61 protein-coding genes and 6 pseudogenes (2 of these 67 running past the window's edge) are annotated in these 57671 nt (G+C 35.9%); 12 read left to right on the top strand and 55 right to left on the bottom strand.

All coding sequences use genetic code 11. The features are described from left to right. The 11 genes and pseudogenes from asd to M014_RS0102850 form a co-directional block, all read right to left on the bottom strand. Positions 1 to 401, bottom strand: partial view of an aspartate-semialdehyde dehydrogenase gene (asd, locus tag M014_RS0102900; RefSeq protein ID WP_026590367.1) — the 5' portion only. 646 nt of this gene lie to the left of the window's left edge; the window shows 401 of its 1047 coding nt (coding positions 1–401); it begins with the start codon at positions 399 to 401; its stop codon lies beyond the left edge, outside the window. A 149-nt stretch (positions 402 to 550) separates the two neighbouring features. Beyond that, a pseudogene (gene spoVFB / locus M014_RS0102895) lies at positions 551 to 739 on the bottom strand (dipicolinate synthase subunit B); the annotation flags it as partial. Between the two features lie 67 nt (positions 740 to 806). Then, a complete protein-coding gene (locus M014_RS0102890; RefSeq protein WP_026590365.1) occupies positions 807 to 1115 on the bottom strand; it encodes a hypothetical protein in 309 nt (102 codons plus the stop codon). 152 nt (positions 1116 to 1267) lie between these two features. Next, on the bottom strand, positions 1268 to 1618 hold the full coding sequence (locus tag M014_RS26335) for a hypothetical protein (protein WP_051588528.1): 351 nt from the start codon (positions 1616 to 1618) through the stop codon (positions 1268 to 1270). A gap of 71 nt (positions 1619 to 1689) precedes the next feature. Beyond that, positions 1690 to 1977 carry a hypothetical protein gene (locus M014_RS0102880; protein ID WP_051588527.1) on the bottom strand — a complete coding sequence of 96 codons (288 nt, stop codon included), beginning with the start codon at positions 1975 to 1977 and terminating at the stop codon, positions 1690 to 1692. A gap of 272 nt (positions 1978 to 2249) precedes the next feature. Continuing rightward, on the bottom strand, positions 2250 to 2567 hold the full coding sequence (locus M014_RS0102875; RefSeq protein ID WP_026590363.1) for a hypothetical protein: 318 nt from the start codon (positions 2565 to 2567) through the stop codon (positions 2250 to 2252). A 195-nt stretch (positions 2568 to 2762) separates the two neighbouring features. Further along, positions 2763 to 3080, bottom strand: coding sequence for a hypothetical protein (locus tag M014_RS0102870; RefSeq protein WP_026590362.1), 318 nt, complete (start codon positions 3078 to 3080; stop codon positions 2763 to 2765). A gap of 202 nt (positions 3081 to 3282) precedes the next feature. Then, the gene (locus M014_RS26330; RefSeq protein ID WP_051588526.1) at positions 3283 to 3633 is read right to left on the bottom strand and encodes a hypothetical protein; all 351 of its coding nucleotides are present in this window, start codon (positions 3631 to 3633) and stop codon (positions 3283 to 3285) included. Between the two features lie 208 nt (positions 3634 to 3841). Next, positions 3842 to 4189, bottom strand: coding sequence for a hypothetical protein (locus tag M014_RS0102860; RefSeq protein ID WP_231503889.1), 348 nt, complete (start codon positions 4187 to 4189; stop codon positions 3842 to 3844). A gap of 198 nt (positions 4190 to 4387) precedes the next feature. Further along, positions 4388 to 4705: a hypothetical protein gene (locus tag M014_RS0102855; protein ID WP_026590360.1), complete on the bottom strand. Its 318-nt coding sequence runs from the start codon at positions 4703 to 4705 to the stop codon at positions 4388 to 4390. A 214-nt stretch (positions 4706 to 4919) separates the two neighbouring features. Next, a complete protein-coding gene (locus M014_RS0102850) occupies positions 4920 to 5237 on the bottom strand; it encodes a hypothetical protein (protein WP_026590359.1) in 318 nt (105 codons plus the stop codon). A gap of 61 nt (positions 5238 to 5298) precedes the next feature. Between M014_RS0102850 and M014_RS0102845 the strand changes: the two genes are divergently transcribed. Together M014_RS0102845 and M014_RS0102840 are read left to right on the top strand one after the other, a co-directional pair. Continuing rightward, positions 5299 to 6453 carry an Mbeg1-like protein gene (locus M014_RS0102845; protein ID WP_026590358.1) on the top strand — a complete coding sequence of 385 codons (1155 nt, stop codon included), beginning with the start codon at positions 5299 to 5301 and terminating at the stop codon, positions 6451 to 6453. Next, positions 6450 to 6728, top strand: a complete 279-nt coding sequence (locus M014_RS0102840) for a hypothetical protein (protein WP_026590357.1) — start codon at positions 6450 to 6452, stop codon at positions 6726 to 6728. The genes M014_RS0102845 and M014_RS0102840 overlap by 4 nt, the downstream gene beginning before the upstream one ends. 167 nt (positions 6729 to 6895) lie before the next feature. On the opposite strand, the gene M014_RS0102835 is transcribed toward M014_RS0102840, so the two are convergent. Next, a complete protein-coding gene (locus tag M014_RS0102835) occupies positions 6896 to 7084 on the bottom strand; it encodes a hypothetical protein (protein ID WP_026590356.1) in 189 nt (62 codons plus the stop codon). A gap of 346 nt (positions 7085 to 7430) precedes the next feature. On the opposite strand from M014_RS0102835, the gene M014_RS0102825 reads away from it, so the two are divergent. The 3 genes from M014_RS0102825 (at position 7431) to M014_RS0102815 (ending at position 8829) form a co-directional block, all read left to right on the top strand. Continuing rightward, on the top strand, positions 7431 to 7850 hold the full coding sequence (locus M014_RS0102825; RefSeq protein WP_026590355.1) for an Imm70 family immunity protein: 420 nt from the start codon (positions 7431 to 7433) through the stop codon (positions 7848 to 7850). Positions 7851 to 8069: 219 nt separating this feature from the next. Then, positions 8070 to 8204: a hypothetical protein gene (locus M014_RS30290; RefSeq protein ID WP_255259945.1), complete on the top strand. Its 135-nt coding sequence runs from the start codon at positions 8070 to 8072 to the stop codon at positions 8202 to 8204. A gap of 187 nt (positions 8205 to 8391) precedes the next feature. Then, the gene (locus M014_RS0102815; protein ID WP_026590354.1) at positions 8392 to 8829 is read left to right on the top strand and encodes a DUF1259 domain-containing protein; all 438 of its coding nucleotides are present in this window, start codon (positions 8392 to 8394) and stop codon (positions 8827 to 8829) included. A gap of 117 nt (positions 8830 to 8946) precedes the next feature. Here the strand turns inward: M014_RS0102815 and M014_RS0102810 are convergent, their stop codons facing one another. The 3 genes and pseudogenes from M014_RS0102810 to M014_RS0102800 all read right to left on the bottom strand — a co-directional run. Then, positions 8947 to 9288 carry a YmaF family protein gene (locus M014_RS0102810; protein WP_026590353.1) on the bottom strand — a complete coding sequence of 114 codons (342 nt, stop codon included), beginning with the start codon at positions 9286 to 9288 and terminating at the stop codon, positions 8947 to 8949. 170 nt (positions 9289 to 9458) lie between these two features. Continuing rightward, positions 9459 to 9611, bottom strand: coding sequence for a hypothetical protein (locus M014_RS29055; protein WP_155924312.1), 153 nt, complete (start codon positions 9609 to 9611; stop codon positions 9459 to 9461). A gap of 2 nt (positions 9612 to 9613) precedes the next feature. Then, a pseudogene (locus tag M014_RS0102800) lies at positions 9614 to 9953 on the bottom strand (terminase large subunit); the annotation flags it as partial. 237 nt (positions 9954 to 10190) lie between these two features. On the opposite strand from M014_RS0102800, the pseudogene M014_RS29865 reads away from it, so the two are divergent. From M014_RS29865 to M014_RS0102785, 3 genes and pseudogenes are all read left to right on the top strand, one after another. Beyond that, positions 10191 to 10418: pseudogene (locus tag M014_RS29865) on the top strand (hypothetical protein); the annotation flags it as partial. After that, a complete protein-coding gene (locus M014_RS29505) occupies positions 10411 to 10587 on the top strand; it encodes a hypothetical protein (protein ID WP_176527642.1) in 177 nt (58 codons plus the stop codon). The pseudogene M014_RS29865 and the gene M014_RS29505, both read left to right, overlap by 8 nt. Before the next feature lie 1126 nt (positions 10588 to 11713). Beyond that, the gene (locus M014_RS0102785) at positions 11714 to 12214 is read left to right on the top strand and encodes a hypothetical protein (RefSeq protein ID WP_026590350.1); all 501 of its coding nucleotides are present in this window, start codon (positions 11714 to 11716) and stop codon (positions 12212 to 12214) included. Between the two features lie 93 nt (positions 12215 to 12307). On the opposite strand, the gene M014_RS0102780 is transcribed toward M014_RS0102785, so the two are convergent. Then, positions 12308 to 12532: a hypothetical protein gene (locus tag M014_RS0102780; protein ID WP_026590349.1), complete on the bottom strand. Its 225-nt coding sequence runs from the start codon at positions 12530 to 12532 to the stop codon at positions 12308 to 12310. A 306-nt stretch (positions 12533 to 12838) separates the two neighbouring features. On the opposite strand from M014_RS0102780, the gene M014_RS0102775 reads away from it, so the two are divergent. Next, the gene (locus M014_RS0102775; RefSeq protein ID WP_026590348.1) at positions 12839 to 13294 is read left to right on the top strand and encodes a hypothetical protein; all 456 of its coding nucleotides are present in this window, start codon (positions 12839 to 12841) and stop codon (positions 13292 to 13294) included. A gap of 1218 nt (positions 13295 to 14512) precedes the next feature. Here the strand turns inward: M014_RS0102775 and M014_RS0102765 are convergent. Continuing rightward, positions 14513 to 14770 (bottom strand): DUF3947 family protein, encoded by a 258-nt coding sequence (locus M014_RS0102765; protein WP_026590347.1) that lies wholly within the window; start codon positions 14768 to 14770, stop codon positions 14513 to 14515. Between the two features lie 281 nt (positions 14771 to 15051). Between M014_RS0102765 and M014_RS0102760 the strand changes: the two genes are divergently transcribed. Further along, on the top strand, positions 15052 to 15522 hold the full coding sequence (locus M014_RS0102760; RefSeq protein ID WP_026590346.1) for a hypothetical protein: 471 nt from the start codon (positions 15052 to 15054) through the stop codon (positions 15520 to 15522). A 310-nt stretch (positions 15523 to 15832) separates the two neighbouring features. On the opposite strand, the pseudogene M014_RS29050 reads toward M014_RS0102760, so the two are convergent. Beyond that, positions 15833 to 15955 (bottom strand): annotated as a pseudogene (locus M014_RS29050) (DUF3954 domain-containing protein); the annotation flags it as partial. A 151-nt stretch (positions 15956 to 16106) separates the two neighbouring features. Further along, positions 16107 to 16340 (bottom strand): hypothetical protein, encoded by a 234-nt coding sequence (locus M014_RS0102750; protein ID WP_208017123.1) that lies wholly within the window; start codon positions 16338 to 16340, stop codon positions 16107 to 16109. 117 nt (positions 16341 to 16457) lie between these two features. Here M014_RS0102750 and M014_RS30540 point away from each other — a divergent pair. After that, a pseudogene (locus M014_RS30540) lies at positions 16458 to 16681 on the top strand (ImmA/IrrE family metallo-endopeptidase); the annotation flags it as partial. Between the two features lie 92 nt (positions 16682 to 16773). After that, positions 16774 to 18321: a recombinase family protein gene (locus M014_RS0102745; protein ID WP_026590344.1), complete on the top strand. Its 1548-nt coding sequence runs from the start codon at positions 16774 to 16776 to the stop codon at positions 18319 to 18321. A gap of 32 nt (positions 18322 to 18353) precedes the next feature. Here the strand turns inward: M014_RS0102745 and dpaB are convergent. From dpaB to M014_RS0102565, 36 genes and pseudogenes are all read right to left on the bottom strand, one after another. After that, positions 18354 to 18779 (bottom strand): annotated as a pseudogene (gene dpaB / locus M014_RS26320) (dipicolinate synthase subunit B); the annotation flags it as partial. Beyond that, on the bottom strand, positions 18776 to 19678 hold the full coding sequence (gene dpaA, locus M014_RS0102735; protein WP_026590343.1) for a dipicolinic acid synthetase subunit A: 903 nt from the start codon (positions 19676 to 19678) through the stop codon (positions 18776 to 18778). The pseudogene dpaB and the gene dpaA, both read right to left, overlap by 4 nt. Before the next feature lie 307 nt (positions 19679 to 19985). Continuing rightward, the gene (locus tag M014_RS0102730; RefSeq protein ID WP_026590342.1) at positions 19986 to 20237 is read right to left on the bottom strand and encodes a YlmC/YmxH family sporulation protein; all 252 of its coding nucleotides are present in this window, start codon (positions 20235 to 20237) and stop codon (positions 19986 to 19988) included. 198 nt (positions 20238 to 20435) lie between these two features. Continuing rightward, complete coding sequence (locus M014_RS0102725; RefSeq protein ID WP_026590341.1) at positions 20436 to 21674, bottom strand: M16 family metallopeptidase; 1239 nt, start codon at positions 21672 to 21674, stop codon at positions 20436 to 20438. 86 nt (positions 21675 to 21760) lie between these two features. Beyond that, the gene (locus tag M014_RS0102720; RefSeq protein ID WP_026590340.1) at positions 21761 to 22660 is read right to left on the bottom strand and encodes a polysaccharide deacetylase family protein; all 900 of its coding nucleotides are present in this window, start codon (positions 22658 to 22660) and stop codon (positions 21761 to 21763) included. A 162-nt stretch (positions 22661 to 22822) separates the two neighbouring features. Then, positions 22823 to 24976 (bottom strand): polyribonucleotide nucleotidyltransferase, encoded by a 2154-nt coding sequence (pnp, locus tag M014_RS0102715; RefSeq protein WP_026590339.1) that lies wholly within the window; start codon positions 24974 to 24976, stop codon positions 22823 to 22825. 160 nt (positions 24977 to 25136) lie between these two features. Continuing rightward, positions 25137 to 25406 carry a 30S ribosomal protein S15 gene (gene rpsO, locus M014_RS0102710; RefSeq protein WP_001229392.1) on the bottom strand — a complete coding sequence of 90 codons (270 nt, stop codon included), beginning with the start codon at positions 25404 to 25406 and terminating at the stop codon, positions 25137 to 25139. Positions 25407 to 25506: 100 nt separating this feature from the next. Beyond that, on the bottom strand, positions 25507 to 26478 hold the full coding sequence (ribF, locus tag M014_RS0102705) for a bifunctional riboflavin kinase/FAD synthetase (protein WP_026590338.1): 972 nt from the start codon (positions 26476 to 26478) through the stop codon (positions 25507 to 25509). Between the two features lie 43 nt (positions 26479 to 26521). Next, the gene (truB, locus tag M014_RS0102700; protein ID WP_026590337.1) at positions 26522 to 27445 is read right to left on the bottom strand and encodes a tRNA pseudouridine(55) synthase TruB; all 924 of its coding nucleotides are present in this window, start codon (positions 27443 to 27445) and stop codon (positions 26522 to 26524) included. Positions 27446 to 27661: 216 nt separating this feature from the next. Then, the gene (gene rbfA, locus M014_RS0102695; protein ID WP_017151269.1) at positions 27662 to 28018 is read right to left on the bottom strand and encodes a 30S ribosome-binding factor RbfA; all 357 of its coding nucleotides are present in this window, start codon (positions 28016 to 28018) and stop codon (positions 27662 to 27664) included. A gap of 15 nt (positions 28019 to 28033) precedes the next feature. Next, positions 28034 to 28315 (bottom strand): DUF503 domain-containing protein, encoded by a 282-nt coding sequence (locus tag M014_RS0102690; protein WP_026590336.1) that lies wholly within the window; start codon positions 28313 to 28315, stop codon positions 28034 to 28036. Further along, positions 28312 to 30378: a translation initiation factor IF-2 gene (gene infB, locus M014_RS0102685; RefSeq protein WP_026590335.1), complete on the bottom strand. Its 2067-nt coding sequence runs from the start codon at positions 30376 to 30378 to the stop codon at positions 28312 to 28314. Before infB ends, M014_RS0102690 begins: the two co-directional genes overlap by 4 nt. Before the next feature lie 4 nt (positions 30379 to 30382). Next, complete coding sequence (locus M014_RS0102680; RefSeq protein ID WP_026590334.1) at positions 30383 to 30694, bottom strand: YlxQ family RNA-binding protein; 312 nt, start codon at positions 30692 to 30694, stop codon at positions 30383 to 30385. Further along, the gene (gene rnpM, locus M014_RS0102675; protein ID WP_026590333.1) at positions 30695 to 30967 is read right to left on the bottom strand and encodes an RNase P modulator RnpM; all 273 of its coding nucleotides are present in this window, start codon (positions 30965 to 30967) and stop codon (positions 30695 to 30697) included. An 11-nt stretch (positions 30968 to 30978) separates the two neighbouring features. Then, positions 30979 to 32079: a transcription termination factor NusA gene (gene nusA / locus M014_RS0102670; RefSeq protein WP_026590332.1), complete on the bottom strand. Its 1101-nt coding sequence runs from the start codon at positions 32077 to 32079 to the stop codon at positions 30979 to 30981. Positions 32080 to 32096: 17 nt separating this feature from the next. Then, positions 32097 to 32567 (bottom strand): ribosome maturation factor RimP, encoded by a 471-nt coding sequence (rimP, locus tag M014_RS0102665; protein ID WP_026590331.1) that lies wholly within the window; start codon positions 32565 to 32567, stop codon positions 32097 to 32099. Positions 32568 to 32902: 335 nt separating this feature from the next. Beyond that, entirely contained in the window at positions 32903 to 37204 is a 4302-nt protein-coding gene (locus M014_RS0102660) for a PolC-type DNA polymerase III (protein ID WP_026590330.1), read from the bottom strand. 125 nt (positions 37205 to 37329) lie between these two features. Beyond that, positions 37330 to 39030 carry a proline--tRNA ligase gene (locus M014_RS0102655; RefSeq protein WP_026590329.1) on the bottom strand — a complete coding sequence of 567 codons (1701 nt, stop codon included), beginning with the start codon at positions 39028 to 39030 and terminating at the stop codon, positions 37330 to 37332. 139 nt (positions 39031 to 39169) lie between these two features. After that, positions 39170 to 40426: an RIP metalloprotease RseP gene (gene rseP, locus M014_RS0102650; protein ID WP_026590328.1), complete on the bottom strand. Its 1257-nt coding sequence runs from the start codon at positions 40424 to 40426 to the stop codon at positions 39170 to 39172. A 17-nt stretch (positions 40427 to 40443) separates the two neighbouring features. Next, positions 40444 to 41586, bottom strand: coding sequence for a 1-deoxy-D-xylulose-5-phosphate reductoisomerase (dxr, locus tag M014_RS0102645; RefSeq protein WP_026590327.1), 1143 nt, complete (start codon positions 41584 to 41586; stop codon positions 40444 to 40446). Between the two features lie 20 nt (positions 41587 to 41606). Continuing rightward, positions 41607 to 42398 carry a phosphatidate cytidylyltransferase gene (locus M014_RS0102640; protein WP_026590326.1) on the bottom strand — a complete coding sequence of 264 codons (792 nt, stop codon included), beginning with the start codon at positions 42396 to 42398 and terminating at the stop codon, positions 41607 to 41609. Positions 42399 to 42415: 17 nt separating this feature from the next. Next, positions 42416 to 43192 (bottom strand): isoprenyl transferase, encoded by a 777-nt coding sequence (locus tag M014_RS0102635; protein WP_026590325.1) that lies wholly within the window; start codon positions 43190 to 43192, stop codon positions 42416 to 42418. Positions 43193 to 43277: 85 nt separating this feature from the next. Beyond that, positions 43278 to 43835, bottom strand: a complete 558-nt coding sequence (gene frr / locus M014_RS0102630; protein ID WP_026590324.1) for a ribosome recycling factor — start codon at positions 43833 to 43835, stop codon at positions 43278 to 43280. 2 nt (positions 43836 to 43837) lie between these two features. Then, entirely contained in the window at positions 43838 to 44560 is a 723-nt protein-coding gene (gene pyrH / locus M014_RS0102625) for a UMP kinase (protein ID WP_026590323.1), read from the bottom strand. 66 nt (positions 44561 to 44626) lie between these two features. After that, positions 44627 to 45514: a translation elongation factor Ts gene (gene tsf, locus M014_RS0102620; protein ID WP_026590322.1), complete on the bottom strand. Its 888-nt coding sequence runs from the start codon at positions 45512 to 45514 to the stop codon at positions 44627 to 44629. A gap of 82 nt (positions 45515 to 45596) precedes the next feature. Continuing rightward, positions 45597 to 46298: a 30S ribosomal protein S2 gene (gene rpsB, locus M014_RS0102615; RefSeq protein WP_026590321.1), complete on the bottom strand. Its 702-nt coding sequence runs from the start codon at positions 46296 to 46298 to the stop codon at positions 45597 to 45599. A 514-nt stretch (positions 46299 to 46812) separates the two neighbouring features. Continuing rightward, complete coding sequence (gene codY / locus M014_RS0102610; RefSeq protein WP_026590320.1) at positions 46813 to 47592, bottom strand: GTP-sensing pleiotropic transcriptional regulator CodY; 780 nt, start codon at positions 47590 to 47592, stop codon at positions 46813 to 46815. Between the two features lie 77 nt (positions 47593 to 47669). Next, a complete protein-coding gene (gene hslU, locus M014_RS0102605) occupies positions 47670 to 49061 on the bottom strand; it encodes an ATP-dependent protease ATPase subunit HslU (protein WP_026590319.1) in 1392 nt (463 codons plus the stop codon). Positions 49062 to 49083: 22 nt separating this feature from the next. Next, the gene (hslV, locus tag M014_RS0102600; protein ID WP_003199482.1) at positions 49084 to 49626 is read right to left on the bottom strand and encodes an ATP-dependent protease proteolytic subunit HslV; all 543 of its coding nucleotides are present in this window, start codon (positions 49624 to 49626) and stop codon (positions 49084 to 49086) included. 42 nt (positions 49627 to 49668) lie between these two features. After that, positions 49669 to 50568 carry a tyrosine recombinase XerC gene (xerC, locus tag M014_RS0102595; RefSeq protein WP_026590318.1) on the bottom strand — a complete coding sequence of 300 codons (900 nt, stop codon included), beginning with the start codon at positions 50566 to 50568 and terminating at the stop codon, positions 49669 to 49671. A 65-nt stretch (positions 50569 to 50633) separates the two neighbouring features. Then, positions 50634 to 51938 (bottom strand): FADH(2)-oxidizing methylenetetrahydrofolate--tRNA-(uracil(54)-C(5))-methyltransferase TrmFO, encoded by a 1305-nt coding sequence (gene trmFO, locus M014_RS0102590; protein ID WP_026590317.1) that lies wholly within the window; start codon positions 51936 to 51938, stop codon positions 50634 to 50636. A 51-nt stretch (positions 51939 to 51989) separates the two neighbouring features. Beyond that, positions 51990 to 54068, bottom strand: a complete 2079-nt coding sequence (gene topA, locus M014_RS0102585; protein ID WP_026590316.1) for a type I DNA topoisomerase — start codon at positions 54066 to 54068, stop codon at positions 51990 to 51992. Positions 54069 to 54212: 144 nt separating this feature from the next. After that, positions 54213 to 55082 (bottom strand): DNA-processing protein DprA, encoded by an 870-nt coding sequence (dprA, locus tag M014_RS0102580; protein ID WP_026590315.1) that lies wholly within the window; start codon positions 55080 to 55082, stop codon positions 54213 to 54215. 89 nt (positions 55083 to 55171) lie between these two features. Beyond that, positions 55172 to 56074, bottom strand: coding sequence for a succinate--CoA ligase subunit alpha (gene sucD / locus M014_RS0102575; protein ID WP_026590314.1), 903 nt, complete (start codon positions 56072 to 56074; stop codon positions 55172 to 55174). Between the two features lie 19 nt (positions 56075 to 56093). Next, entirely contained in the window at positions 56094 to 57254 is a 1161-nt protein-coding gene (sucC, locus tag M014_RS0102570; protein WP_026590313.1) for an ADP-forming succinate--CoA ligase subunit beta, read from the bottom strand. Positions 57255 to 57448: 194 nt separating this feature from the next. Further along, positions 57449 to 57671 carry the 3' end of a ribonuclease HII gene (locus M014_RS0102565; protein WP_026590312.1) on the bottom strand. Its footprint extends 551 nt past the window's final position, so the window shows 223 of its 774 coding nt (coding positions 552–774); the start codon falls outside the window, past its right edge — the gene reads right to left on this strand; it ends in the stop codon at positions 57449 to 57451.

The raw sequence follows: 57671 nt of genomic DNA, 5'->3' as shown, positions 1-57671 counted from the left end.
GTAGAACAGTTTGGATTTGCAATGATACCACTATGTTCTTTTAAGTCATTTTCATTCACTTCTGGTACAACAAGTGGTACATTTTCTGTCATACGGAATGCACTTGTATTGTCAACAACAATCGCACCACGTTTTGCTGCTTCTGGTGCTAATTGTTTCGATACAGATCCGCCTGCACTAAAGAGTGCAATATCGACTCCTTCAAAGCTTTCAGGAGTTGCTTCTTGTACTATGAATTCTTCTCCTTTAAATACAAGCTTCTTGCCTGCAGAACGTTTAGATGAAAGTAACGTTAATTTCCCAATTGGAAATTCTCGTTTCTCTAAAGTATTTAACATTTGTTCACCAACTGCGCCGGTTGCTCCAACTACAGCGACATGAAAAGTTTTTTGCTTTTCCATCACTATGCCCCTTTCTAGATACCAATCCTTCTATACTTAGAATTAGAAGGAGTATAAAATACCCCTTCTAATCTTAATAACGTTAATTTTATCATATTCTGCGATAAGAATGATGGTTTCATAAAAAAATGTCCGTTTTTTTTCGTTTTTTAATTCATATATCTGAATTTTTCTACAACAACAGGTTGTATTTGCTTCCCTTCTATCGCTTCTACAATTGTATCTTCAAGAAGTTCCATACGGGCTACCATTGAGTTTGGTTTTTTCTCTGGTGCATCTTGCCCAAATGGCACAAAATAAATATGTTTTGTCGCCATTAAACGCATAAGATTGACGCCAACATGGTGATGACAAAAAGAAATATTTTTTATTTACTTCTATTATATATGTACAACGTTAAAACGTTTAATAATTATAACTTGTAACATTATAATCATTTTTATAGTCTACGTTTGCAGACACCTCTTTCTTTTTATCATAACCGTCAACATTAATCCAGCTTCCAGAGATATCGTTAGAAAATTCCACTTTGGTCACTACGATATCCAAATTCTCCTTTACCTTAAAGTATTCAATAGCTGCTTTCGATGCTTTTTCTTTTATCTCTGTCTCTTCTTTTTCACTATAGGGGTGCGTTGCTTTATAAAATTCATAAATAGTACACGAACCAATACCTAAAATTAACAAAAATGAAATTAATAGTATTTTTTTCATTTATTATTACCCCATTACTATTATAATATTAAATATTCAGAAATAAAGGGAGCATTATAGGGAATGAAATCTCAGATACAACCTATAAAGAGTTGTCTAGCGCAACTATAGAGCTAAGCAAAATCACAAATTATATGTAATCTATAAATTCCTCACTCTTTTCCACTTTCTATCTCATGTAGTTTTTTGCTTATAGTCACTCCAGATACTTCGTAATTATAATTATAAGCTACTGTTGCAGATACCTCTTCTCCATTTTCCTTAACATATCCATATACAAAAATAGAACTACCTCCCAAAGACCCAGAAAACTCAACTTTAGTAACTCTAATATCCCAATTTTTTTCTTTTTTAAAATATTCAACAGCAGCTTGTGAAGATTTTTCTTTCATTTCCTTTTCTTCCTGTTCGGTGTAAGGATGTATCGCTTTGTTATATTGAACCGCAAGATACGCCCCCATACCAAAAAACACCAAAACAATAACGATTATTACCTTTTTCATTCGTTTATCACCCCTAATCTATTATAAAGAAGGAAAGTAAAAAAAGAGCCCTATTAATCTAGGCCTCTTTATTATTCTACAAAGAGTTCGCTTACTTTATAATCTCTATGAGAAGATACTACAACAGAAAAACCCTTATTTTTATCATTAGAGATGTATCCATCAACAAAAACCTTTAGGCCTCCCATTTCACCTGAAAATTCTACATCTGTTATAGTAACATCCACATTTTTTTCTTTCTTAAAATATTCAATTGTAGCTTTTTTAGCTTTATCTTTAATTTCTTGTTGTTCTTGAGACGACATCGCCCATACAGGATTCACTGCATCTATGAATTTTATAACTGTACAAGAGACCATACCAATAAGAATAACTCCAATAATTATTATAATCTTAAGCGAATTTCGAATTGTAATTCCTCTCTCTTTCTTATTAAAACTTATATTACCAAACCCATAAAATTACGGAGAGAAGTAGCAGAATTGAATATTGCCATATTAAAAAGAAAATAGACAACTAAAATAAAGCTCATGAAAAGCATCATTGTCATGCACTTTCATAAAAACTGCGCTAATAGCAATATATTTATTATTAAATAGAAAACAGAAAAAGTAATTCTTGATTACAAAGTTTAATAACTAACACTTGTAACTTTATAATCATTTTTATATTCTACATTAGCAGACACTTCTTTCTTTTTATCTCCAGATACATAACCGTCAACATCAATCCAGCTTCCAGAGATATCGTTAGAAAATTCCACTTTTATAACTACAATATCCCAATTCTTCTTTGTTTTAAAATATTCAATAGCTGCTTCCGATGCTTTTTCTTTTATCTCTTTCTCTTCTTTTTCACTATAGGGGTGTGTAGCTTTATAAAATTCATAAATAGTACACGACCCAATCCCTAAAATCAACAAAAACGTAATTAATAGTATTTTTTTCATTTATTATCACCTCTATACTATCCTAATTAACGTAAAAGTAATTAGAATAAAGGAATTGTATGTGCCTTCCAATTGTAAAGTGATGATAACAAATAAATTTTTTCTTCATCTGAGTTTCGATATTCTCATCTTAATAAAGCAGTGCTGTTAATTCTAAATAAACATAATGTATTAAAAAATATTTATTTAAAATAATTAATCAACCGAACCTTCAACTTTATAATCATTTTTATATTCCACATTTGCATATACTTTTTTCTTCTTGTCTTCAGTTACATAACCATAAACATCAATCCAGCCTCTAGAAATATCTGCTGAAAATTCTACTTTCGTCACTGTAATATTCAAATTTCTCTCTTTCTTAAAATGTTCGACAGCTGCTCTTGAAGCTTTTTCTTTAATCTCGCTTTCTTCTTGCTCACTATAGGGATGTGTAACTTTATAAAATTTATAGACGGCGCACGATCCCATTCCTAAAATCAAAAAAAATGTAATTAATAGGATTTTCTTCATTTATTATTACCCCCATTACCATTATAATATTAAATATTCAGAAATAAAGGGACGTTATAGGGGATATAATCTCAGATAAAACCTATAAAGAGTTGTCTAGCACAACATATAGAGCTAAGCAAAAAAGCTAACTAATTTCAGTTAACTTTTTTGCTTGATGATATTTACCAAAATCACAAATTATATGTAATTAATGAAATTTTCACTCTTTTCCACTTTCCATATTATGTAGTTTTTCGCTTACAGTTACTCCAGATACTTCGTAATTTTTATTATACTTTATTGTTGCAGATACCTTTTCTCGATTTTCCTTAACATATCCATGTACAAAAATAGAACCACCTCCCAAAGATCCAGAAAATTCAACTTTAGTAACTTTAATATCCCAATTTTTTTCTTTTTTAAAATATTCAACAGCAGCTTGTGAAGATTTTTCTTTCATTTCCTTTTCTTCCTGTGCGGTGTAAGGATGTAACGCTTTGTTATATTGAACCGCAAGATACGCCCCTATACCAAAAACTACCAAAACAATAACGATTATTACCTTTTTCATTCGTTTATCACCCTTAATCCATTATAAAGAAGAAAAATATAAAAGAGCCCTATTAATCTGAGGTCCCTGAAAAAGGACTCCATCACCTTCTATATACAGGTGACAAACCCCTTTCTTTTTCAACATATCGAGAAAATGCACATTATTTTTTCAAAGCAATCACTTTTCCAGTGCCATCCTTAATCTAGGTCTCTTTTTTTCTGCATTACTATTCTTGGACTCTATAATCATCTTTCCAGTAAACAGTAACAGCAAATGTTTTGGTTTCATCATTAGAATAATGTCCATTAACAAAAATTGTACCTCCACCTAACTCTCCTGAAAATTCCATGTCTGTAACAATAACATCAACATTTTTTTCTTTTTTAAAATAATCAATAGTAGCATGTTCAGCTTTGTCTTTTATTTTTTGCCTTTCTTCAGGGGACATAGATGTTATAGGGCTTATAATCGGTCTTAATTTAATAACAGTACAGGCTGCAACACTGATAAGAATAATTTCGACAATTGTTATAATTTTAAGCGAATTCCGAATTATAATCCCCCTGTTTCTCATTATAACTTATATTACCAAATCTATAAAATTACGGAGAGATGTAGCAGAATTGAGTATTACTAAATTAAGAAATAAATATAATAGACATCTAACATGAAACTAAAAAAACTGTTATTTTCATATGAGCGTCACTAATTGTACACTCATATAGAAATATATTAATTATTAAACAGAAAAAGTAATTCTTGATTAGAAAGTTTAATTACTCGTACTATCTATTTCATAATCATTACGATATTCTACTCGAGCAAACACTTCTTTCTTTTTATCCCCAGATACATAACCATAAACATAAATCCAACTTCTATTTATATCCGTTGAAAATTCCATTTTTGTTACCGTGATATCCCAGTTCCTCTCTTTTTTATAATATTCAATAGCCGCTTTTGATGCTTTTTCTTTCATCTCGTTTTCTTCTTGCTCACTATAGGGATGTGTTACTGTATAAAATTGATAAACAGTACACGATCCCATTCCTAAAATTAACAAAAATATAACGAATAGGACTTTTTTCATTTATTATCTCCTCTATACTACCCTAATTAATATAAAAGTAATTAGAATAAAGGAATTGTATGTGCCTTCCAATTGTAAAGTGATGCAACTCAGGTGATGATAAAAAAACATAGTTTATCTTCATCTGAATTTCGATATTTTTATATTAATAAATAGATTGTTTTTTAATTATAATTAAGTATTATGTAGTAAAAATAATTTTCATTTAGAGTAATTAATCACTCGCGTATTTAACTTCATAATCATTTCTATAGTCTACACTTGCATATACTTCTTTCTTTTTGTCGTCAGTCACATAGCCATCAACAGTAATCGAGCTACTAGTAATATCCGCTGAAAATTCTACTTTTGTCACGGTAATATCCCAATTTTTCTTTGTTTTAAAATACTCGACAGTTGCTTTCGATGCTTTTTCTTTAATCTCGTTTTCTTCTTGCTCACTATAGGGATGTGTCACTTTATAAAATTTATAGACGGCGCATGAGCTAATCCCTAAAATTAACAAAAATGTAATTAATAAGATTTTTTTCATTTATTATCACCTCCATTACTATTATAATTATAATAGTAATATTTAGAAAAGGGGGAATATTATGAGGAATAGGATCTCAGATAAAACCTATAATAGTTTGTCTGACGCAGCATATCAAAAAGAGAGAGTGATAGTTGCTAACGATGGGAGAGGAGATGAAAAGTGGATACCAATCCATCCCGAAGGCGCAACATTACATGACCCTGTAACTGGGTTTGATGCAACAGTTTTTTACAATAAGCAAACTAAAGAAGTTGTTGTATCCTATAGAGGTACAGAGGGTGGTAAATCAATAGACAGAGCAGGACCAGATTATTTGACAGATTTTAAGTATATATTCAAAGGTGACAAACCTTTACAAGATGGGGAGAAAATAGATCCATCTGATAAAACTCAAGTAGTAGCACCAAATCAATTTACGCAAGCAACGTCTCTCTTAGAAATAGTAAAAAAGGAATATGGCGGTGAAGCTACGATAACAGTCACAGGTCATTCGTTAGGTGGTGCAAATGCTCAATATGCTGCAGCGATGTGCGATGTGCCTGCAATAACTTATTCTGCTCCCGGTGTTTATGATATGTTACCAAAAGAAATTCAAGAAAAGGTGGACTCAGGAGAATACAAAGGAAAAATAACGAATTACATTAACCCTAAGGATTCTATTTCTGGTGGTTTTCTATGGGAAGATAAAAATCATATTGGCGATACATATATGATTGATTCGGATTTTAAAACAGCTACAGATGACTATGGTTTTCATATGATTGATAGATTCAGCGACTCTGTCTCAAAAGATAAAGATTTTCATGGATTAGGCAATTATCATTATGACAAATTCGGAAATATAGATAATAAATTGATAGATGCTAGTACAGGAAAAGAAATTTATCAATCTCCGAGATATTCTATTAATGGTGTCGGGGAGGTAAAAGTTATCATGGAATATCTAGAGAAGTCAGCAAACGAAATGAAACAGAGCGCAGAAGCCTTCCGAAACCATATCCCACGGGTAATTGACGAAGTAAAACAGTCTCTAAAATCAACAAAGAGTCAGCGTATGGAAAATAGAATAAATGAACTTTATCACCTTTTAGATCAGACTAGCCGAGTATATGCTTTAAAGTCTCAAGAAGTTGCAGAGTTTATTAAGAAAAAGGCGGACGAATATAAAAATGCGGACGAAAATTTCCAAGGATTTGGGTGGATAAAAAAATGAGACAAATGTACTTTAACGAAGAACATATAGAAGACGCTTTTGAAAGCTTAAACAAATTAATCACATATATAAATGAAAATCAAGAGCGTATCAACGACATTTATAACCTCGTACAAGCTGGTTGGTCACAAAATGGTGCGGGAAAAAAAGCGACGGAAGATTTAGGGACCTTACGTAAAGAATTGAACCACGGTATTAATGAAATACACACAAAGAAAAAAGAATTAAGAAATGATTGGGAACTGATGAAAGCTGTAGATAGAAGTTATAAATAAAAATAGAATTAAAACAATCAAAAAAATTTAGTTAATACTTGTCGTATTAAATTAAATTGAATTATATTCGATTAACAACTAATCATAATCTAAAAACAAAAGTCCCCCTCACTCGAGAGGGACTTTCACTTTATCAGCTAAATTTTCTTTTACATAACAATACATAGCTACCTCTTGATCTGTCGCTTTCTTCTATATAAACCCACGTCATCAACCGTAATCCATACCCAACCTTTTAAATCTCCAAAAAAGTCCCTCTTGAGTTGCTCCGATGTAATTGCACCTGTTTTAGTAACTATCTCCTCATTCATCAAACTACACTGCCTCTCATCTTCTAATAAAAATACCGACCCCATAAAAGTTGAATCCTTGTGGAATAAAAATGTGTATTCTTTTGATTCTGCTGGTACTTTGATAATACATGAAACAGATTTGTTAACATCGATTACATCTCCTATTAACTATTTTGTTATCATATGTAAATTGGCAGTTAAAGGTAATATCTTGTGATATAGTTAAAATGCGTTCATTGTTACTCATCCGAGGTGTTCTCTTTTGATTGCGTCTTTTTTTACGAAAAATTACCTCCACAATAAGAGGACAAACTGTTTCTAATGAAATTTTGAAAGAAATTAGAACAGAAATAAGTAAAAAAGCTAATGCATTACCTGAAATAAAAATTATAAAAGAGGACTGATAAAAATGGCAGTAGGATTTTCTGTAGATATGTTTTTTTATGAAGCAGGACACCCTGACTTTCTACACAGTTTTTTCTCAACAGTGTCATACCACTGTGAGCCTGATGGTTGGGGAACTAAATACCCTTTATTAATGCAGGATTTATATTTTGAAAGATTAAAATGGCAGGATGTGTCTGCGGCATTAAAAAACGTGGAAGAAATTAGAGAAAAATTGAGCAAAATCCCTCCATCAGAGGTAATATGGGATTTTGAAGATATAACAAAAAAACCACCTTATGGAGATAAAATTCCTGCTAAAATAACTAACTTAGCAAACTATCATACTATTCAAGGAACCTCTTTTTTAGATTTACTAAAAAATGCATTAAAGGAATCAGAGGAATGTAAAATGGATGTAACGATCGAAAAGGTTGGGAGATAAATTTAGTAACAAAACCTGTCAGAGTAGAGTGTTATCATAATAAAAATCACTTCAAATGAGGTGATTTTTATTTTTGTCTAACAACGAAGAGTTCAACTTGATTGGAGTTTTAAAAATAAGTTTCTGCAACTCCTTAATCACGGATTTATGGGAATGTAATATTTACAGTTGTTGCATGAGATTGGTATGATTTAGGTGTTATTTCAAGGAGGTCTTTTCATGAGTTATGATCCTATTGCAACGTATGGAACAATTAGCACAGACAGTTCTTATTTAGTGTTCTATTTAAATATAAATAAAACAATTAGAGATATTCAAATAAAAAGCGAAGGACAGAACCTAAAAAAAGGGTAAAAAACAAGGATTTTCTTTAGTCCGAATATGAAAATATAAGTATTAATAAATAATTATGTAAGGATTATAGTATTTAATCTCATTAGTAGTAAATAAATAGTCCAAACCTTTTCCGTATAGTATGAATATTTTATTATAGGGAATTGCTTGTCCCTAACACTACGTATATATGGAAAGAAGGGATTTTATGTATTCAGATGATTATCATTCATGCGAATCTAGATGTTCATCTAGCAGTCAATTATGTAATGAATTTGCGAGAATCTTAGGTGGAGAGGGATCAGTCACTCCGGAGGGAGTATGTTTGGTACAAAAGTTTCGTAATATTAGATTTACGATTCTTGGACGTAGAACAAGGTCTCCACTTGTAAACCCTCAATTTTTTTCATTTGAAGATCTGGATAGTAGAGGTAATGCGTTAAATTTAGGAGAAACTGTGCTTTTACAAGAAGAAATTAACCCGTTATTAACTGAACTTAGAAAAAGAGATATTATAGTTACAGCGATTCATAATCACTGGTTATTTGACGAACCACGGGCAATGTATATGCACTTTGAATCTATTGAACCACCATTAGAATTTGCTAGAAAAATAAGAGCAGCATTTAGAGTATTAAGAGGATAGTCTGATTTTACAACAGGGGGGATTTTAATCCTCCCTGTGTTTTATTTATCTTTAGGATTTTTAAGTAAAGGACATCTCTAATGCCCTTTTTGGATAGTAATTGCTGTATTATAATTTTTATTTATTCCCTGGAGCAGGTTGATCCACTCCTTTAACATGGTGTTTATGCCCATCATCTTCAGTCGTGTAAAAATCATAATAATGAACATGCATTCCATTTCCAACAGGAATGGCTGGTCCTGAGTATGCCTTATAATAATGGGTGTGCCCATCCTCAAATAGAACATATCCTTCTGTATAGTGAATATGTCCTCCCTCTTGCGTCGGAATTGGTGGTGATGTTACATCCAAACATTGATGTACATGACCATCTGCCACGGATGTATAATCAACAGATCCATGGTTATGATGTGGTACAAATCCGGAAACAAAATCATTTTTTCTTACTTTTCTATCCAATCTACCCACCCCTTGTACATAAAGATTACTTCTATAAACTATATGTTTAGAACAAAAAAGTGATTCTTAATAACAACTCATACTTGTATAACCTATACATGTGAGGTTGATATAATGTACCATTGTTAGTAGTATCTAAAAAACACCCTAAATTAAGGATAGATCTTGTATTATCTAACCCAACGAATATACTTACCAAAATAAATCCATCCGCGATCTTTTACATGAACCCAATCACCTTCACGACCATCAATCTCGTAATCTTTTTGTTCTAGTACACCTACTACTTTTGAGTTCGTTGTAGAAAATTCACGTAAGCGCACATCAGAACCTCACCATCACGAAGACTATCTTTCGTATCTCCGTTTGATGTTCTAAACTTCACTATACTTCCAGTAGCCTTCGAAGTCGTTTGTGTTTCAGTTGCTTTAAAAGCTTTTTTTCAAAATTTCATGTCTGCGAACAGTTTTCTTTACTTCATCAGAGCTTGTTTCTGCTTGCTCTTCACTGTTTGCAACAACAGAAGTATTATATTCTGGAATACCATGCAATTCACTGATTAAAAAGTGGATAATAACGGACATTAGACCGTTTTTATCACCGCCGCGCCCTAACATCCACAAGAATTTACGATAGAGTATGCGCCCATTTTGTTCAATAAAAAGAGCATCCACGTCAGTAGATGCCCAAATGTGTAGGAGTTTTCAATGAGTATTGAATAGGACCTTGGAGATCTTGTCCCATACTCCAATATATGCTTGTCCTTCTTAAAATGTGAAAGAGAGCACTCCCAAAAATTAAGTGCTTTCTCTTGAAAAATTATGGGATAACATATTGAAAACGAACTATCCATACAATTGTATGAATATATGCTTGTTCACATTCCTTGTTATTGTGTTTTTAGATTTATTACGCTTACTACGCTTGCAATTATTCCTTGGTCGGCCTTATTTGTATATCTAGGTTGGAAGCTTGTAGAAAAGTGGGAGAATATAAACGAAGTAGCTGGCCCCTATGTTAAATATTTTGCTATTACAGCAGTGGCCCTGATTGTTTTCTATTTTGCTGTAACAATAGTAATGAGAAGACGTAACAAGTGGTTAATTGTAAGGAGTGCTATAAATGTCTGATATAATCCGTCTCTTTATTATCATGCTCATTGCAAGTTATTTATTTTTCTCCGTAATGATGGAATTTAAAAATCCACAAAAAAGTATGTTCTGGTTCACGATTGAAATCTTGTTTCTTTTGGGAACGTTACTATTAATAAAAGAATTCTTCATCAAATATGTAACATAACTTTCTCTCTTCCTCCCTGAATAAAACTCAATATTCCGCAAATACTGTAGATATAATCTTTCTCCATTCCCCCATTGGAGCCGAGCAGTTAGCCTTTGCTAGCTGCTTTTTTGTTTTTTTCACACTTCTTCCTCAATACTCATATACTATTTTGAATCAAAAATAATATCTAAGCATTAAAATGAAAGGTATCCTTTTACAACTTTTCAATTGATTCCAAGGCTTATTTCCTCTTAAAGAGCACTGTTCGAAGGTACTCTTTTTATTGTGATGTTTTTTATAAAATGAAATTTTTGTTAGATATTTACACCTTGATGAGTAACTTGCATATATTATCATGTGTGCCACATTCCACTCTCTGAGGCCCTGATAAGAGCACGTATATAGTGCTCTTTTTATAGTGGATAATTTCAGTATCAAATGGCGTTTTTGTTGATTTTTGACACATTTAAACGAAACAAGCATATGTTATTGTATAGAGAACATCACTCATAAAAACCCATCTTCCTATGAACACGCTATATTTGTGCTATATTTGATTTTTTAAATAGACATATCCTTTTTACATATTTTCAAAAAGGCTGCACACACTATCCATAAGCCATTCGAACTAGCGGTTCACTCCCTCTTTCAATGAGTATGCCATTAGTTAATCTCACAAACTCATGAGACCCACAGGCAGGCAACTAAAAATGTTGTCTGCCAAATCATTAACAAATTTTGTATAATCAATGCTGATTTTGTACAGACTCTTTAAAAAGCTATTGACATTTCCATAATTTCTCTGACGGACTCCCCACCGTTATCCAAGGGCTTTAATAACAGACAACTTTTTCAGTTGTCTGTTATTTTGTTGTATAATCCTTTCCCATTCACACATACTATTCATGAGTCAATTTACCAATACGAGTCATTTTGTTACTTTTAAAATCTACCTAAGTTAATTTACTCCTCATGGGACAAGCGATTTCGCTTGTCCTATTTGTAATTAAAACTTTATCTTTATGCCCCTTTCCTAATTCTCTGTATTTTAAATTTATTTTTTTATTTAGTATTTAACCCAAAAATTTGCACAATATAAAAGATGTTGCTCACTACTATGTGGGTACAAAAGGAGGATTATAAAATGGACAAACGAACAGAGAAAAAAGTTGAAGCTGTGGCACGAAAAGCTGCTGATTTAGAAGTTTCACAAGAATTAACTAGTCTTAAAGATCAAATTCAGCAGTTACAACAGTCTTTATCTCAAGCATCTCAAGGTCAACAACAACAGCCGCAACAAGGATTGCAACAAGCTAACCAACTGATGCAACAGCTTCAACAATTTAGCCAACAGTCTCAACAACAAATGCAACAAGCTGATCAACAATTACAACAAGCTATTCAAACATTAAATCAAGGTTTACAGTATCTACAAGCTAATCAGACATTAAGCCAAGTAAATCAAGCTATTTCTCAGGCTCAATCACAAGTTGGTCAAACGGGTGGACAACAAGGGCAACAAATGGGCGGTCAACAAGGTATGCAAATGGGTAACCAACAAGGGCAGCAAATGGGCGGTCAACAAGGTATGCAAATGGGTAACCAACAAGGACAGCAAATGGGCGGTCAACAACAATTTCAATAAGCACATTCATGGCAATCCCTACAATAGTAAATTTTCTGTATCTTATATAGCAGTAAGCAAACTTCAATTTCTTTTTGTTAGTAATTATTAGTATTAAATAAATAACAATACAAGTTCTTGAAAGAGCACTTTTATATAGTTCTCTTTTTTGTATACATATTTCACTTCAGTTATTTCGACTTTCACATTTACAATGAAACTAGCATATAAATAATCAATATAAACAAGGAGACTTAAAGGCATTGGAATCTTCTTTCTAGGAGCACCTATATCAGATGCTCTTTTTACATATACAATGTAAATAACGATTTTATTCATTTCACATCAATTTACTATTATTAGAAAAGTTAGAAATATTTACTCGGTGTTTTTTCTGAATAATCATGATATTATTCAATTGCTGGCGTTCACCATCCCACGAACTCAGCAACTGCATCCATGAACTCTGCTCTCGTCGTTGAGAGTAGAGTTTTTATTTATAGAACCATCCCCAATAAACTCTGTATATTATTACAATATAAAATTTTTGTTTAAATCCATCTTTATTTTTGAATGTATCTTTACTAATACTTTTGTGTTAAAATCCTCTAGGATATTAATCTTTATATTTTTTTTGGAGGCTTTATGAATAATCAAAATAACAATGAAACAAATAACATCAATGGACTATTTGCAGTTCTTCAAATAGTGTTACCACTGGTACTACCTATTGTTCTCCCTACAGTTATAATTGTAGGAATGAAACAATGGATGCCTAATGACATTGAATATACAAGTATAATGTCACTATTGACGTTATCTATTGGATTTTTCATATTTGGAATAATCTTCTCTTTCATATTACGAGTATTCAAACTATCTGAGGAAAAACTAATAGAATTAGGTTTCTTAGGATTCACAATTTCAATTGTTAGTACATTTCTTACGATGTATGTCGGATATTTTGGGTTAGCAAATCTTAATTTTACAACGGTGAAATTATCCCCTCATGCCGTGTTGATTTTCGCCATTTTATTTACAGTTCTTCTAGAAATTATCTTTAAATTGATTGATAAATTTGATACATCCGATGAAAGATAAGCACTAAAATAAAATATAACAACCGTTATCCAAGAGCGCATACATGAATGTGCTCTTTTTATTTGCAATTAAAATAGCGTTTTTATTAAAAACTTTTCACATTTATACTGGACAAGCATATGTTATTGTATGGAGATTCTCTACTCATAGAAATCTACCTTTCTAATCTAAGAGCACGCTTATATGTGTGCTCTTAGATTATTTATTATGAAATAACGATTTTATTCAAAATGACGGCCCTGATTCATTTGGACACATTTACCAGTATTATTTCCAAAAAGTTCATGTTACGGTTAATTAGTCGAGTACGTCATTACTTGACGATTACCCTTAGGAGCCCCGTAGATAAACGGGGTTTCTTTTATTTAAATAACTATTTTGTTCAAATTCTGGATAAATGTTAATATTCTTCATAAAGGAGGTCTACTAATGAAAAAGATTTTTTCAGTTATTTTCATAGCAATTTTCCTTTTAATAGTTCTATATTTTGTTGGTATGTCACTTTTTTGGAACCAGCCTTAAGTTAAAATAAATAATAAATTACCACTATGATTATTTAATAAATCTTCCGTCAATATAATAGATAACCCATTAAGTTACTTTCTCTATTACCCATGAACCAAACAGTTAGCTTTTGCTAGCTGCTCTTTTGTTTTTTCACACTTCTCCCTCAATACTCATATGCTATTTTGAATCAAAAAATAATATCTAAGCTATAAACTGAACGGTATCCTTTTACAACTTTTCAATTAATTGCAAAGATTCTTTTCCTTTACAGAGCACTGTTCGAAGGTGCTCTTTTTATTGTGATGTTTTTTTTAAATAAAATATTCATTAAATTTAGCGTTTTTATTCTTTTACGGACATACTCAGCTATCAAAAAACAACATACAATATAAAAAATTCACTTCAGAAGGAAAATCTGACTACAAAAGTTTTTCAAAAGATATTAGGGTCTTCATCTGGCTTTCAATATCTATTTTTATTTTTCCTTTTCCTGAATCAACATTCACATTCTGCTTCAAAGTGGCGCTTTTGTTTATTTTTGACACGCCTTAATGAGACAAGCATACTTTATTGTATGAAGACCCTCTCTCATAGATTGCTATCTTTCTAAGAGCACATTCACACATGTGCTCTTTTTTATCAAATAACGTTTTTGTTAAACTATTTATGAATAAGTGTCCATCGAACAGTTATGTCTTCTGTGACTATTTGCTACAAATAATATGCAGTTTCATACGGAACCGTTGAAAAAGGTATCCTATACTGCATAATGTACATTGGATAATAATATTGCAATGAATGATAGTAAGGTTGTATACTTTGTTGCATTTGTTGTGCTTGTTGTTGTGCTTGTATCGCTTGTTGCTGTGCTTGTATAGCCTGGTGAACAGCTTGAATTGTACTTTGCGCAGGACCATGCCCACCTAAAGGACGCTTTCGCATTTCATTGTAAAAATAACTGGGAAACATTTTTATTCACCCCACCCTCGTAAATATTCTCACCCGTCACCTTTCATACTATGAACATTGATTTAAAGTTGATAATTTGTGAAACTTTTTACCTTATCATTCTCTAACCTCTTTCTATTCAAATAACACTTTCGTCCATTTTATCCAACTGATTTTCCCCCACCCTTTTACTGACTTTTCGGTACATAATAGATCCCTTAAATTTTTTAAATTTCGTCCAAGCACCATTTCTATTTCACAAATAATATATATGGACAACTAACAAGGAGAGTGACATACGTATGGCGGATTATTTTTATGAAAATGGTAAGAAGTGTTATAAAAACCAATATCACTCGTATTCTAGTCAAAAAGAGCATAAATGTTTCGTTGAGACTCATACAATTTCCGGTTCGGGAGTAAATTTAACTGGAAATATCCCCCTAGATTTTTTCTTACGCCCTAACACTTCAAGAACTATTTTTGAAGACTTTACCAAAAATCACAATAAAACATTAATTCAGATTTCTGCTGCTGGTAATAGTGCCCCTTTTGAGGTAACTATTCGAACAAGAGGATCTCGCATACCAATTACCGCTAGATTAAGTGAAGAGGATTCACCACGGATATTTCAAGTGGAAGATTTCGAAAGCCTTACTTTCTCAAATACCACTAACAGTCCTAGTGTCGGGAATATATTTATCCAAAAAACGTTCTGTATTTGCTGTAATGAAAAAGATAATTCTTGTAATGAATGTGACTATGAAGGTTAAAATTCATCACCAGAAGAATCCTTTATATAAAGGATTCTTTTTTCATATCACCATCCAATTATTCACTATTACACCTCCTCATTTCTTAACAAATAACGCTTTTATATGAAATCTGTACACATTTTTGACACATCCACTATCACAATCCACTGAAAATTCGTGATAATATTAATTTGTTGAATACGCCAAATTTCGACATTGCACGACAACAATATCTCCCTTATCGAATCCCTGTCCCCCAGGGATTTTTCCTTGTATTCATTACTTTTTGTTTCACTAAATTTTCATCCCGAACAAAATTCAAATTTGATTAAAGTAACTGTGTTTTCCGCTCATCCATACGAGTTACTTTTCCACTTTTATATACAAAGGACTGTTCCCCATGACCACTTGTTGGTGGCTCTATTGAATGAATTTGTCCATCTTTCACAACATTCTCTAGCATTACGTAGCAATCCACCTATCGATGAATTGCAATATATACTTGTTCCCATATTTGTTCACCTCCGTATTCAGTTTTCAAAGAATTACAATAAAATTTATAGAATACATAACTTGTCTATTTTTTATGAAAAAAAGAGGAATTAATCCTCGATACTTTCTTTTGCTTGCATTTCTTTGATGATGGCCCAACCAGCCTCGTAATATGCTCGAAGGATGTTTTCAATTTCCTTTTGTGTTTTAGGTTCAGGAGCCACAACATAAACTTTCGTTTTTCCAAATTCATAAGTCGCTGCATATTCCTCTTGTTGGCTCATGATGTCACCTCTTGAAGTGCTTTTTATATATTTATGCTTTAGATCAATTGGTACTGCCATTGGAAGTGCTGATATTTTCCCCCTTTCTTTCTAACTAGTTTATAAGTGCGCTTTTCGCACGTTATATTTTAAAATTTTTTCTACAGTACTTTCTAATGCTTCTGCGATTTTTAAGGCTACAAAGAAGCAAAAGCAAACAATTTCAAACTACATTTTTGTATTGTTACTTTTATGTCAAGGACATTAAACCTCCCCGAAACAAGAAAAGAATCGATATATCTCATTGCAAAAACTTTCAATGTTTCATTCATCCTGCGAAGCAACACTTGTTGCATTATGAAAATCAGCTGCTAGCTTGTCATTTGGAAAATATTTTTTCACAAACATGTCTAATTACATAATAAAAACTATAACTTCTACTTAAACATTGAATTTTTATAATTTATGTCATGTACTCTTCGTATAATTAATACTGAATACAGGAGGTACTGCTATGAGAACCGCGATCTACTTACGTAAATCACGCGCTGATCTAGAAGCCGAAGCACGTGGTGAAGGCGAAACTTTAGCAAAACACCGCACTACCCTGCTGAAAATCGCTAAAGAGAAAAGTTTAAATGTTTTAGCTGTTCGTGAGGAAATCGTTTCTGGTGAGAGCTTAGTGAAACGTCCTGAGATGTTAGCACTACTCGAAGAAATTGAGGATAACAAATATGACGTTGTTCTTTGCATGGATATGGACCGTTTAGGTCGTGGTGGCATGAAAGAACAAGGAATCATTTTAGAGACATTTAAACGCTCCAATACGAAGATTATGACACCTAGGAAGACTTATGACCTTAACGATGAGTGGGACGAAGAATACAGTGAATTTGAGGCGTTTATGGCGCGTAAAGAGTTAAAGATTATTACCCGCCGGATGCAACGTGGTCGTATTGCAAGTGTAGAGGCTGGCAATTACCTTGGTACGCACGCACCATACGGATACGATATCCATCGCTTAAATAAGCGTGAGCGTACGTTAACGATTAATCTAGAAGAAGCCTCTGTTGTCAGAATGATATTTGAATGGTATGCAAATGAGGATATGGGAGCCTCCATGATTACGAACAAATTAAATCAGCTTGGCTATAAAAGTAAATTAGGGAACGACTGGAATCCATACAGCGTGTTAGATATGTTAAAAAATAATATTTACATCGGAAAAGTAACGTGGCAAAAAAGAAAAGAAGTGAAACGTCCGGATGCAACGAAACGTAGTTGCACTAGACAAGATAAATCAGAATGGATTATTGCAGATGGAAAACATGATTCGATTATCTCAGAAAGTTTATTTGAAAAAGCACAGGAGAAATTAAATACAAGATATCACGTTCCTTATAATACGAATGGATTAAAGAATCCCCTAGCCGGAATTATCAGATGTGGGAAATGCGGATACAGCATGGTGCAAAGGTATCCAAAGAATCGAAAAAAGACAATGGATTGTAAACACCGTGGTTGTGAAAACAAATCAAGCTATACAGAATTAATCGAAAGACGTTTACTCGAGGCTTTAAAGGAATGGTATATCAATTACAAAGCTGATTTTGCTAAAAATATTCAAGACAGTCTTTCTAAAGAAAAGCAAGTAATAAAAATAAATCAAGCTACATTACGCAAGCTTGAAAAAGAATTATTAGATGTTCAAAAGCAAAAAAATAATTTACACGATTTATTAGAACGAGGCGTTTATACGGTTGATATGTTTTTGGAACGTTCTAATGTTGTATCAGATCGCATGAATGAAATTACTGACATGATGGAGAACCTCCAAAAGGAAATTAATACTGAAATAACAAAGGAACGCGTAAAAAAAGATAAGATTCCTCAAGTAGAGCATGTATTAGATCTTTATTTCAAAACAGATGATCCAATGAAAAAGAATAGCCTGTTAAAGTCTGTTCTGAAAAAAGCTATTTACACGAAAGAAAAATGGCAAAGGCTCGATGATTTCAAGCTTGTGATCTACCCTAAGCTCCCTAAAGATGGCGACAAATAAGCGTTTGCTTTTTGTCGTCATCCTCTTGGTGTAATTAGGTTTACACCATTTAGACCAAGAGCATCATTTGTCGAAACTGCTAATACAACGGGTTTCCCATTCCGAAGCGTTGCCTTTGCTGCCATTAGTACCGGAGAATCTGTCATCGCATTAGCAAATTTACTCATTGAATTTCCTGTTAGTGGAGCAATCACCATACAATCTAATGGTATTTTGGGACCAAGTGGTTCTGCCCCTACGATAGAATTAATAACCTTATTTCCTGTTATCTCCTCAATTCTTTCAATCCACTCTGCCCCTTCACCAAATCTAGTATTTGTTGTTTGTACAGTGTATGAAACAACTGGCAGTACTTCCACCCCCTCTGCAATCAGCTTTTCTACATGTGGCATAACTTCTGCATACGTACAATGCGAACCTGTAAATCCAAAGCCAATCCGCTTCCCTTTCAAACTCATTTCCCATTCTCCTCTCTTGCAACCATCTCTGCTGTTAATAGCTGAGAAAGAACATTCGCCAAAATTTGCCCCGCTGTTTTCGGTGCAACAATTCCGGGAAGACCTGGCGCTAGCAATGCTTTAACTCCTCGTTTCTCTGCATAGCGAAAGTCCGTGCCACCTGGTCTAGAGGCTAGGTCAATAATTAAAGTGTGCGCCGGCATCCGTGAAATGACACTTGCTGTTACAACAAGGTGTGGAATTGTGTTAATAACAATATCAATATCACTTACTTCCTCCTCGATGTTATGCATATAAAAAGGAGAAAACATCATTTCTGAAATACGAGCGATATGTTCCGAGCGCCTTGCTCCTACTTTGACATGCGCTCCTAGTGATTGAAAAGCCCTAGCTACACTCATTCCAGTTCTACCAAATCCTAAAACCATTACATTCGAACCGTGAATCGTATAATCTGTATTTTGAATAACCATCATTAATGTTCCTTCTACCGTTGGAATAGAATTGTAGATCGCTACATCATCACGATCGAATAATTTCACAAGTTTTCGATTTGTAGTAGTTACAATATTCTCCAAATACGGTGTACCAATTCCTGAATATATAGTAAAGCTTGCTGGTGTTTTTTCAACTTGTTCCTTCGTAATCACAATTTTTTCATTTGAAAAAATAGTATCTACTTCCCCTTTTGCATTTGTTCCTGCTACCGGCAAAATAATTGCATCTAAAGAAGTGAAATCTAGATCTTGCATACTCTCTTTTGCTGCCCCTGTAAAACCATGATCCAGTTGATCGAACCCTACTAATGAAAGTTTTGCATCAAGTTCAACTAACTTACGAATCACTTCTAGCTGTCTTGCGTCTCCTCCTATGACAGCGATGTGCATCTCAGTCAACATTCCCTACTTCACCTTCTTTTTTCTATCATTTATAAGAAAAGCGCCTACTTTTTCTTTTTCCTCCACATCATATGTACCGTACGAGTTAGAGGTGATTGAAAAACAAAGGCATCCACTATTTCTAAACATGTGAAATTCTATAAAATAAAGCTATATTCATTAGGTGTTCTTTTATTAACATGAATTATTAGCCTTCACCAATTGAACTTCTATAGGGGAGCATTTTATCTCCCGCTTTTTACTAAGCCTGAAAGTAGTGTATTACTACCTAGAAATAGAAAAAAAAGACAACCGAAATGGTTATCTTTTACTGTGAGCCTGGACGGTTTGCAAGATCAAAAATAATCATATCATGACCGACCTTTTTAATCCGGCTCCATTCTACCCTTACTTCTTGCTGTTCTCTTTTGAAACCACCCCATTTTCCCACTGGTATAATAAGAGCTTGAATTTTCCCATCCTTCTCGTTTATTTCTAAATCAGCATGACCTAAAATCCCCATTCTTTCCGCACGTTCCAAATCCACAATTTCTTTTCCACTTAATTCACTTAAACGCATGTCACTCTCTCCTTTACCCAAAATCTTTCGTACAATATTCTCAAATCTCATCCTGTAATAAGTACGTATTCTACATATCTCTAAAAAATACCAAGAAAATGAAATCCTCTTCCTAACATTCAAAATCTCTTATAACGTTAAAAAGCTTACTACATAAAAATAACCGCATCTCCTCGTAAGAGATACGGTTATTTCGCCTTATTTCATTCCTTTTGGAAGCTCTCCATTTGGACTAATTAGTGCTGCAGAAAATTCATTGGTAAACATAGTGCGAACCAATGTATCTACATCTTTTTTCGTCACTTTGTTTACACTCTCAATAATTTCATCAAGAGAACGGTGTTTTCTAAGAAGTAATTCATTTTTACCATTACGACTCATACGACTATTCGTACTCTCTAAACTCAACATTAAATTTCCTTTAAGCTGTTCTTTACTGTTCACAAGTTCTTTCTCTGTAATACCGGTATTTTTCAACGTCTCTAAAGTTTCTTGCATTGTATCATATAAAGTATTTAATTGTTGGCTTCCTGTACCACCATAAAGTGTTAACATCCCTGTATCTTCATAAGAAGAATGATACGAGAACACTGAGTATGCTAATCCTCTTTGTTCACGCACTTCTTGGAATAAGCGGCTACTCATACTTCCACCTAATATATTATTTAATACAATTAAGTTATAAATATCTTCATGTCCCATTTGCAATCCTTGGAATCCTAAACATAAATGAGCTTGCTCTGTTTCCTTCTTGCGAGCAACTTTATTAAAATGAAAAATTGGGCTATGTACTTGTTCACGATTTGTTGTTCCCTCATAGTTACCGAAATATTGTTCCACCGTTTGAACAAATGTTTCATCAATATTTCCAGCAATCGAAACTACAACATTTTCAGGTGTATAATGATCTTTTATATATTGACGCAGTGTATCCCCTGTAAATGTTTCAAGCGTTTCTTCTGTACCTAGAATTGGGTATCCAAGCGGATGCGTTTCATATGTTGCTTTCGTTAACATGTCATGTACGATATCATCTGGTGTATCTTCATACATTTTAATTTCTTCAAATACAACATTCTTCTCTTTCTTCAATTCCTCTTCATCAAATGTTGAATTAAAGAACATATCCGCTAAAACATCTAACGCATACTTAGCATGTTCATCTAGCACTTTCGCATAATAGCACGTATATTCTTTTGAAGTAAACGCATTTACTTGCCCACCAATGCTATCAAATGATTCTGCAATTTCTCTTGCACTACGCGTCTCTGTTCCTTTAAAAAACATGTGCTCTAAAAAGTGCGAAACCCCATTATTTTTCTCATTTTCATTTCTAGAACCAGCATGAATCCATATACCAATCGCAACTGAACGTACAGTTGGTATGTTCTCCATAACGATCCTTACACCATTTTTACAAGTATATTTTTTAATCAAAAACTTTCCTCCTAATGCCAGTTTCTCTAAATAATTGCTATTATTTAATGATAACAAGTTTGAACATGAATGTCATGTAAATGTATTTAATCAATGCGTTTTTCATCTAATAATTCCGTAATATTACCTACTTTATATCCTTGTTTTTTCAACTGTAAAATCATTGTATTAAGCGCTTCCGCTGTTGGGGATGTCGGGTGCATCAGTACAATTGCACCTGGGTGCACTTTCCTCATCACACGCTGAAGAAGTACTTCAGGCTCAGGGCGTTTCCAATCAATTGTATCAACTGTCCACATAATAGTCCCCATCTTTAACCCGGCCGCTACTTCTACAACTTCATCACGAAAACTTCCACTCGGTGGTGCAAACCATCGTACTTTTTGATTTGTAGCTGCCTCAATAATTTGATTTGTCTTTTGTAATTGTTCTTGTATCTGAGTTCTAGATAGCGTTTTCATATCTGGGTGTGTATAAGAATGATTTCCTACTTCTTGCCCTGCATCTACGATCATTTTTGCAAATCGTAAATTTTCTTTTACCCAGCGTCCTTCTAGAAAAAACGTTGCCTTTACATTGTGCTTTTTCAATGTTTCTAATATACGCGGAAGATATTCATTTCCCCATGCCACATTTATGGTTAATCCTACCATTTTTTTATTTGGGTTTCCACGATAAATAGGAGAAGGCGATAAATCTTCTAAGTGTATGCTTGGTGAAACTTCCCGATATACAAGGTGCTTCTCATCAAAATTCCCTATATTCTTCATGTAATTATATGATGCTTCAATATCAACCTCTTTACCATTATACCCTGGTGTCGCCTTCCAAATCTTATCAATTATCGCATTTTGTGGTGCAATTGAATACTGTTTCGCTTGTTTCTGAATTTTTTCATATAAATCGTCATTTGCCAACACTGAATACGAGCATAGGCCTATACAAAATAAGAATATAGCTATGAATACAAAGATACGAGTTCTCATCTAAACCCTCCCATTAACTATACAAATAAGAAAAGTCCATTCTCTTCTTATCTTTGTTAATTTAAGCGTTATCATGAAAACTATACCTTTCACTAATAAAAATCTATGCATCAAATGTATTTTTATTTAACAAAAAAAGCCAGGAATCCTGGCTTTTTTTACTTACTTCTGTTCTTGTATATTTTCTTCTTGTGAAGCTTCTTCTTTTGCTGCTTCTTTTTCTTGCTCTTCTTTTAACAATACTTTTCTAGATAAGTTCACACGACCTTGTTTATCAATTTCGATAACTTTTACTGAAATCTCATCACCGATTTTCACAACGTCTTCTACTTTACCTACACGCTCAAGTGCAAGTTCAGAAATATGAACAAGTCCATCTTTACCACTAAATAATTCAACGAAAGCTCCGAATTTCTCGATACGTTTTACTTTTCCTAAGTAGATTTCGCCCACTTGTACTTCGCGAACGATATCTTCGATAATTTTCTTCGCTTTTTCATTCATTTCTTGATCAATTGATGAAATAAATACTGTACCGTCTTGTTCGATATCAATTTTCACGCCTGTTTCTTCAATAATCTTATTAATTTGTTTACCGCTTGGTCCAATAACATCGCGAATTTTATCTGGATTAATTGTCATTGTAATAATTTTTGGAGCATATGCAGATAGCTCTTTACGCGGTTCAGCAATCACAGACAACATATGATCTAGAATATGCATACGCCCGATTTTAGCTTGTTGTAATGCTTCTTCTAAAATTTCGCGAGATAAACCTTCAATTTTAATGTCCATTTGTAATGCAGTTACACCTTTTGCTGTACCTGCCACTTTAAAGTCCATATCACCTAGATGATCTTCCATGCCTTGAATATCCGTTAAAATTGTGTAGTGCTCACCAGATTTCACTAGACCCATTGCAATACCAGCAACTGGTGCTTTTAATGGCACACCCGCATCCATCATCGCTAACGTACTTCCACAAATACTTGCTTGTGAAGTAGATCCATTAGATTCTAATACTTCTGATACAAGACGAACTGTATACGGGAAGTCCTTTTCAGATGGAATTACAGGTTCAAGAGCACGTTCACCTAATGCACCGTGACCAATTTCACGACGACCTGGTCCACGCATCGGTCTTGTTTCACCAACACTAAAGGATGGGAAATTATAATGATGCATAAAGCGTTTCGATTCTTCTACACCAAGACCATCTAAAATTTGCACATCGCCTAATGCACCTAATGTACAAATACTTAGTGCTTGTGTTTGTCCACGTGTAAATAGTCCAGAACCGTGCGTACGAGATAAAATACCTACCTCTGATGCTAACGGGCGGATTTCGTCACTCTTACGTCCATCTGGGCGGATTTTTTCAACTGTAATAAGACGACGTACTTCTTCTTTTACAATTTTATATAAAATCTCATTTACTTGTCCTAATATTTCTGCATCAACTTCTTGTGCTTCATAATGCTCAATTACACGTTTTTTCACTTCGCTAATCGCATCTTCACGCGCGTGTTTTTCATGCACTTGAATTGCAGCATGCATATCTTTCTCTGCCATTTCACGAATAACTGTATCAAGATCGGCATTAACTTCATAAAGCACTACTTCTGCTTTTTCTTTACCAATAGCTTGTACAATCTCTTCTTGGAAAGCAATTAAACGTTTAATTTCGTCATGACCGAACATAATTGCTTCTAACATTGTTTCTTCAGGTACCTGATCTGCACCTGCTTCTACCATGTTAATCGCATCTTTTGTACCCGCTACAACAAGATGAATATCACTTTTCTCTTGCTGTTCAACTGTTGGGTTAATAATGAATTCGCCATCGATACGACCAACTGTTGCACCAGCAATCGGACCTTCAAATGGAATATCTGAGATCGATAACGCTAATGAAGAACCTAACATAGCTGCCATCTCAGAAGAACAATCTTGGTCAACACTCATAACGATGCTGACAACTTGTACTTCATTACGGAAGCCATCTGCGAAAAGTGGGCGAATTGGTCGGTCAATTAAACGACTTGCTAAAATTGCTTTTTCACTTGGACGACCTTCACGTTTAATAAAACCACCTGGGATTTTTCCAACTGCATATAAACGCTCTTCATAGTTTACTGTAAGCGGGAAGAAATCTACATTTTTTGGCTCTTTTGATGCAGTTGCTGTAGATAGAACTGCTGTGTCGCCATATCTTACTAATACTGCCCCATTTGCTTGTTTTGCAAGCTGGCCTGTTTCAATTGTTAGCTGACGACCAGCTAAATCTATCGAGAAGACTTGCTTTTCTTGACTCATTTAAGTACCCCTCTCAGTTTAAAATATTCAATTCTTCTATGTAAATGGCTAATATATCACAATATTCTTCCTCTAGTATTACCGAAATTTAAGTAAGCTATTAAGAGTAGAAGATATATTTTTACCTAACAAAAAAGCGGGAATATTCCCGCTTCTTTGACTATCGACGTAAGCCAAGCTTTGTGATTAATTCACGGTAACGTGTGATATCGCTATTACGAAGGTAAGTAAGTAAGTTACGACGTTTACCAACCATCTTTAATAGACCACGACGTGAATGATGATCTTTCTTGTGAGTACGTAAGTGCTCGTTTAGAGTATTAATTTGCTCTGTTAGGACAGCAATTTGAACCTCTGGAGAACCAGTATCAGTCTCATGAGTTCTAAATTGTGCAATGATTTCATTTTTACGCTCTTGTGTTAAAGCCATCCTATTTCACCTCCTATTAATTAAACCCCCAATTACCGAGCAAGCGTCGGTGAGTCGCAATGCCAAGCAATGGTTGTCATAAAGTACATAACATAGAATACTACTTTTCATTCGAAAAAGCAAGTATATTCTTTCCAGTACTAAAATATTCTTGTGCTGTTTTTTTATCTTTTGCAATTTGGGTAACTAATTCATCAATACCATTAAATTTTTTCTCTTCTCGAATACGCATATGCCACTCAACAGTAACAACCTGATTATATATATCCTCATTGAAATGGAATAGATGCACTTCAATAGACAATTTACGTTCATCTTCTTTAAATGTTGGTTTATAGCCAATGTTACATACGCCATCATGCCACTCATCATGAACTTTTAATCTTACCGCATATACACCAACAGGTGGCAGAAGGTATTCATCGCTCAAAGCTACATTAGCTGTTGGAAAGCCAATTTGACGTCCACGTTTATCTCCGTGCACAACCGTTCCCTCTACTGTATAAGCCCTACCTAAAATAGATGGGATTTGTTCCATTTCTCCATTTCGAATCAGTTTTCGTAATGCTGTGGAACTTACTTTCTCTTCTTGAAACTCAACTCTTTCAATCACGGTCTGTGTAAACTCCCCTCTTGCATGAAATGGTAAAGTCTCCATCGTCCCTTTTCCTAAACGGCCATATGAATAGTCAAAACCTGCTACTACATGTTTTACATTTAGCCCAATAATATATTCATCTACAAACTGTTGTGGCTGTAATCCAGCAAATGATTCATCGAATTTCACCACATATAACATATCAATTCCTAAATCTGCAATTACTTTTTCTTTAATAGATAACGGTGTAATATACTCCACATGCGCTTCTTTTTTTCCTAAAACAACAGATGGGTGTGGATGAAAGGTTATGACAGCACTTTTATATCCTCTTTCATCCGCTATTTTTTTTGCTGTTCGAATCACACGTTGATGCCCTAAATGAATGCCATCAAAAAATCCTAATGCCATTACAGTAGGTGGTAATTCTATTTTATTTTGTTCGTGTGGATGAGTTAAATGAATGAGTTTCACGCTTGAATTCACCTTTTTCTGTAATAATCCTTCCAATAATTTATTATAGCTTTAGTTCTTGATTGTTAACAAGCACTTTCATTGGCTTTAACATGCCAGGGTGTTTTGGATGATGTTCATAAATCGCTAAACAACGTTCATTTTTATCAAATATTGTAATTAACGGCGCTGTAACTTGCAATTCATTCTTTAAAAACATACCATTTTTTATCTTTTCTGCTTGTTTTTCATCTACAACCATTTTTGGAAATTTACTTAACGCTTCATCAATTGAGATAAAAATAGACTCTACTGTTCCATTTTGCATGTTTTCTTCAATTTCTTCAAATGATATGCAATCTTCTAGCAAAAATTCTCCTGAAGCTGTTCTCACAAGATGTGACATATGTGCTGGGAACCCTAGTTTTTCACCAATCATAACCGCTAATGTTCTCACATACGTTCCTTTGCTACATGTAACACGGAAGCGGAATGAAAGATTCTTCCCTTCAAATACTTCACGATCATCAAGTAATACAAATTCGTGGATTGTTATTGTACGAACCGGGCGTTCAACTTCTTGCCCTGCTCTTGCGTATTCATATAGTTTCTTTCCGTTTACTTTTACAGCTGAATACATGGGAGGTACTTGCTCAAGTGTACCCGTTAATTCTGCTAATACGGTTTCCACTTCGGTACGTGTAATTACGCGATTTACATCTTGTTTTTCCACCACTTCACCAGAAGCATCTTCTGTTGTTGTTGAAAACCCTATTGTAACTTCACCTTCATATGTTTTTGTTTCGCTTGTTAAAAATTGCGCAATCTTTGTGGCACGCCCTACACAAATTGGTAATACTCCTGTTACATCTGGGTCTAATGTTCCTGTATGACCAATTCTCTTTTCACGCAATATCTTTCTTAATTTAAATACACAATCGTGTGATGTCATTCCTTTTGGTTTATGTAATAGTACTACACCTTCCATATGTTCACCTCATCATAATACTTTTGTAGAAAATATTAACGCATTTCTTCGCCTGTGTCTTCAGTTTGGTTCTCGTAATAGATAAGGTCTATATACCGTATCCCCCTGACTTCCGCACCTCGAACTACTCAGCTCTCTTTAGCCTCATTTTAGAACACTCATCTATATGCAAAACTTACTTTCCATTGAAAAAATGGATAGACAAATGTCTATCCATTATTCTTCACGTTTACCGTCTTTATTAATTTCATGTAAAAGTGTATCAATTCGATGACCATATCCGATAGACTCATCAAATTCAAAGGAAATCTCCGGCGTTTTACGAAGACGAATACGTTGGCCAATTTCTGAACGAATAAAGCCTTTCGCTTTCGCTAAACCCTTTAATGTATTTTCTTTCTGCTCTTCATCTCCTAAAACAGAAATATACACTTTAGCAATTTGTAAATCTCCACTCACTTGTACATCTGTTACTGTAACAAATCCAACACGTGGGTCTTTAATTTTGCGACTAATAATGTCACCTAATTCTTTTTTCATTTGCTCGCCAACACGGTTTGCACGTAGTTTCATAACTATTCACCTCATTCAATACCATTCCAATTGTGTTATCGTACGTTCAATCTCAGGAAATGAATCAATGTACGCAAGTACACGATTTATTTCTTTTTCACAGACAACACGATTTGAGGATACGGAAACAATTGCAATTTCTGTACGTTGCCATACATCTTGATGTCCTACTTCCGAAATAGCCACATTGTAACGCTGTTTCACACGGGTTAGCACACGCTGTAAAATTGCACGTTTCTCTTTTAAAGAATGCACATCATAGATCATACACTCGAATGAGAGTGAAGCGATAATCATCGCTTCACTTCTTCCATAATGTATGCTTCAATGATGTCTCCTTCTTTAAGATCGTTGTATTTCTCAATTGTAATACCGCACTCGTAGTTTTGTGCAACTTCTTTCACATCGTCTTTGAAACGTTTTAACGTATCAAGTTGACCTTCGTAAATTACTACACCATCACGGATAATACGAACACCGCTATCACGCGTAATTTTACCGTCTGTTACGTAACAACCTGCGATTGTTCCAACTTTTGTTACTTTAAATGTTTGACGAACTTCCGCTTGACCAATTACTTTCTCTTCGAATTCAGGATCAAGCATACCTTGCATTGCCGCCTCGATCTCTTCGATTACTTTATAAATAATACGGTGTAAACGAATATCAACATTTTCTAACTCAGCTGTACGTTTCGCGTTTACGTCAGGACGTACGTTAAATCCAATTACAATTGCATTAGATGCAGAAGCTAAAATAATATCAGACTCTGTAATCGCACCTACGCCTGTGTGGATAATTTTCACCTTTACGCCTTCAACATCAATTTTACGAAGTGATGCTGCCATTGCTTCTACAGAACCTTGTACGTCCGCTTTCACAATTAGGTTAATTTCTTTTACATCGCCTTCTTGGATTTGTTGGAATAAATCTTCTAGGCTTAATTTAGATTTTTCACCACGCTGTGCAAGCAATGCTTGTTGTGCACGTGATTCACCAATTTGACGCGCTTTCTTCTCATCAGCAAATGCCATGAAACGATCGCCCGCTTGTGGTACTTCATTTAAACCTGTAATTTCAACAGGAGTAGATGGACCAGCAACTTTTACACGACGCCCGATGTCACTTACCATCGCACGAACACGTCCGAATGACGTTCCAACAACAATTGGATCTCCTACTCGAAGTGTACCATTTTGTACAAGTAATGTTGCGATTGTTCCTTTACCTTTATCAAGCTGTGCTTCAATTACAGTACCAGTTGCATAACGATTTGGGTTTGCTTTATATTCTTCTACTTCACTTACAAGTAGAATCATTTCTAGCAAGTTGTCAATTCCTTCACCTTGAATTGCAGAAATTGGTACAAAAATTGTATCTCCGCCCCAAGCTTCTGGAACTAATTCATATTCTGTTAATTCTTGCATTACACGATCCGGATTTGCCGATGGTTTATCCATTTTATTCACAGCAACAATAATTGGTACTCCTGCTGCTTTAGCATGGTTAATTGCTTCAACAGTTTGTGGCATAACACCATCATCTGCTGCAACAACAAGGATTGTAATATCTGTAACTTGTGCACCACGTGCGCGCATTGTTGTAAACGCTGCGTGACCTGGTGTATCTAAGAACGTAATTTTCTTGTCATTTACTTCAACTTGGTATGCACCAATGTGCTGTGTAATTCCACCAGCTTCGCCAGCAGTTACTTTTGAATTACGGATAGAATCAAGCAATGTTGTTTTACCATGGTCAACGTGTCCCATAATTGTAACAACAGCTGGACGCTCTTTTAAGTTTTCTTCATCGTCTTGCTCGTCGATAAATGTTTCAAACTCTGTTTCACTTACGATTACTTCTTCTTCTACTTCGATTCCGTAATCAGCAGCAAGTAACTCAATTGTATCTTTATCTAAATCTTGGTTAATTGTTGCCATAATACCTAGCATAAAGAGCTTTTTAATAAGTTCAGATGGCTCTTTTCCTAGTTTTTTTGCAAGATCGCCTACTGTAAGCGTACCAGAGAAAGTGATTTTGTCTGGTGTTTCTACAACTTGCGTTTGTTGTCTTCCAGCAAAGTTTTCTTGACGTTTGTCTTCATTTCCTTTGCCTTTTTTCTTCTTCTTATTACTGTTCTTTTTGCTGCGAACAACTTTTTCTTCTACTTCAAACTCATCTGCAACAGAAGGTTTTTCTGCTCCAGTATTATATTGATTATCTAATTTGTTTACTACTTCATCGTCTAACATTGTCATATGATTCGAAACCTCGATATTCATTTCTTTTAGTTTTGTAATAATATCTTTACTTGAGATATTGTGTTTCTTTGCATATTCATACACTCGAATCTTACTCATACCTTCACCCCCGGTAAGTTGTATCGAGCATGCTACGCAGCTTTTTCGCAAAGCCTTCATCTAACACAGCTACAACGACTCGCTCGTCTCTCCCAATCGCATGCCCTAATTGTTGTCGATTTTCGACTTTTCTCATTGGTATGTTGTAGTACGTGGTTTTATCAGTGATGCGCTTTGTAGTGTTCACTGACGCATCTTCAGAAAGCAACACAAGCTTTGCTTTGCCACTTCGTACCTCTTTTAAAACGAGTTCTTCACCCGAAATTATTTTTCGAGCACGGTTTGCTAGTCCTAAAAACGCTTTCCAATCGGACACCTATTTCGACTCCTTCTCAACGAGCTCAAGAAGCTCTTCGTAAAGAGAACTGTCGATCTTCGCTTTTAGATGATGTTCCAAAATATTTTTCTTTTGTGCTTGAATAATACATTCCTTGTCCTTTGACAAATATGCACCGCGTCCTGATTTCTTTCCAGTTAAATCAATGGACACTTCGCCCTCTTTGGAACGAACAATGCGAACGAGCTCGCGTTTTGATTTCATTTCTTGCGTTGCAACACATTTTCTTAACGGAACTTTCCGATTGCTCACCATCATCACCTCTATTCGATTTCGTCTTCAACTGAATCGAATGCGATCATGCTGTCTTCTTCTGTTACAATGCCAAGTTGCTTCGCATCAGACTCGCTCTTAATGTCAATTTTCCAACCTGTTAATTTTGCTGCAAGACGCGCATTTTGTCCACGTTTACCAATCGCTAATGAAAGCTGGTGATCCGGAACTACTACAGTCGTTGCTTTTTCTTCTTCATTTACAAGTACTTTTACAACTTGTGATGGACTTAAAGCATTTGCTACATATTCAACTGGATCGTTTGACCAGCGAACAATATCAATCTTTTCACCTTTTAGTTCATCTACAATGCGTTGTACACGTTGTCCTTTTGGACCTACGCAAGAACCTACTGGATCAACATCGATATTCTCTGCATATACAGAAATTTTAGAACGATCGCCTGCTTCACGTGCTACAGAACGAATTTCTACAGTTCCATCATAAATTTCTGGTACCTCAATTTCAAATAAACGTTTTAAAAGACCTGGATGTGTACGTGATACGTAAATTTGTGGTCCTTTTGTCGTTTTTTCTACTTTTGTAATAAAGACACGAATACGATCGTGTGGTTTATATTGTTCGTTCGGCATTTGCTCACTTACTGGTAATAATGCCTCGACTTTTCCTAAGCTTACATAAATAAAGCGAGCATCTTGGCGTTGTACAATACCAACCATGATATCTTCTTCACGATCACTAAATTCTGAATAAATAACACCGCGTTCCGCTTCGCGTACACGTTGTGTCACAACTTGTTTTGCAGTCTGTGCTGCAATACGCCCGAAATCTTTTGGCGTTACTTCAATTTCTAATACGTCGCCATCTTGATAGTTCGGGTTAATTTGCCTTGCTTCTTCTACAGAAATTTCAAGACGTGGATCAAACACATTACTTACAACGTCTTTACGTGCTAAAACTTGAATTGTTCCCACTTCAGGATTAAAGCTAACACGTACATTTTGTGCCTGGTTAAAATTGCGTTTATAAGCAGAGATTAAAGCTGCTTCAATTGCATCAATAATAATATCTTTGCTAATACCTTTTTCTGATTCTAATACGAGCAAAGCATCTAACAACTCAGTGCTCATGAAGATCCCCCTTCTTACTAAAACGTAACAGCAAGTCGCGCATTGGCAACTTTATCCATTGGAATTTGGATTTCTTTTTTACGTGTTTTAATTGTTAATAATAGTGTAATTGTTGTACCATCATAGGACAGTAGCTTTCCTTCAAACATCTTTTCGCCATCAATCGGCTCATATGTTTTAATTGCCACCTGTCTTCCTACCGCTTGCTGGAAGTCTTTTTCTTTCTTTAATGGGCGTTCCGCTCCAGGAGATGATACATCCAAAAAGTAAAGATGAGGAATTGGATCCTCTTTATCTAAAGCTTCGCTTAAACGTTCACTTACCGCACCGCATTCCTCAATGTCTACTCCTGTTTCAGAATCGATGAATACGCGTAAAAACCAGTCTTTTCCTTCTTTCACATATTCTACATCTACCAGTTCAAGATTTAACTCTTCAACAATCGGCTGCGCGAGTGCTTCAACAACTTCTGTGACTTTCTTATCCATAAACAGCCTCCTTTCTGCCGCCATGTACCATTTGAAAGAAAAGCTCCGCTCTGTTTTATTGCGGTCTATCTTATTCTTTCTCGTTAGCTAACAAAAGCCCCTGCCACTTAGCAGGGAATATCTGTCTTAGTATTACCAAATTTAAGAAGTAAAACTTGTAACAAAATATGTATATACGACAGAAACATTCTACCTACATACGTAGATAAAACATAGATAGTAACACGAAAGAGTGGGTTTCCCCACTCTTTTTTTTGCACAATATACATGACATGGTTATCTCGGTTAATAGTATAACATAGCAAATAGCGATTTGCAAAGAATTTTCCTACCTATTAGAACAGTGATAATTGGTTTTGATCTGGCAAATCACCTAAACAACCTTGACTATCTAAATACTCAATAATTGTTTTAGAAACCTTACTACGCTGCTGCAAGTCCTCTTTTGATAAAAACTCACCATTTTCACGTGCTTCTACAATACTTATAGCAGCATTTGTACCAAGACCAGGTATTGCATTAAATGGCGGGATTAACGTATCTCCATCAATAATAAAGTCCGTTGCATGGGAACGATATAAATCAACCTTTTGGAATGAATATCCACGTTCGCACATTTCAAGTGTCATTTCTAAAACCGTTAATAAACTCTTCTCTTTAGGAGAAGCATCTAATCCTTTCTGTGCAATTTCATCAATTCTCACACGGATTGATGCTGATCCTTTTACCATTGCCTCTACATCAAAGTCATCTGCACGTACTGTAAAGTATGCAGCATAAAACAGAAGTGCAAAGTGAACTTTGAAGTAAGCTATACGTACAGCCATTAGCACATACGCAGCTGCATGGGCTTTAGGGAACATATATTTAATCTTTTTACAAGAATCAATATACCAACCTGGTACATTGTTATTACGCATCTCCTCTTCCCATTCTTCTGGTACACCTTTACCTTTACGCACCGACTCCATAATTTTAAACGCTAAAGATGGATCTAACCCTTGATAAATTAAATACACCATAATATCATCACGACAACCAATAACTTCACTCAGTGTACATGTACCGTTATAAATTAGTTCATTCGCATTACCAAGCCATACATCTGTACCATGGGATAGGCCAGAAATTTGGACAAGCTCTGAGAATGTCGTTGGCTTTGTTTCTTCTAACATCTGTCTTACGAATTTCGTACCAAACTCCGGTATACCAAGTGTACCGGTCTTACAATTAATTTGTTCTTCTGTGACACCTAATGACTCTGGACCTGAGAAGATTTTCATTACTTCTGGATCGTCAGTTGGTATTGTTTTCGGATCAATTCCACTTAAATCTTGTAACATACGAATAACGGTCGGATCATCGTGCCCTAGTATATCAAGTTTTAATAAATTATCATGAATAGAGTGGAAATCAAAGTGTGTCGTTCTCCACTCCGCCCCTACTGAATCAGCCGGGAATTGAATTGGTGAAAAATCAAAAATATCCATGTAATCTGGCACAACAATAATACCACCTGGATGCTGCCCCGTTGTACGTTTTACGCCAGTACACCCTGCAACAAGGCGATCAACTTCAGCATTTCGAATCGTTAAGTTATGATCAGATGCATAACCTTTTACATAACCATAAGCTGTTTTCTCTGCAACCGTACCGATCGTTCCCGCACGATATACATAGTCTTCACCGAACAGTACTTTCGTATAGTTATGTGCTCGTGGTTGGTATTCTCCGGAGAAATTCAAATCAATATCGGGAACCTTATCCCCTTTAAAACCAAGGAATGTTTCGAAAGGAATATCGTGTCCATCTTTTACATAAGGAATATTACATGTTGGACAATCTTTATCAGGTAAGTCAAAACCAGAACCTACAGAACCATCGTTAAAGAACTCTGATTGCTTACATTTTGGACATACATAGTGTGGTGGTAATGGGTTTACTTCAGTAATCTCCATCATTGTCGCAACAAATGATGATCCTACCGATCCACGTGAACCTACAAGATAACCATCAACTAATGATTTTTTCACAAGCTTATGTGAAATTAAATAAATTACGGCAAATCCATGTCCAATAATACTTTTTAATTCTTTTTCTAGACGGGCTTCTACAATTTCTGGTAGTTCTTCACCATAGATACTCCGCGCCATTTTGTAACTCATATCACGTGTTTCATCATCTGCACCTTCAATTTTCGGTGTGTATAAGTCATCTTTTACTGGATGAACGTCACCAATCAATGATGCGATTTTTTGTGTATTTGTCACAACAATTTCCTTTGCTTTTTCTTCTCCTAGGAACGAGAAGCAATCTAACATTTCATCTGTTGTGCGGAAATATACAGGTGGTAATGAATGACGATTTAAAGGATTGGCTCCACCTTGTGAGCTTACTAAAATTTTCCGATACATTGCATCTTCTGGATCTAGATAATGTACATTTCCTGTCGCAACAACCGGTTTATCTAACGTTTCACCTAATTTTACTAAGTTGGAAATAATCGTTTTTAATTGTCCTTCATCTCGAACTAACTCAAGTTCTACTAAATGACGTAACACCTCTGGAGGCATCACTTCAATGTAATCATAAAACTGGGCAATTTCTTCTACTTCTTCTGGTGCCTTTTGCATCATCGCCTCAAATACTTCACCTTTATCACAAGCTGTTCCGACTAATATACCTTCTCGATATTTTTTCAATAATGATCGTGGCACTCGTGGTACTCGGTAGAAATAATTAATATGTGAATATGAAACAAGTTTGTATAAGTTTTTTAAACCTTCATCAGATGTTGCAAGCAAGGTGACATGACTCGGTCTTCCACGCTTATACGAATCGCCTTGTCCCATACTGTCATTTAATTGATCGTGATACTCATAACCTTTTTCAATCACATCTTTTAACATTTTTACTAACAAATATCCTGTTGCTTCTGTATCATAAATCGCACGGTGATGTTGTGTTAATTCGATATCAAGCTTTTTACACATTGTATTTAAGCGGTGGTTCTTCATCTCTGGGAATAAGAATCTAGCTAGTTCTAATGTATCAATAACTGGGTTTTGGGGCTTGTCTAAGCCGCATTTCTTAAATCCTACATTTATGAATCCCATATCAAAACTTGCATTATGTGCAACAAGTGTATGATCACCCATCCACTCTTCAAACTTTTTAAATACTTCTCCTACTTCTGGTGCATCAGTCAACATATCATCTGTAATACCAGTTAACTCCATGATTGTAGCTGATAGCGGTTGATGCGGATTTGCAAAAGATTCAAAGCGATCAATAATTTCGCCGCCTTTCACTTTTACTGCCGCTAATTCAATAACCGTATCATATACTGCAGATAACCCTGTTGTTTCGACATCAAAGACAACATATGTTTCATCTGCAAGCAACCTGTGTTCTTCATTATACGCAATTGGAACACCATCGTTTACTAAGTTTGCTTCCACACCATAAATAACTTTGATACCTGCTTTTTTACCAGCAGAGTATGCTTCCGGGAAAGACTGCGCAACTGCATGGTCTGTAACCGCAATCGCTTCATGTCCCCATTTTCCAGCTTGCGCGACGAGCTTAGATACTCCGGTAACAGCATCCATTTGACTCATTGGTGTATGCAAATGTAGCTCTACTCGTTTTTCTCCTTCCGGTGCTTTATCCTTACGAGAAGGCCCTGTTATTTCGTTAATATCGTTCGCAATCATTACTAAGTCACGAACGAATGTATCGTTTTGAACCGAGCCTCGAGCTTTTACCCACATTCCTTTTTTCAAAGATTGCAGAAGCGGAAGATCCTCTTTATCACGCGAAAACATCTTAATCATAATGGAATCCGTATAATCCGTCATTTTTAAAGTTAATAACGTACGTCCACTGCGAAGTTCTTTCGTTTCCACATGGAAGACATAGCCTTGAACGGTTTTTCTTCTTTCTTCATCTTGAATTTCGCGCATCGGTGTGATTTCTTCATCCGGCTTAATAAGATACCCAAGCACAACTGGTCCTTCATGTACAACATCGCTTTCTTCAGCTTGCTTCTTAGCCATCTCTTCCATAGCTTGTATAACACGCTGGCGATCCTCTTGCTGTGTTTGCTCACGAAACTTTTGAACTTCCTCTTCGTTTTGCTTTATATTCGTTTCCAGCTGAAAACGTGGAAACCCAAACACTTCATATTGATCCCCTACTGGCTTCGCTAGATTTTTCTTTAAAGTCGTAGATTCTAACTCGTTATTTACATCAAGTAACAACTTTACCCCATTCACATATGGAAGTTGCTTCTTTAAATATGCAAACATAGGTGAAAAAGTAATTCGATCTGTACAGAGCGGCCAATATGCTTTGACCTCTTCTTCCGTATATTGTTTATTCTCCGTCATTAGTGCAAATGACGTGTTTGCAATATGTGAAAATGACTGCTTAAGCTGCGTTTCAAGCAATTCATATAATTCCGTTGGTAAAATACGTGGCACTTGCAAATCAAAATGCCAGCTTTTATTCGCTTTATCGACAACTAACCTTTGTATACCACCACCTTGTAAATATTGATTTACAAGGTCTTCAGGCATCTGCAGCTGCTGGAGCAAAATTTGAAATCGCTCTTGTTGTTCATTTGTTAACGACATAAACATCCTCCTTCCATCTGCTATTATAAATCGAAACTTTCGGCAAAGAAAGATTTCTTCCTTTTAACTCATTACCTTTTACTTTACATAGAAATAGAAGGTACCTCACCTGGAGGTACCTCTTCTTATTTTACAATATTAGTAATGTATGCATGAAGTTCTTCTACCTTCACTTCTGCAGATTCATTTGTAGCACGTACTTTTACTTCAACGATGCCTTCATCAGCTTTTTTACCAACTGTTACTCGAACTGGAAGACCGAATAAGTCCGCATCAGCAAATTTAACACCTGCACGCTCCGCACGATCATCTAACAATACTTCATAACCTTGTTCTTGTAATGAATTGTAGATTGTTTCGCCTACTTCGCGTTGTGCGTCAGACTTCATATTTACTGGAATCACATGTACATGGAATGGTGCAACAGCTTTTGGCCAAACCAGACCATTCTCATCATTAAACTGTTCGGCAATTGCCGCAACTGTACGAGATACCCCAATACCATAGCATCCCATAATAAGTGGCTTCGTTTTTCCATTCTCATCTAAGAACGTTGCATTCATTGCTTCGCTATAACGTGTACCTAATTTAAATACATGTCCAACTTCGATACCACGGGCAAAACGGATTGTCCCTTGTCCATCCGGAGATTGATCTCCTTCTTGAATGAAACGTAAATCTGTATATTGACTCACCTTAAAGTCACGCTCTGGATTTACATTTACATAATGGAATCCCTCTTCATTTGCTCCACAGCAACCATTTACAATTGCTGCTACTGCATGGTCAGCAATGACTTCAACATCATCTGCTACGTCAATTGGGCCTAGAGAGCCCACTTCACAATTTAACAGTTCTCTTACTTCGTCATATGAAGCAAGTTCAACAACTGAAGCGCCGTATACGTTCTTCACTTTTACATCATTTACTTCATGATCCCCGCGAACAAGTACAACAACAAACTTTTCATCGACCTTAAAGACCATAGATTTGATGCAATTTGATGCTTCGATATTTAAAAATGCAGAAACTTCTTCAATTGCTTTTTGATCTGGTGTTGCTACTTTTTCAAGTGCTTTTTCGGCTTCATCGCTCTTTGTATATGAAGCAACAACTGGAGCCATTTCAATATTTGCTGCATAATCAGATGTATCAGAATACGCAATTGTATCTTCTCCTACATCCGATAATACCATAAATTCATGTGTATCTTTACCACCCATTGCTCCAGAATCAGCAATAACAGCACGGAAATTCAAGCCACAGCGAGAAAAAATATTAGAATATGCTTGATATATGCGATTATAAACTTCATCTAAACTTTCTTGTGTCGCATGGAAAGAGTAAGCATCTTTCATTAAAAATTCTCTTCCGCGTAATAAACCAAAACGAGGTCTTTGCTCATCACGGAATTTTGTTTGGATTTGATATAGTGTTAACGGTAATTTTTTATAAGATTTAATCTCATCACGTACAAGATCTGTAATAACTTCCTCGTGCGTTGCTCCTAATGCAAACTCACGATCATTACGATCTTTCATACGCATTAACTCAGAACCGTAAGAATACCAGCGACCTGATTCTTGCCATAATTCAGCCGCTTGCATTGCTGGCATTAATAATTCTACAGCCCCTGCTCGTTCCATCTCTTCTCGAACAATACGTTCCACTTTGTGCAATACTTTTAACCCAAGTGGTAAAAAACTGTAAATACCAGAAGCGTTTTGACGCATAAACCCTGCACGAAGTAGCAATTGATGACTTTTAATCTCAGCATCAGCTGGTACTTCACGTAATGTAGGACTAAATACCGTACTTTGTTTCATCTATTCGCACCTCTTTAATTTACTCTAATACGCAGTAAAACCCCCCACCTCAAATTAGGTGAGGGATTGCTACTTTAAGAGTTCTATTCATTTCATTCATTATTCACAAAAAATATCGTGAATTTTATTCCACTTTATTTTACAAGAAAAACTTCCGAATGTCATTCCACGTTACAACTAACATAAGTAACATCAATAACGCAAAACCAATAAAGTGAACCATTCCTTCTTTTTGACGATCAATTGGTTTCCCTCGCAACGCTTCGATTAAGAAGAAGAACAAGCGTCCTCCATCAAGAGCAGGAACAGGTAATAAGTTGAATAAACCAAGGTTTATACTTAGAACAGCCGCCAAGCTCAGAACACGAGTGAAACCATAATCTACTACTTGGTCTGTTAAATTATAAATCCCTACCGGACCTGATAAATCATTAATAGAAAACTGCCCCGTTACTAATTTCATCAGGGAATCAAAAATTAATTTTGTCCATGTATACGTCTGCTCAAAACCTGATTGAATAGAACCAACAATAGATTTCTCTACAGGAGAGTATACACCAATTCTACCAACCTCTTCCTTACCTTCTTTATCAGCTGTTGGCGTTACTTTTACATTAAATTGTTCGCTATCACGTTTTACCTGAAGGGTAATTTCTTTATTTGGGTGCTCACGTACAATCGAAACAACATCTTTCCACGTATTCGTGTCTTTCCCATCAATTGCTTGAATCGTATCATGTTGTTTCAATCCTGCTTGTTCTGCAACACTATCCTTCATTATTTTTCCAATCATTGGCTTATCAACAGGAATACCTTGTACCAATCCAATGATAACAAAAATAACAAACGCAAGAATGAAGTTCATAGCAGGACCTGCAAAGATTGTTAACGCTCGCTGCCCTAACGTTTTAGAACCAAATTGCCTGTTAAACGGAGCGATTTGGATTTCTTCTCCAGCTGAAACAATACGCGCTTTTTCATTCACACGGAAAGTTTGCAATTCCTCCTCGTATTCTTCGTAACCAGATATTGTGAGATTATGTTCTAAATCCGCTTGTTCTACTTCAATCACGCGAACATTCGGATACTTTTCGCGCCCGTCTAGAACTAATTTCATAACCTCTTCGTTTCCATTTAGCACAAGTCCAACTTTTTTTCCTGGTTTTAATTCAACCGTTTCTGCATCCTCGCCAGCCATTCTAACATAGCCTCCAAGTGGCAGCAGCCGAACTGTATATACCGTTTCATTCTTTTCAAATGAAAATATTTTTGGTCCAAAACCAATCGCAAACTCGCGGCATAAAATACCCGCTCTTTTGGCGAAATATAGATGCCCTAGCTCATGGAAAAATACGAGTGCACCAAAAATTAATATAAAGGCAATCGCTGTATTCAATTCCATAACCACCTTTGCTAAATTTGTTCCATCACAAACCGTCTTGTGGCTGCATCAATTTCCTGAATTTCCTCTAAGCTCGGACGCGCAATGGCATTGTGATGGTGCATTGCTTTTTCAATGAGATCTTCTACTGTTAAGAAGCCAATTTTCTTTTGTAAAAAGGCTGCTACAGCAACTTCATTCGCTGCATTCATTACAGCTGGCATGCTTCCGCCCGTTTTTCCAGCTTCATACGCAAAGCGTAGGCAACGGAAACGCTCTTGGTTCATTTGTTCAAAATGCAGTGTTCCAATTTCCCATAAATTTAACTGTTTTGTATCTGAAAGTGGTAATCGATCAGGATATGTAAGTGCATATTGAATTGGTACGCGCATATCTGGTGAGCCGAGCTGTGCCATTACACTACGGTCCTCAAATTCAACCATAGAATGAATAATGCTTTCTTTATGTAAAACAACATCGATTTGCTCATAAGGTATGCCAAAAAGCCAATGCGCTTCGATTACTTCCAGCCCCTTATTCATCATTGTAGCAGAATCAATTGTAATTTTCGAACCCATTGACCAGTTTGGATGACGAAGCGCATCCTCTACTGTTACATGATGCAATTCATCTCTCGTTTTATCACGGAAACTCCCGCCTGAAGCAGTGATAACTAAGCGCGAGATTCGTTTTTCATTTTCTCCATTCAAGCATTGAAAAATAGCTGAATGCTCACTATCTACTGGAAGTAATGACACATTATGTTTGCGTGCAGCTTCCATTACAATGTGTCCTGCAGTTACTAATGTTTCTTTATTCGCAATTCCAATTGTTTTTTTTGCCTCAATTGCACGAAGTGTTGGTAACAATCCTACGCTACCTACAACAGCATTTATAACAACTTCTGCACTCGGATGAAGAGCTACCTCTAATAGTCCTTCGTCACCACATACTACTTTTGTATTTCCAGAAACGGATTGTAACCTGACAACATCCTCCTCTCTTTGTACGGAGACAAGCTGAGGAGAAAATTCCTGAATAACTTTTACTGCGTAGTCAATATTTTTCCCTACAGAAAAAGCAACGAGACGGAATTGGTCTGGGTGCAAGCGTAATACGTCTAAAGTTTGTGTTCCAATCGATCCACTTGCCCCTAATAAACTAATGTTTTTCATGATTCCAACCCCTCGTTTTATTATGAAATGAAATGTAAGAAGTGTAAAATCGGTAATACGAACAACCAGCTATCTGTTCGATCTAATATTCCACCATGCCCAGGTAAAATTGTACCTGAATCTTTCACACCGTAATGGCGTTTAAATGCGGATTGCACCAAATCACCAATTTGTCCAAAAATAGATATTGCAACTGTAACAATAATTACCATTCCAATATTCTCATGTACTTGGAAAAACATATTGTACACAAAAGCAACAACAATACCACACAGAATACCGCCTAATGAGCCTTCTATCGTTTTATTCGGACTAATCTCTGGCCATAATTTTCTTTTTCCAACTGCTTTTCCTATGAAATATGCGCCTGAATCAGTTGCCCAAATAACAAACAATGCATAAAACACATATTCAATCCCGGCTATTCTCGTTTCATTTAAATACAAGAATCCCATTGCAACATACGTCGTTGCCATAAGTAAAAATGAAGCATTGTCAAAAGTAAATGTATTCTTCGAAAGGACTGTATATGATAAAAGTAATAACACAATCAAAAATGTGATTTCTAATTTATCTAATCCAATCCAATCAAAAACTCCTCGTGCATTACTTGGAACTAAAATAATCCATAATAATAATGCAGCTAAAAACGTTGGCACCGAAATAAATGTAAGCTTGTTCATACGAACTAATTCATATAATCCAATAGAAGCAAGTGCATACACTAAAACTGTAAAAGGCACGCCACCATAAAATACGATGGGAATGAATAGCGCGGCAGCAATCACTCCAGTAATAATTCTCTGTTTCACTACCAAACCCTCTCTTTCTACACGCCTCCGAATCTGCGCCCTCTATGTTGAAAGTCTGTAATTGCATGTAGCAAATGTTCCTCGGTAAAATCTGGCCAATACACATCTGTAAACCAAAGCTCCGAATACGCAATTTGCCATAGCATGAAATTACTAATACGCAATTCCCCACTTGTACGAATAAGCAAGTCTGGGTCAGGTAAAGAACTTGTCATTAAGTATGAAGAAATCATTTCTTCATTTATATCTTCTGAACGAACTTTCCCTTCTTCGTTATCTTTCATCATATGTTGCACAGCAGAAACGATTTCATCGCGACTTCCATAGTTTAACGCAAAATTGAGAATTAATCCCGTGTTCTCTTTTGTATCTTCCATGGCTTTTTCCATCGCTCTGCGCGTATGCGTAGGAAGACGATCTTTTTGTCCAATTACTCGAACTTGTACATTTTCTTCAATCAACTCTGGTAAAAATGTACCTAAAAATTCTTCTGGAAGTTTCATTAAATATTCGACTTCCTTTTTCGGTCTTTTCCAGTTCTCAGTAGAAAAAGCATAAAGAGTCAGCACTTTTACATCAAGTTTACTAGCAAATTTCGTAATTTTTTTTACTACTTGCATTCCTTCATGATGTCCGGCAATGCGGGGCATTGCTCTTCTCTTTGCCCATCTTCCATTACCATCCATAATGATCGCAATGTGCTCTGGGATATATCCCTTTTTCACTTTTTCAACGAGATGATCAAACGATGCGACCTTTTTACCTTTAAAAAAAGGAAACTTTTTAAACATCATTCATACCCTCCAACAAGCAGACGTATGCCTAAAAGTGTAAAAAGACCCCCTTAAGAAGAGGGTCATATTTGCGAAGGTATCGCTATTACACTTCCATGATTTCTTTTTCTTTGTTTTTTGCGATTTCGTCAACTTTTGCAATATATTTATCTGTTTCTTTTTGAATATCTTCAGCATATCCTCGTAAATCGTCTTCTGTAATATCGCCAGCTTTTTCAAGCTTTTTAAGATCATCGTTCGCATCACGACGTACGTTACGAACTGCTACTTTTGCTTCTTCAGCATATTTCTTAACAGTTTTTACTAAGTCTTTACGACGTTCTTCCGTTAATGCAGGGAATGCGATACGAATTACTGATCCGTCATTAGAAGGGTTTAAACCTAAATCAGCTTTTAAGATTGCCTTTTCAATATCACCGATAGATGTTTTATCATAAGGTTGAATGACAAGTAAACGTGCTTCAGGAACTGTAATGTTCGCTAATTGCACAACAGGTGTTGGTGCACCATAGTAATCAACTTGTACCTTATCTAAAGCAGACGCGCTTGCACGGCCAGCACGAACTGAAGCTAACTCGCGAGAGTAAGCACCAACTGCTTTTTCCATTTTTTCATTTGCAGTTTTTAATACTTGTTGTCCCATATTTATTTCCCCCTTACAATTGTTCCAATATTTTCGCCTAAAACGGCACGTTTAATATTTCCTTTTTCCATAACTGAGAATACAATTAGTGGAATATCATTATCCATACATAATGAAGAAGCAGTAGAATCCATTACACCTAAACCTTCTTTTAATACATCTAAGTATGTCAGTGATTCATATTTCGTAGCGGTTTCATCAACAGAAGGATCTGCACTGTAAACACCGTCTACATTATTTTTCGCCATTAAAATAACATCAGCTTCGATTTCCGCCGCACGTAAAGCTGCAGTTGTATCTGTAGAGAAATATGGGTTACCTGTACCTGCTGCGAAAATCACAACACGTTTCTTCTCTAAGTGACGAATCGCTTTACGGCGAATATAAGGTTCTGCCACTTGACGCATTTCAATAGAAGTTTGAACACGCGTTTGAATCCCAATGTTCTCCAAGCTATCTTGAAGAGCTAATGAGTTCATAACTGTCGCTAACATGCCCATGTAATCCGCTCCTGCACGATCCATGCCCATTTCGCTTCCGATTTTTCCACGCCAAATGTTTCCGCCACCTACAACAACAGCAACCTCTACATCAAGTTCTGCAATTTCTTTCACTTGTTCTGCAACTGATTTAATAACAGCTGGGTTAATTCCAAATCCTTTTTCACCAGCTAAAGCTTCACCGCTTAACTTTAAAACGACACGATTATATTTCGGTTTACTCATAATGAACCTCCAATGGCTTACATCTTTATTTTAAAAAAGGGAACACAATGTGTTCCCTAAACTGTATTAGTTGTTACCTTTTACTTGGTTCATTACTTCTTCAGCAAAGTTGTCTTCACGCTTCTCGATACCTTCACCAACAGCGTAGCGAACGAATCCTTTAACTGTTCCGCCTTTAGACTCAACGAACTGACGAACTTTCATATCAGGGTTTTTAACGAATGCTTGGTCAAGTAAGCAAATCTCTTCGAAGAATTTACCTAGGCGACCTTCAACCATCTTAGCAACGATTTTTTCAGGCTTGCCTTCGTTTAAAGCTTGTTGCGTTAATACTTGACGCTCATGCTCAACTTCTTCAGCTGTTACAGCATCGCGGTCGATGTATTTAGGGTTAACTGCTGCAACATGCATTGCTACGTCTTTAGCAGCTGCTTCATCAGTAGAACCTTCAAGAACTGTTACTACACCAATACGTCCACCCATGTGTAAGTAAGCACCGAATGCATCTGCATCAGTTTTTGTTACGATTTCGAAACGACGAAGTGTAAGTTTTTCACCAATTTTAGCAATTGCTTCATTGATGTGCTCTTCTACTGATTTACCGTTTGCAATTGTTTGAGTCATAGCTTCCTCAACAGATGCAGGTTTGTTAGCTAATAAGTGATCAGCTAATTCTTTTGTTAAAGCTTGGAAACCTTCGTTTTTCGCAACAAAGTCAGTTTCAGAGTTTAATTCTAAGATTAAAGCATCGTTACCGTTTGTTTCGATGTAAGTTAAACCTTCAGCAGCAATGCGGTCTGCTTTTTTCGCAGCTTTCGCAATACCTTTCTCACGTAAGAAGTCAATTGCCTTCTCCATGTCGCCATTCATTTCTGTTAAAGCTTTTTTGCAGTCCATCATACCTGCGCCAGTTTTTTCGCGAAGTTCTTTTACCATTTGTGCAGTGATTGCCATACTTTTCATCCTCCTAAAATATGTATTTATACCTTAAAAAAGGTGATAAAAGGCCGAACCCCTTATCACCTTTCCAAATTTGTTACGCAGTAACAGTCTCTTCACCTTGTTTTGCTTCAAGGATCGCGTCTGCCATTTTAGATGTAAGAAGTTTTACAGCACGAATTGCATCATCGTTTGCTGGAATTACGTGATCGATTTCGTCTGGATCACAGTTTGTATCAACGATACCGATGATTGGAATGTGTAATTTGCGTGCTTCAGCAACTGCGATACGCTCTTTACGAGGGTCTACTACGAATAATGCACTTGGAAGACCTTTCATATCTTTAATGCCGCCTAAGAATTTCTCAAGACGCTCTAACTCTTTTTTAAGTTGAACAACTTCTTTCTTAGGAAGTACTTCGAAAGTACCATCTTCTTGCATTCTTTCGATGTCTTTAAGACGCTTGATACGCTTTTGGATTGTTTGGAAGTTTGTTAACGTTCCACCTAACCAACGTTGGTTAACGAAGTACATACCAGCACGAGTTGCTTCTTCTTTAATAGCTTCTTGTGCTTGTTTTTTTGTACCTACGAATAAGATGTCTCCACCTTCAGCAGCGATGTTACGCATTACGTTGAAAGCTTCCTCAACTTTTTTCACAGTTTTTTGTAAGTCGATGATATAGATACCGTTACGCTCTGTGAAAATGTAACGTTTCATTTTTGGGTTCCAACGACGAGTTTGATGTCCGAAATGAACACCAGCTTCAAGCAATTGCTTCATAGAAATTACTGACATAGTTTAGTTCCTCCTAAATGGTTTTTGATATCCTCCGTTTACTTCATCTTTAAGCGAAACTACAAGCGTAGCACCAACACTTAAATCAGTAAACGTGTGTACTTTGTACTGACACCACTGCTTACTATATCATAATGAAATTGTACAATCAAGTCGAAAATACGAACAATGTGAAACTTTCTTTTTGATTATGATTCTATTCGTCTTTTTCCTCTTATTCAATGCTATATACATGCAAATTGAAAAGCCTCCAAAATCCTTTCTGTTTAAGTAATAGAGACCATCCTTCTATGCATTGAACCGATTAGACCATCTTCCTGCCTCACCAGAATTTAACACAAACAAAGAACAAGTACTGGTTACCTTTTGTTTTACATTACAGTGGCTTTATATAGTTTCACTTAAAAAATCTTTATCCACAAGAGAAGATAAATATATACTTCGCACAAATTCATAATAAATCTCTCGGAAAATAAAAAATCTCTCCTCATAGAAGGAGAGATTTTTTTGCAAATTAGTTTGTTTTTAATTTAGCAAGTTCATGTAAAAACTTGTCATTTAATACTTTAATGTATGTTCCTTTCATACCTAAAGAACGTGATTCAATAACGCCTGCACTTTCTAATTTACGAAGTGCGTTTACGATTACAGAACGTGTAATCCCTACGCGATCAGCAATTTTACTTGCAACAAGTAAACCTTCTGTTCCGTTTAATTCTTCAAAGATGTGCTCAATAGCTTCTAACTCACTGTAAGATAAAGAGCTAATCGCCATTTGAACAACTGCTTTACTACGAGCTTCTTCTTCGATTTCTTCTGCTTTTTCACGTAAGATTTCCATACCTACTACAGTAGAGCTGTATTCAGCAAGGATTAAATCATCATCTAAGAATTCTTGACCAAGACGAGCTAACACTAGTGTACCTAAACGCTCACCGCCACCAACGATTGGCACGATTGTAGTTAAACCTTGACCAAATAATTCTTTGTTTTCTACAGGGAATGCTGTATACGCGCTATCTACATCTAAGTTTGAAGATGTTTCCGTAATGTTAAATAGGCTTTGTGTATACTCTTCTGGGAATTGACGCTCTGCAAGCATTTGTTTCATACGTTCGTTCTCGATTTGTTGGTGAATTGCATATCCTAATAATTTACCACGGCGACTTACAACGAATACGTTCGCTTCAATTACTTCACACATTGTGTCTGACATTTCTCTAAAGTTTACAGGTTTTCCTGCAGCGCTCTGTAATAACGCATTTAATTTTCTCGTTTTTGCTAATAATTCCATTTCAAAAGTTCCTCCTACATGTTACTCTCATATTTTTTCATCACTTGGAAACTAGGGCGAGTCACCTGATGACACTATTACAAAATAAACTGGCTCACATCTTTATTTTTAGCAATTGTTGCTAATTTCTCCTCTACATATTGAGGTGTTATCGTTATTTTTTCTAACGTAATTTCAGATGCTTCAAACGATAAATCTTCAAGAAGTTTCTCCATAATAGTATGAAGTCTTCTCGCTCCAATATTATCCGTATCTTGATTAACTTGATAAGCAATCTCAGCAATCTTACGAATAGCATCGTCAGAAAATTCAATTTCTATACCTTCAGTTGCTAATAATGCTATATATTGTTTCACTAAAGCATTATCAGGTTCTACAAGAATTTTAACAAAATCATCTACCGATAATTTTGTTAATTCCACTCGGATCGGGAATCTTCCTTGCAGTTCTGGAATCAAATCAGACGGTTTAGACATATGGAAAGCACCAGCCGCAATAAATAAAATATAATCTGTTTTCACCGATCCATATTTCGTTGCAACATTCGATCCTTCGACAATTGGCAAGATATCACGCTGTACACCTTCACGCGATACATCCACGCTATTCGACTGCTTACCAGCAATTTTGTCAATTTCATCAATAAAAATAATCCCGAGCTGTTCAGCACGATAAACAGCCTCTTGTGTAACTTCATCCATATCAATTAAGCGCTGTGCTTCCTCATTTGTCAAGACTTTTCTTGCTTCTTTTACAGAAAGTTTTCGTTTTTTCGTTTTTTTCGGCATAAAACTCCCTAATGCATCTTGGAAATTCATCCCCATTTGTTCCATGCCAGTCCCTTGCAACATATCAAACATCGAAGATTGTTGTTCCGTCACTTCAATCGATACAATTTCATCTTCAAGTAAGCCAGCTGCAAGTTTCTTTTCAACTTCTTGGCGCTTCTTTTCAATTTCTATATTATCGTGTGTTTCAGCTGTCTGATTTGTGTTTTGATTTCCCCCAAACAACATTTCTAACGGATTTTTGAATCCGGATTGTTTTTGCGGACTTGGTACCAAAATTTCAACAAGTCGCTGATTCGCTTGCTCCTCAGCCTTATCTTTAACCTTTACGACCATTTCTTCTTTCACAATGCGAACTGATGTTTCCACAAGGTCACGCACCATCGATTCTACATCTCGGCCGACATATCCAACTTCTGTGAACTTCGTCGCTTCAACCTTAATAAAAGGTGCTCCAACGAGCTTAGCCATTCGTCGCGCTACCTCTGTCTTTCCGACTCCTGTCGGTCCGATCATTAAAATGTTCTTCGGAGCAATTTCATCGCGTAAATCTTCTGCTAGTTTACTGCGGCGATATCGATTTCTAAGCGCTACTGCAACCGCTTTTTTTGCATCTTTTTGACCAATAATATATTGATCCAATTTTTCTACAATTTGACGCGGAGTAAAATGTAAATGCATATAAAATGCCTCCCTTACGATTCTACAATTCTTCCACAATAATATTGTGATTTGTATACACACAAATGTCACCAGCAATTTCTAAACTTGCTTTCGCAATTGCTTTTGCTGTTAAATGTTCACTCGCATGTTGCTTTAAAGCGCGGCCAGCAGCAAGTGCATAATGCCCACCTGAACCGATTGCTAAAATACCGTCATCTGGCTCTATTACTTCTCCTGTTCCCGAAACAAGAAGTAACGTCGTTTGATCCATAACGATTAGCATTGCTTCCAATTGACGTAGCATTTTATCACCACGCCATTGTTTCGCCATTTCGACTGCGGCACGTTGTAGATTCCCATTATACTCTTCTAATTTTCCCTCAAACATTTCAAATAGAGTAAATGCATCTGCAACAGAGCCTGCAAATCCAGCTAACACCTTTCCTTGAAAGAGTTTGCGAACTTTACGTGCTGTATGCTTCATTACAACAGCATTACCAAATGTCACTTGTCCGTCGCCAGCCATAGCACACTCTCCATTATGGTGAATGGCAAATATCGTTGTAGCGTGGAAATTTCCCATAGAAAAAACTCCTTTATATGTTTTTATAGCTTTAAAAGCAATTTATGCCCGCGGGTGATGCTTCATGTAAACAGAACGCAATCTTTCTTTTGAAACATGCGTATAAATTTGTGTCGCTGATAAATTTTCATGCCCCAATAACTCCTGCACAGTTCGTAAATCTGCGCCTTCATCTAACATATGTGTGGCAAATGTATGCCTTAACATATGTGGACTTATTCGCATTGTAAGGGAAGTTTTCTTAATGAGCTCATTTAAAATATAACGCACACCTCGATCTGTTAACGGCGTACCCTTTGCATTTAAAAACACCATTTGAGAGTGTTCCTCTGTTTTTTTAGCTAACTGTTTTCTCCCGTTTTCTATATAAGTAGTTAAAGCATCTTGTGCATAGCTCCCAAACGGAACGTACCTTTGTTTTTTGCCTTTTCCCATCACTAGAATTGTACCTACCGAAAAATCAATATCAGTAAGTTGTAAACTTACACATTCACTCACACGGATCCCTGTTGCATACATTAGCTCTAATAAAGCTTGATTTCTTTGACCTAGCGGTGTTTCCATGTCAGAAGCTTCAAACAAATTCTCTAATTCTTCGACGTACAAAAACTTTGGGATTGACCATTCTTTTTTGGGGAGTGACGCAAGTGCAAACGGATTATCTTCTCGATATCCTTCACGCATCAGAAAACGATATAAACTTCGTAAACTTGATACTTTTCTTGCGACAGATTTACGGGCTAACTTTTCATCGTGTAACATTGTTAAGTACAAACGAACATCTACGTATGTAACATCTAAAAAAGAGGATATACCTTCTCGCTCCATAAATTGCACAAAATGTTCTAAATCATTTTGATAACTTGCAATTGTATATTTTGAATAATTTCTTTCAATTTGTAAATATCCAACGAATAATTGTAACAATTTCTTCACATTCATATAACTCACCTCAATAAAGGCTACTAAATCGTATCACAACTCAGTAGCCTTTGCAAGAAATTTAACTAAATATTTACAAAATTTTGAATTGTTTCTAAAGCGCGTGTTGCATACGCTTCATTTCGCTCCTGTTTCTTTTTAATTTTCTTTTCTAACGGTGCAAATAAACCAAAGTTCGCATTCATCGGTTGGAAATTTTTCGCATTTGTTGCAGTGATATAATTCGCCATACTTCCCATTGCAGTTACAGAAGGTAATACAACAGGCTCCTCTCCCTTTACAAGACGAGCTGCATTAATGCCTGCTAACAGACCTGAAGCAGCTGATTCTACATATCCTTCCACACCTGTCATTTGACCTGCAAAGAATAGATCATCACGATGTTTGTATTGATACGTTGGACGAAGTAACTTAGGCGAATTAATAAATGTGTTACGATGCATTACGCCATAGCGTACAATTTCGGCATTTTCTAATCCTGGAATCAACTGCAATATTTCCTTTTGAGGTCCCCATTTTAAATGTGTTTGGAACCCAACAATATTGTATAACGTTCCTGCTGCATCATCTTGACGTAATTGAACAACAGCATACGGTGTTTTTCCTGTTTTTGGATCTTCTAACCCGACTGGTTTCATCGGACCAAATACCAATGTTTGTCTGCCACGGCCAGCCATTACTTCTACAGGCATACACCCTTCAAAGAATACTTCTTTCTCAAACTCTTTTAATGGCACTGTCTCCGCAGCAATTAAAGCATCATAAAAACGATCGAACTCTTCCTCTGTCATCGGGCAGTTCAAATATGCTGCTTCTCCCTTATCATAACGAGATTTTAAATATACTTTGTTCATATCAATGCTATCTTTCTCGACAATCGGTGCAGCAGCATCATAAAAATAAAAATAATCTTCACCAGTTAGTTCTTTCAGCTGTGCAGAAAGACCTGGAGATGTAAGCGGGCCCGTTGCAATAACAGTTGGTCCTTCTGGAATTTCTGTAATTTCCTCGTTCATCACAGTTACGTTTGGATGATTTTTCACATACTCTGTTACTTTTGCTGCGAACTCATGACGATCTACAGCTAACGCTCCTCCTGCTGGCACAGAGCATTCGTCTGCCGCACGAATAATAACAGAATCCATTTGGCGCATTTCTTCTTTAATAACACCAACAGCGTTCGTTAATGTATTTGCACGAAGTGAGTTACTACATACTAACTCAGCAAATTTATCTGTATGATGAGCCGGTGTTTGTCTTACAGGCCTCATTTCATATAAGTTCACTTGGACACCACGTTTTGCAATTTGATAAGCTGCTTCACTCCCTGCAAGACCTGCACCAATGACGTTTACTACTTGTGTTGTCATATATTTTTCACCTTTCCTTTTCTATTCCGAAAAAAATGTGAGCAGTTACGCTCACATTTGTTGTTCCTCTTCATAATCACAAGAAATACATTGTACCTGAACGCCTTTTTTCAATTTCTTCTCTACAAGCATACCTTCACATTTTGGACATTTCCGGCCAATCGGTTTATCCCAAGATACAAAGTCACATTCTGGATATGTGCCGCATCCATAGAAAAGACGCTTCTTTTTATTACTTCGACGTTCAATAATTTGTCCTTTATCACATTTCGGACAAGTTACACCAATTTCTTTCACAATCGGTTTTGTATTTCGACAATCAGGGAAATTTGAGCAAGCCATAAACTTCCCATATTTACCCATTTTAAAGACCATCGGGTGACCACACAACTCACAGTCTTCCCCAGCGGGTTCATCTTTAATTTCAACTTCACGCATTTCCTTTTCCGCTTTTTCTAAACGGGGTTCAAAACCTACGTAGAAATCATTAACAATTTTTACCCAATTTGCTTTCCCCTCTTCTACCTCATCAAGGCTTTGCTCCATGTTGGCAGTAAACTCAATATTAATAATTTCCGGGAAAAACTCTAAAATGAGTTCAATTACAATTTCTCCAAGTTCAGTAGGAACAAATCGTTTATTATCTAATGCAACGTATCCTCGTTTTTGAATCGTCTCGAGTGTCGGTACATAAGTAGACGGTCTCCCAATTCCAAGTTCTTCAAGTGTCCGAACTAAGCGAGCCTCCGTATAACGTGGCGGTGGCTGCGTAAAATGCTGCTTTGGTTCCACATCTTTTGAAAATACCGTTTCTCCTATTTCTAATGGAGGCAACATTTTATCTTTTTCTTCTGCACCATCATCTTTTGACTCTACATATACTTTCATAAATCCTGGGAATTTAACTACTGATCCACTTGCACGGAACTGAACATCATTGTTAATGAGTTTAGCTGTAACGGTATCCATTATAGCAAATGCCATTTGACTTGCAACAAATCGTTCCCAAATCAATTTATACAAACGATGTTGATCACGACTTAAGAAACTTTTCAGTTCCTCTGGCTTTCTCATCACAGAAGTTGGACGAATTGCTTCATGCGCATCTTGTGCATTTGCTTTTTTCGTTTCTTTCTTCTTCTCTGTTCCTATGTATTCCGAACCAAACGCTTCAGTAATGTAAGAACGTGCTTCTTCTTGAGCTGTTTCTGAAATGCGTGTTGAATCTGTTCTCATATACGTAATAAGACCCACAGTTCCTTGCTTACCAATATCTATCCCTTCATAAAGCTGTTGTGCAAGCATCATTGTCTTCTTCGCCCGCATATTTAATTTGCGCGCCGCCTCTTGCTGCAAGGAAGATGTTGTAAATGGTAATGCAGGATTCCGTTTTCGCTCTTTTTTCGTTACATCTTCAACTGAGAACGCATTGTCCTTCATTTTTTCAATTATTTCTTTTACTTGCGTCTCATTTGTTAGCTGAACTTTTTCACCGTTCACACCGTAAAATGACGCTTCAAATGTTTCTTTTCCTTTTACAAATTCTGTTTTAATTGTCCAGAATTCTTCAGGAATAAAACTTTGAATCTCCTTTTCACGCTCAATTATTAAGCGAACTGCTACAGATTGTACGCGTCCTGCGCTTAATCCCTTTTTGACTTTCTTCCACAATAAAGGACTAATATTATAACCAACAAGTCGATCAAGTATCCGCCTTGCTTGTTGCGCATCTACTAAATCCATATTGATTGCACGAGGATGTTTAAATGACTCTTTAATTGCATCTTTTGTAATTTCATTAAATACAACCCGACAATCTGATTCAACATCTACATTCAACGTATTCGCTAAATGCCAAGCGATTGCTTCTCCCTCGCGGTCTGGATCGGCTGCGAGATAGACTTTTTTCACTTTTTTTGCTGCTGATTTTAAATCTTTTAAAACAGGACCTTTACCACGAATGGTAATGTATTTCGGATTGAAGTTATTTTTGACTTCTATCCCCATCTGACTTTTTGGTAAATCGCGAACATGTCCCATAGACGCGACGACTTTGTATTTTTTTCCTAAATATTTCTCAATGGTTTTCGCCTTAGAAGGCGACTCCACGATTACGAGGTAATCTGACATGCTAGTGCCTCCTTAAGAGGTGGATTCAAGTCTTCATTAATCTTATTGATTTCTCTTGTTTTTGTCAATCAAGAATGAGTATACCATACAGTGATAGTCTACCATTTGTCAATAATTGTTTAATAAAAACATAAAAATATAAGGTTAAATTAAAAATTCCTCGAGAATATCCTCCGCTTTCTGCACAAGTTTCGCGCCTTGCTGAATAAGCTGATTTGTCCCTGCTGAACTTTCCTTAAATATGGGGCCAGGAAGCGCAAATACTTCTCTATTTTGCTCTAAAGCGAAATCTGCAGTAATAAGTGATCCACTTCTTGATTTCGCCTCTACAACTAAAACACCCTTACAAAGTCCACTTATAATTCGATTTCTTTTTGGGAAATACCATTTTCGTGGAGGGTAATGAGGTGGATATTCAGTTAATAGCAACATATGTTTTTTCCACATATTATAAAAATAATTACTTTCTTTTGGATACATATACTGTAACCCATGTCCTAATACAGCAATAGTTGAACTTTGTTGATGCACTGTAATTTCGTGGGCGATTGTATCAATTCCACTTGCAAAGCCGCTCACAATTAACCAGTCTTTGTATATCAGCGGTTGTAAAATAGATTGTATGCTATCTTTTCCATATAAAGACGGTTTTCTTGTTCCCACTACAGCTATTTTGTTTGCTTTATTAAGAAACTTCCTTTGCCCTTTTCCGTATAAAACAAAGGGAGGATTCGGTATTTCACGCAACAATTTCGGGTAATCCTCATCCCATATTGTAATATAAAAAATATGATTTTTTTCTAAATGGCGTATACATTGCGAAGGGGTAGTTGTTTGTAAGAAGCTAACTAATTCTGAAGATTTTTTCGAAGTTAACCCAGTATATTTTTCCAATTCCATCGCACTAAAACTATACAGTTTTTTTACCTCTGGATCAATATATAATAAGCGAGTTAATGCTTTCCAATGATCTGCTAACACATAATGAAGATGGAGCAATCGTTCCTTTTTCATAACTATTCTCCTCACCCATAATTTTTATTATGTTAACTGTAAAAAATGTAAAAAGACACCCTCTAGCACGAAGGTGTCTTTCAAAAAGATTAATAGTTTTTACAAGTTTCAAATAATCCCTTTTCTTTTAAAACAGAGATTAAAGTTTCACCCATAACAGCTGGTGTTTCAGCAACTTTGATACCACAAGCTTCCATTGTTTTAATTTTTTCAGCAGCTGTACCTTTTCCACCAGAAATAATGGCACCAGCATGGCCCATACGTTTCCCTGCAGGCGCTGTTTGACCACCGATAAATCCAACAACAGGTTTTGTCATATTTGCTTTTACCCACTCAGCAGCTTCTTCTTCTGCTGTTCCACCGATTTCACCAATCATAATAACAGCATGTGTTTCCTCATCTTCATTAAACGCTTTTAACGCATCGATAAAGTCTGTACCATTAACAGGGTCACCACCGATACCTACAGCAGTTGATTGACCAATGCCCTCTTGTGTTAATTGATGTACAGCTTCATATGTCAATGTACCAGATCGAGATACAATACCTACATGACCTTTTTTATGAATATATCCTGGCATAATCCCAATCTTACATTCATCAGGTGTAATTACACCCGGGCAGTTCGGTCCAAGTAAACGTGTCTGTTTACCTACCATATATTTTTTTACTTTTACCATATCTAATACAGGGATTCCTTCTGTAATACATACTACTAAATCAATCTCTGCATCAACAGCTTCCATAATTGCATCAGCCGCAAAAGCGGGTGGAACGTATACAACTGAAGCGTTTGCGCCCGTTGCTTTTACAGCATCTTCTACTGTATTAAAGACAGGTACGCCTTCAATTGCAGTGCCACCCTTACCAGGTGTTACACCACCGACAATTTTCGTACCGTATTCAATCATTTGCTTTGTATGGAATAAACCTTGTGAACCCGTAATACCTTGTACAATAACTTTTGTATCTTTATTAACTAATACGCTCATTTTTCTCCCCCGCTTTCTATTAGCCCACTAGTGAAACAATTTTTTGTGCACCGTCTGCCATAGATTCTGCTGCAACAATATTTAAACCAGATTCATTTAAAATCTTCTTCCCTAATTCAACATTTGTACCTTCAAGACGAACAACAAGTGGTAATTCAAGACCTACTTGTTTCGTTGCTTCAATAACACCTTCTGCGATTACGTCACATTTCATAATGCCACCAAAAATGTTAACGAAAATACCTTTTACATTTTTGTCAGAAAGAATAATTTTGAAAGCTTCTGTTACTTTTTCAGCTGTAGCACCGCCACCAACATCTAAGAAGTTAGCTGGATCACCATGATAATGTTTAATGATATCCATTGTTGCCATTGCTAACCCTGCACCATTTACCATACAACCAATATTTCCATCTAAAGGAATATAGTTTAAGTCATATTTAGAAGCTTCGATTTCTTTTGGATCTTCTTCTTCAAGATCACGAAGTTCTAAAATATCTTTATGACGATATAATGCATTAGAATCAAAGTTTAATTTTGCATCTAATGCCATTACTTTCCCGTCACCTGTTGTAACAAGTGGATTGATTTCTGCAATAGAACAATCTTTTTCGATATAAGCACGATATAAGCCCATCATAAACTTCACAGCTTGTCCTACAAGCTCATTTGGAATATTGATGTTAAATGCAATGCGGCGTGCTTGGAAGCCTTGCAGACCTACTGCTGGATCGATATACTCTTTAAAGATTTTTTCTGGTGTTTTCTCTGCTACTTCTTCAATTTCTGTGCCGCCTTCTTCAGAAGCCATTAGAACAACTTGAGAAGTCGCACGGTCTAAAACTAGACCAACATAATATTCTTTTTTAATATCGCAACCTTCTTCGATAAGTAAGCGTTTTACTTCCTTACCTTCAGGACCTGTTTGATGTGTAACAAGCGTAGTACCTAAAATACTTTCCGCATATGTACGAACTTCATCTAAATTTTTCGCAACTTTTACACCGCCAGCTTTGCCGCGTCCACCAGCGTGAATTTGCGCTTTCACTACACATACATCTGTTCCCAATTCTTTCGCTGCTTCTACAGCTTCTTCTACTGTAAAGGCAACTTTTCCGTTCGGAACGCTAACCCCATAGCTTCTAAGGACTGCCTTACCTTGGTACTCATGGATATTCATGGTCCCATCCTCCCCTGTTTTCCTGTTTTACTCAAAAAGTTTTTTAATGTTTAAAAAACACTACATTGCCATTGTATAAAATGATTGCCACGCTGTCTACAATAAAGTGTCAGAAAACTGAAATCGCTTTATTCTTTTTTGAAAATAGTAATGTTAATATGCGAAAATAAAAAAATAAACTGTGAATTCACAGTTTATTTTTCAATCATATCTTTAATCGGGGCAAATGTTTTTCGGTGTTCTTCTAATACACCATATGTTTCAATCGCTTGTAAGTGTTGTTTCGTTCCATACCCCATATGCTGTTCAAAACCATATTCAGGATGTTCCTTACCTAGCTCCTTCATCATACGATCACGTGTGACTTTCGCAATTATGGAAGCAGCCGAGATAGAAATACTTTTGGCATCTCCTTTA

It is taken from the genome of Bacillus sp. UNC437CL72CviS29 (genome assembly GCF_000482345.1).
GTDB classification, from domain to species: Bacteria; Bacillota; Bacilli; order Bacillales; family Bacillaceae_G; genus Bacillus_A; species Bacillus_A arachidis.
The sequence above is the reverse complement of the archived record's forward strand: the minus strand, read 5'-3'. Positions and strand labels throughout refer to the sequence as shown.

Coding starts and splice junctions, on each gene's coding strand:
- sucD (WP_026590314.1), bottom strand. CDS start 56,074: ATGAGCGTATTAGTTAATAAAGATACAAAAGTTATTGTACAAGGTATT.
- frr (WP_026590324.1), bottom strand. CDS start 43,835: ATGGGACAACAAGTATTAAAAACTGCAAATGAAAAAATGGAAAAAGCA.
- M014_RS0102720 (WP_026590340.1), bottom strand. CDS start 22,660: ATGAGAACTCGTATCTTTGTATTCATAGCTATATTCTTATTTTGTATA.
- M014_RS0102690 (WP_026590336.1), bottom strand. CDS start 28,315: ATGATTATCGCTTCACTCTCATTCGAGTGTATGATCTATGATGTGCAT.
- rpsB (WP_026590321.1), bottom strand. CDS start 46,298: ATGTCAGTAATTTCTATGAAGCAATTGCTTGAAGCTGGTGTTCATTTC.
- sucC (WP_026590313.1), bottom strand. CDS start 57,254: ATGAATATCCATGAGTACCAAGGTAAGGCAGTCCTTAGAAGCTATGGG.
- M014_RS0102875 (WP_026590363.1), bottom strand. CDS start 2,567: ATGAAAAAAATACTATTAATTACGTTTTTGTTGATTTTAGGGATTGGG.
- M014_RS0102815 (WP_026590354.1), top strand. CDS start 8,392: ATGTATTCAGATGATTATCATTCATGCGAATCTAGATGTTCATCTAGC.
- M014_RS0102765 (WP_026590347.1), bottom strand. CDS start 14,770: ATGTTTCCCAGTTATTTTTACAATGAAATGCGAAAGCGTCCTTTAGGT.
- M014_RS0102745 (WP_026590344.1), top strand. CDS start 16,774: ATGAGAACCGCGATCTACTTACGTAAATCACGCGCTGATCTAGAAGCC.
- hslU (WP_026590319.1), bottom strand. CDS start 49,061: ATGCATTTACATTTTACTCCGCGTCAAATTGTAGAAAAATTGGATCAA.
- M014_RS0102635 (WP_026590325.1), bottom strand. CDS start 43,192: ATGATGTTTAAAAAGTTTCCTTTTTTTAAAGGTAAAAAGGTCGCATCG.
- M014_RS0102850 (WP_026590359.1), bottom strand. CDS start 5,237: ATGAAAAAAATCTTATTAATTACATTTTTGTTAATTTTAGGGATTAGC.
- trmFO (WP_026590317.1), bottom strand. CDS start 51,938: ATGACAACACAAGTAGTAAACGTCATTGGTGCAGGTCTTGCAGGGAGT.
- M014_RS0102655 (WP_026590329.1), bottom strand. CDS start 39,030: ATGAAACAAAGTACGGTATTTAGTCCTACATTACGTGAAGTACCAGCT.
- M014_RS0102860 (WP_231503889.1), bottom strand. CDS start 4,189: ATGAGAAACAGGGGGATTATAATTCGGAATTCGCTTAAAATTATAACA.
- M014_RS0102870 (WP_026590362.1), bottom strand. CDS start 3,080: ATGAAGAAAATCCTATTAATTACATTTTTTTTGATTTTAGGAATGGGA.
- rpsO (WP_001229392.1), bottom strand. CDS start 25,406: ATGGCTTTAACACAAGAGCGTAAAAATGAAATCATTGCACAATTTAGA.
- xerC (WP_026590318.1), bottom strand. CDS start 50,568: ATGAATGTGAAGAAATTGTTACAATTATTCGTTGGATATTTACAAATT.
- M014_RS0102835 (WP_026590356.1), bottom strand. CDS start 7,084: ATGGGGTCGGTATTTTTATTAGAAGATGAGAGGCAGTGTAGTTTGATG.
- dprA (WP_026590315.1), bottom strand. CDS start 55,082: ATGAAAAAGGAACGATTGCTCCATCTTCATTATGTGTTAGCAGATCAT.
- M014_RS26330 (WP_051588526.1), bottom strand. CDS start 3,633: ATGAAAAAGGTAATAATCGTTATTGTTTTGGTAGTTTTTGGTATAGGG.
- M014_RS0102760 (WP_026590346.1), top strand. CDS start 15,052: ATGGCGGATTATTTTTATGAAAATGGTAAGAAGTGTTATAAAAACCAA.
- truB (WP_026590337.1), bottom strand. CDS start 27,445: ATGGAAGGTGTAGTACTATTACATAAACCAAAAGGAATGACATCACAC.
- dxr (WP_026590327.1), bottom strand. CDS start 41,586: ATGAAAAACATTAGTTTATTAGGGGCAAGTGGATCGATTGGAACACAA.
- M014_RS0102840 (WP_026590357.1), top strand. CDS start 6,450: ATGAGACAAATGTACTTTAACGAAGAACATATAGAAGACGCTTTTGAA.
- M014_RS0102750 (WP_208017123.1), bottom strand. CDS start 16,340: ATGGCAGTACCAATTGATCTAAAGCATAAATATATAAAAAGCACTTCA.
- M014_RS0102825 (WP_026590355.1), top strand. CDS start 7,431: ATGGCAGTAGGATTTTCTGTAGATATGTTTTTTTATGAAGCAGGACAC.
- M014_RS0102730 (WP_026590342.1), bottom strand. CDS start 20,237: ATGCGTTTAAGTGAATTAAGTGGAAAAGAAATTGTGGATTTGGAACGT.
- infB (WP_026590335.1), bottom strand. CDS start 30,378: ATGAGTAAGATTCGAGTGTATGAATATGCAAAGAAACACAATATCTCA.
- rimP (WP_026590331.1), bottom strand. CDS start 32,567: ATGGATAAGAAAGTCACAGAAGTTGTTGAAGCACTCGCGCAGCCGATT.
- hslV (WP_003199482.1), bottom strand. CDS start 49,626: ATGGGAAATTTCCACGCTACAACGATATTTGCCATTCACCATAATGGA.
- M014_RS26335 (WP_051588528.1), bottom strand. CDS start 1,618: ATGAAAAAGGTAATAATCGTTATTGTTTTGGTGTTTTTTGGTATGGGG.
- M014_RS0102775 (WP_026590348.1), top strand. CDS start 12,839: ATGAATAATCAAAATAACAATGAAACAAATAACATCAATGGACTATTT.
- nusA (WP_026590332.1), bottom strand. CDS start 32,079: ATGAGCACTGAGTTGTTAGATGCTTTGCTCGTATTAGAATCAGAAAAA.
- M014_RS0102780 (WP_026590349.1), bottom strand. CDS start 12,532: ATGAATAAAATCGTTATTTACATTGTATATGTAAAAAGAGCATCTGAT.
- M014_RS29505 (WP_176527642.1), top strand. CDS start 10,411: ATGTCTGATATAATCCGTCTCTTTATTATCATGCTCATTGCAAGTTAT.
- rbfA (WP_017151269.1), bottom strand. CDS start 28,018: ATGAAACTACGTGCAAACCGTGTTGGCGAGCAAATGAAAAAAGAATTA.
- M014_RS0102880 (WP_051588527.1), bottom strand. CDS start 1,977: ATGGTCTCTTGTACAGTTATAAAATTCATAGATGCAGTGAATCCTGTA.
- pnp (WP_026590339.1), bottom strand. CDS start 24,976: ATGAGTCAAGAAAAGCAAGTCTTCTCGATAGATTTAGCTGGTCGTCAG.
- dpaA (WP_026590343.1), bottom strand. CDS start 19,678: ATGTTGACTGAGATGCACATCGCTGTCATAGGAGGAGACGCAAGACAG.
- M014_RS0102890 (WP_026590365.1), bottom strand. CDS start 1,115: ATGAAAAAAATACTATTAATTTCATTTTTGTTAATTTTAGGTATTGGT.
- M014_RS0102785 (WP_026590350.1), top strand. CDS start 11,714: ATGGACAAACGAACAGAGAAAAAAGTTGAAGCTGTGGCACGAAAAGCT.
- M014_RS30290 (WP_255259945.1), top strand. CDS start 8,070: ATGAGTTATGATCCTATTGCAACGTATGGAACAATTAGCACAGACAGT.
- M014_RS0102660 (WP_026590330.1), bottom strand. CDS start 37,204: ATGTCGTTAACAAATGAACAACAAGAGCGATTTCAAATTTTGCTCCAG.
- M014_RS0102845 (WP_026590358.1), top strand. CDS start 5,299: ATGAGGAATAGGATCTCAGATAAAACCTATAATAGTTTGTCTGACGCA.
- M014_RS0102855 (WP_026590360.1), bottom strand. CDS start 4,705: ATGAAAAAAGTCCTATTCGTTATATTTTTGTTAATTTTAGGAATGGGA.
- topA (WP_026590316.1), bottom strand. CDS start 54,068: ATGTCAGATTACCTCGTAATCGTGGAGTCGCCTTCTAAGGCGAAAACC.
- codY (WP_026590320.1), bottom strand. CDS start 47,592: ATGGAATTATTAGCAAAAACGAGAAAATTAAATGCGTTATTACAGAGC.
- pyrH (WP_026590323.1), bottom strand. CDS start 44,560: ATGAGTAAACCGAAATATAATCGTGTCGTTTTAAAGTTAAGCGGTGAA.
- tsf (WP_026590322.1), bottom strand. CDS start 45,514: ATGGCAATCACTGCACAAATGGTAAAAGAACTTCGCGAAAAAACTGGC.